The sequence below is a fragment of the Streptomyces sp. SP18CS02 genome (genome assembly GCF_036322365.1).
Lineage (GTDB): Bacteria > Actinomycetota > Actinomycetes > Streptomycetales > Streptomycetaceae > Streptomyces.
Map to the genome: position 1 here is coordinate 115,343 of NZ_JAQYXC010000306.1, position 56,728 is coordinate 172,070.

Here is a 56,728-nt window from a genome sequence, read left to right on the forward strand (position 1 = left end):
ACTCCCGGCCGGTGAGGGCTTCCTGTTCACCGGACGGCTGTCGGCCGCCGAGGCGTCCTGGCTGGCGGACCACACGGTGCTCGGCGCACCGGTGCTGCCGGGAACCGCGCTGGTGGACATGGCGCTGGCGGCGGGCCGGTTCGCCGGCGTGCCGGTGGTCGAGGAGCTCGCCCTGGAGGCGCCGCTCGTCGTGGCCGAGGGCGGGGCCGTACGCGCCCAGGTCGTCCTGGGTGCGGCGGACGCGTCCGGGCGTCGCACGGTGGGCGTGTACTCCCAGCCGCAGGACGCCCAGCCCCGGGAGAACTGGACCCGTCATGCCACCGGTCTGCTGGGCGCCGAGGCGTCGACGCGGGCGGAGCACCCCCGGGTGTGGCCGCCGGAGGGCGCCGACGCGCTCGACGTGTCGGAGCTCTACGACGATCTCGCCGCCGTGGGCATGGGCTACGGGCCGGTGTTCCAGGGGCTCGGCGCGGCCTGGCGGCGCGGTGGGGAGGTCTTCGCCGAGGTGGCGCTGCCCGAGGAGCACGCGGACGCCGCGGCCCGGTTCGGCGTGCATCCGGCCCTGCTGGACGCCGCGTTGCACGGGGTCGCGCTCGGCGGGCTGATCGAGGGGCGGGAGGGGGCGTTGGTGCCGTTCTCCTGGAACGACGTCTCGCTGGCCACCACGGGTGCCCGCGTCCTGCGGGTGCGGCTCGCGGCCTCGGGGCCCGACAGCGTGACCGTGACGGCATCCGACGAACACGGGCAGCCGGTCGTCTCGATCGGCTCCCTGGTGCTGCGCCCGATCTCACGGGAGCAGATCCGGGCGGCGAGCGGGGTGGCGCGCGACGCGCTGCTGCGCGTCGACTGGACGCCGGTGCCCGCGCCCGAGCGGAGCCCTGCCCGGTACGCGGTGGTGGGCGCGGCGGGCGGTGGACTGGCCGACGCCCTGGAGGCGTCCGGCGCCCGGGTCGCGCGCTACGCCGACCTGGGCGAACTGGCCGACGACGCCGCACCCGAGCCCGACGCCGTGATCCTCGCGGTCACGGCGGACGCCGGGGCGGACGTCGCGGCGGCGGGACACCGGGCGGCGCACGACGCGCTGGCGGCGGCCCGGTCGTGGCTGGCCGGCGAGCGGTTCGCGGGACGGCGTCTGACCCTTGTGACCAGGGGGGCGCTGGCCGCCGTGCCGGGAGAGGACGTTCCCGGGCCGGCGCAGGCGACCGTGTGGGGTCTGATCCGTTCCGCCCAGACGGAGAACCCCGGCCGGTTCGCGCTGGTCGACATCGACGGCGAGGAGGCGTCACTGCGCGCCCTGTCCTCGGCGCTGGGCTCCGAGGAGCCCCAGTTGGCGGTCCGTGGCGGCGCTCTGGCGGCGCCGCGGCTGGCCCGTGGCGCGGTGCCCGGCGCCGGCACGGGCTCCGTCCCGGATCCGGACGGCACCGTGCTCGTGACGGGTGGCACCGGGGGCCTGGGCGGGCTGGTGGCCCGTCGGCTGGTGGAGACGCACGGGGTGCGCCACCTGGTGCTGGCGAGCCGTCGCGGAAGCGCCGCCGAGGGTGCCGGGCGGCTGGCGGACGAGCTCACGGGGCTCGGTGCGCGGGTCACGGTGGCGGCCTGTGACGTCGGCGACCGGGACGCGGTGGCCGGGCTGCTGGCCCAGGTGGACCCGGAACATCCGCTGACGGCGGTGGTGCACGCCGCCGGGGTGATCGACGACGGTGTGCTCACCTCGCTCTCGCCCGAGCGGGTGGACGCGGTGCTGCGCGCCAAGCTGGACGCCGCCTGGCATCTGCACGAACTGACGCGGGACGCGGACCTGTCGGCGTTCGTCCTGTTCTCCTCGGCGGCCGGTGTGCTGGGCGCGGCGGGCCAGGGCAACTACGCGGCCGCCAACGCCTTCCTCGACTCGCTCGCCCACGCCCGGGCCGCCCGGGGTCTTCCCGGGGTCTCGCTGGCATGGGGGCCGTGGGAGGAACGGCACGGCGGGATGACCGGCACGCTGGAGGGCGGCGGGCTGGAGCGGCTCGCCAGGGCGGGGGCCCTGCCGCTGTCCGCCGAGGAAGGGCTGGCCCTGTTCGACCTGGCGTGGGCCGGCACCGACCCTCTCCTCGTACCGATGCGGCTCGACACCGCCGCCCTGCGTGCCAGGGCGGGCGGGGAGGGGGTGCCGCCGCTGCTGCGGGGCCTGGTGCCCGTCACGCGGACGCGGCCCGAGCAGGGCGTACGCGGGGTGGAGGGGCTCTCCGCCGCCGAACGCGGCCCGGCGCTGCGCGAGCTGGTGCTGTCCCGGGCCGCGAGCGTGCTGGGTCATGCCTCGGCTGAGGCGCTCGACGCCTCACGGCCGTTCCTGGAGTCGGGCTTCGACTCGCTGACCGCCGTGGAGCTGCGCAACGCGCTGGGTGAGGCGACGGGTCTGCGGCTGCCGGCCACCGTGGTCTTCGACAGCGGCACCCCGGCGGCGCTGGCCGAGCGGCTCGACGAGCTGCTGGGCGCGGCCGCGGCGCCCGGCGGGGCCGGGGCCGGCGCCGGGACGGTGGACACCATCGACGCCCTGTACCGGGAGGCGTGCGCGCAGGACAGGGTCGGCGAGGCGAACGAGTTCGTGATGGCCGCTTCCCGGCTGCGCCCGGTGTTCACCGCCGAGGAGGGTGCGGCGGGCGAGCCGATTCGGTTGGCGAACGGCTCCGAGCGTCCGGCGCTGATCTGCTTCCCCACCATCGGGGCGTCGTCCAGCCCGCTGCAGTACGCGCGGTTCGCCACGACGCTCGCCGGGGTGCGGGACGTGTCGGTGATGCAGATCCCCGGCTTCGTCGAGGGCGAGCCGCTGCCCGCCGACTTCGCGACCCTGGTCGAGACCCAGGCCAGGGCGGTACTGGAGTGCGCGGCCGGCGACCCGTTCGTGCTGGTCGGCTACTCCTCCGGGGGCTGGCTGGCCAACGCGGTGGCCCGGCATCTGGAGCAGCGGGGTACCGGCCCGTCGGCGGTGGTGCTGCTGGACACGTACTTCGTCGACAGCCGGCTGCCGCTGATCCAGCCGCTGCTGACCCGTGGCATGTTCGACCGGGAGGAGGTGTTCGGCCGGATCGACCACGTCCGGTGGACCGCGATGGGTGCGTACCTGCGGTTGTTCGCGGCCTTCGAACCGGCCGCCACCGACGCGCCCACGGTGCTGATCCAGGCGACCGACCCCATGCCGGTCGGCGAGGGCGACCAGGCCCCTCCGCCCGGCGCCTGGGACCGGGTCCCGGCCTTCCCGATGGCGGTCGAGAAGGTCCCGGGAGACCACTTCACGATCATGGAGGACCACGCCGACGCGGTCGCGCGGTCCGTCCACGACTGGCTCGCCGCCCACCCCGTCCTGTCCGGGCAGGGCGACCCGGCCGCGCGGGCCGCGCGGTGACCGGGCGCCGCGGGGCCGGGGCCCGCACGGGCACCGGCCGGGGGGTCGGCGGTTCGCCCGGCTTACCCGGTGGGCCCCGCTCGCCCGGCGGCCTCGCCCGGCGCGGTACGCCCGGCCGGCTCCGCCCCGGCGGTTCCCGCACTGCCCGCAGTTTCCCCGATCACCCCTGTTCCAGCGGCTTCCGCACTTCCCGCGGGCTCCGCAACGAGAAAGGTCAGTCATGAGCGAGACGACGACGGCACCCAGCGAAGGACTGCACGAATACCCGATGCAGCGGGGCTGCCCCTACCACCCGCCGACGGAGTACAACGAGCTGAGCGAGGAGGGCCCGCTCTCCCAGGTGCGGCTCTACGACGACCGGGTCGCGTGGCTGGTGACACAGCACAAGGAGACCCGGGAGATGTTCGCCAACGCCAAGCTCTTCTCCTCCGACCACGACAACCCGGCCTTCCCGATCCTGGCCGAGCGGGAGAAGAACTTCCCGGAGTTCACCCAGGAGCTGTTCGGCCTGGACGGTGAGCCGCACAAGTCGCGTCGCAAGATGCTGCTGCCCCGCTTCACGCTGAAGCAGGTGGAGAAGCTGCGGCCGATGATCCAGCAGGTCGCCGACGAGCTCATCGACGAGCTGCTCACCCACGAGGGTCCCGTGGACCTGGTCGCGGTGCTCGGCCGGCCGCTGCCGTCGCGGGTCATCTGCAAGATGCTCGGCATCTCCTACCACGAGCACGAGCTGTTCGAGGAGCACGCCCAGGGCATCATGCAGGCCCCCGACCTGGAGCAGGCCATCCGCGCCGGGCGTGAACTGCTCGACTACCTGGTGCAGGTGGTGGAGGCCAAGCAGAAGGACCTCGGGGACGACCTGCTCAGCACGCTCATCACCGAGCGGCTCAACACCGGCGAGCTCACCTCCATAGAGGTGTCCAAGCTGATGGTCGCCCTGCTCATCGGCGGTCAGGAGACCACCACGAGCATGATCGGGCTGGGCACCCTCACCCTGCTGGAGCACCCCGACCAGCTGGCGCTGCTGCGTGAGGACCCCTCTCTCCTGCCGGGTGCCGTCGAGGAGCTGATGCGCTTCCTGTCGATCGCCGACCTGACGACCCTGCGGGTCGCCACGGCCGACGTCGAGGTGGCGGGCCGGCTCATCAAGGAGGGTGACGGCGTCATCCTGTCGACGGCCGCGGCCAACCGCGACCCCGAGGCCTTCGAGGACCCGCACACGTTCGACATCCGCCGCTCCACCCAGGGCCACCTGGCGTTCGGGCACGGACCGCACCGCTGCCTGGGGGAGAACCTCGCCCGGGCCGAGCTGGAGATCCTCTTCGGCACGCTCTTCGAGCGCATTCCCACGCTGCGGCTGGCGGTCCCGATGGACGAGGTCTCCATGAAGGTCGGCATGACGCTCGAAGGCCTTCACGACCTGCCCGTCACCTGGTAACGGACCCGGACCACCCCCCGGTCCCACCGGACCGATCTCGGCAAGGACACATCTATGGACGACCGTTACGCGATCATCGAGACCTGCGACCGTATGGGGTGGCACTGCGACCGCCACGAGTGGGACAAGGCCACGGCCCTGTTCACACCCAAGGTCCTGGTCGACTACACCAGTCTGCTGGGCGGGACGCCGTCGGCAGTGCCAGCGACGGACCTGGTCGACTCGTGGGTCGCGGTCCTCGGCGGCTACGACGCTTCGCAGCACCTGATGACCAACCACCTGGTGACCCTCGAAGGTGCCGACGCCGCGGAGTGCACCGCCTCGTTCCAGGCGACCCACCGTCTGGACAACCCCCACGGCTCCCCGCTGTGGAGGATCGGCGGGACGTACCGCTTCCATCTGATCCGCTCCGGTGACACGTGGAGGATCGACGAGCTGGCCATGTCGATCTCGTGGGCCGAGGGCAACAAGAACATCGCGGACATCGCGGCGGAGCGCCAGGCGGCCAAGCAGACCTCCTGAACGCTCCGGCGGGGGAGCCCTCGCGGGCTGCCCCGCAACCACCGCCGGGCCGGCACGGCAGCAACGGCCGTGCCGGCCCGGCGGATCGCCGACCACAGCGCGTCCGGTTCTCCACGCGCTCACGAAGACAGGAGCTCATCATGGCCCAGGACAAGGGCGCATCCACGGGCGCGAGCGGCAAGCGCGTCCTGGTCACCGGCGGAAGCCGCGGTATCGGGCTCGCCATCGTCCAGCGGCTCGTCGAGGACGGCGCGACCGTCGTCGCGGCGGCCCGCGGGGAAGCCCCGGACCTGCCCGACGGGGTACGGCTGGTGAGGGCGGACGTCGGAACCCCCGAGGGCGTACAGCACCTCGCCGAGGAGACGCTGAACCTCCTGGGCGGGGTCGACGTCCTGGTCAACAACGCGGGCGGGGCCAGCAGCGGCGGCATGCCGCACCTGGGGGGCTTCGCGTCCATCCCCGACGAGGTATGGGTCGAGGCGCTGATGACCAACTACCTCTCCGCCGTGCGCCTGGACCGGGCGGTCCTGCCGTCGATGATCAAGCAGGGCAGCGGTGTGATCATCCAGATGGCCTCCACGGTGGCGCTCCGGCCGACGCCCGCGCTGCTGCACTACGGGGCGGCCAAGGCGGCACTCGTCAACTACGCCAAGGGCCTGGCCACCGAGGTCGCGCCGCACGGCATCCGCGTCAACAGCCTGCTCCCCGGGCTGACGAAGACGTCCGCGATGGACCTGGTCGCCCAGAACCTCGTGGAGGCCACGGGACAGGGCAGCGACGAGATCAACGACATGATGATCCAGGCCGAGGGGAGCCCGATGAAGGGCGTCACCGAGGCCGCCGACGTCGCCGACCTGGTGTCGTTCCTCGCCTCGGACCGCGCCGCGCGCATAGCGGGCGCCAGCTATGTGATCGACGCCGGCGCGCTGCCGCAGGTGTGACGGGCGCCGCGGGACCGGTGGGTGCGCGGACGCGCCCGCCGGGGCCCGCCGGGGCCCGCCCCGGCGGTCCGGGGAATCACCCGGACGCGGTCCGGTGGTGGCACGTGCCACCACCGGACCGGCCGGTGACCGGTCCCGGGGGTCCGGCGAACGGCCTCCAGGCGGCCTGCGCCGTCGCCCCCGCCGACGAGCGGCACGACCGGCCGGGAGGCCGGCCGGACAACGGCGGGAGCGGATCAGCTGGCGACCTCGGCGGCCCACAGCGGGGCCGGCCTGGAGCGTTCCTGCCGGTCCTCACGGCGCAGCAGGACGGGGGCGTCGCCACCGGCCGCGTTGAGGATCTCGGCCTGGAGCCTGCGCAGGTCCGGCGAGGGTTCGAGACCCAGCTCCTTCTTGAGGATGCGGTAGAGGTTCCGGTACGCCTGGAGCGCCTCGCCCCGGCGGCCGGACTGGTGCAGCGCCCAGATCAACTGGCCGTGGAACCACTCGTGGAGCGGGTACTCACTGACCAGCGTCCGCAGGTCGGGCAGCAACTCCCGCTGCCTGCCCAGCCGGTTCTCCGTCTCGACGCGCAACTCCAGCGCGCGGATGCGCAGCTCCTCCACCCGGGCGATCCGCCCCGCCAGCACGGGCCCGATCGGCACATTGCTGAGCACGGGTCCGCGCCACAGCTCCAGGGCCCTGCGCAGATGCTCCCCGGCCCGTTCGAACGCCCCCTCGGTGAACTCCCACTGGGCTCGTCGGATGAACCGTTCGAAGCTGCTGACGTCGACCTCGTCGTCGTTCACCCGCACCTCGTAGCCGGGGGCGCGGGTCACCAGCAGGTTCCGGTCCGGTGCCGTGACGTTCTCGTCCGCGAGCATCTTGCGCGCGTGGTAGACGTGGGTCTGGAGCGTTCTCAGCGCACTGCGCGGCGGATCCTGGCCCCATAGCTCCCGGATCAGCACATCCGTAGCCACCGTCTCCCGGGGCTTCAAGGCGAGCAGAGCGAGCATCTGACCGATCTTCGGTGCATTGGGAGCGTACTCTCTGCCGTCATCGGTGATGATTTCGAACGGACCGATGAGGTTGAACTGCACTGCCCACACTCCTGTTCCGCGCGATCGGCGCTCGTGTCGTGTGTTCCCCGACGTGTGACCACACCGTAAGCACGTTCCCTTCGTGACCCATCGTGCCTCGAACAGAGAATGTCAACTTACCAACCGGTAGGTATTTTATTGTGGCACATGTCACGCGCCTTTGGCCTATGCCGCGATGCCCGCGGGGCTCTTCGCCGCGACGTGACCGAGCACCGCGGCGAAGTGCGCGACGGAGGCCAGCGTGATGTGGCGGTGCCAGCCCTGGAACGAGCGTCCGGCGAAGTCCCGCACCCCCACCCGCTCGGAGATGGCCGCGAAGTCCCGCGCGACCACGTCCGAGAGCCTGGTCAGCCGCAGCAGGTCCGGCAGCGGACGGTCACCGGCGTTGGTCAGCCACAGCCGGCAGTCGCCCTGCCGGGGCAGCGACCACTCCCCCACCAGCAGCATTCCGGCCCGGGACACCCCGTCGGCCGTGCCGCGCCGGCCCGCAGCGGCCCACGTCGGCACCACGGGGATCGCCGCGGCCGTCACGGGACCGCCGCCGTCCAGACAGACCGGCTTGCGCAGCCTGGTGAGGGAGGCGACGAGCTGCCCGGCGTCCGACTCCCGCTCCCCGTAGGCGGGCAGGACGGACCCGTCGATCCTCAGCCGGGTCTGCCCGCCGGTGCGGATCAGGAAGACGTGCCCCCCGGCGGCGAGCCGGCGGGCGAGCTCCACGGCGTCCACCCCTTCGGCATCCACCACGACGGGTCTGCCGAGGACGTCCGGAGCGCCCTTGAGCCGGTCAGCGACCTCCTGGATGCAGTCCTCCAGGCTCGCGGCCACGGCGTCCGCCGGTATGTTCGCCCGCCGCCGCACCGAGTCCTCCAGCCAGCGGCGCGGCAGCAGAAGCTGCCAGTCCACGGGCACGGCCCAGCGCCCCGAGGCCATCCAGGCACCCAGCGCCTGCTGCCCGTTGATGGTCTGCCCGAGGTGCGGCATGTACTGGAGGTCGACACCGATCGAGTGGGACCCGGCCTTGGGGAACGCGGTGGGGGTGATCACCCACGCCTGCCGGCCCGGTAATCGCTGGACGTGCCGGGCGAGCGCCCGCCGGACCGGCATCCACTCCCAGGGCGAGGCGCTGATGAAGTGGTGCAGGCTCTGCTGCGCGGAGGCGCCGCCGATGTGCGCGGCGATGTTCCGCAGCGTCTTGCGCCCCGGGGAGGCCAACAGCCCCCGTACGTACTGCTCCGCCCTCAGCCGCTGCCCGCTGCGGCGGAGCGAGGCGAACAGCTGCGAACGGACATCGGCGGGCAGGTCACCGGGCGTGGTCTCGGCCGAGGTGACGTGCCCGGTGTGCTGTGCGTACGCTTCCATCGCTCCCCTAACCCGCGGACGAACCAGGTGCGAGACATGGATCCGCGCCGCCTCGGCACCGACGGATCCATGCCCTTCCACCAAAGAAACCATTCATCCGGTTTTTTGTGTAGGGCTCAACGACTGGCCGCATCAGCCTCATGGGCTTTCAGCAGTCCTCCGTAACCCCCAAGGAAGAGCCGAACGGGCCGGAACCGGTTCCCCCCGGCCCGGCCCGTCCCGCTTCCGGTCCACCGTCAGACGACGGCCTCCGCCTGCGCCTCGGCCTCGGCCTCCGACCGCGCCTCCGCCGCGGCGAGGAGCCGCTCCGCCCGCCCCGCGGACGTGTCGAGCTTGGCCAGCACTCCGGGAACGGCCACGCTGGGCAGCACCAGATCGAGCAGGCTGGAGATCTCGTCGGACAGGTCGGGCTGTTCGGGTACCGACTCCGCCACCAGCTGCACACCGGTCCACGATCCGACGAACAAGCGCGCGATGCTCACCGGATCGGCGTGCGGCAACAGCTCGCCCCGCTCCTTGGCCTCCGCCAGCAGCGAACTGGACAGGGTGATCCAGTCGGGCCAGCGGGTACCGAAGAGCTCACGCGCCTTGGGGTCGACGGACAGCCGGATCGAGGCGCTGAGCAGCGGCTCCCTCGGCAGCCGGTAGGCGAGCAGAAGCCCTATGTCCACCCACTCCTGGAGCTTGAACAGCTGCGGCGTGAGGCCGTCGGACGTCACCGCCTCGTCGAGCACGCCGCGCGCCAGATCCTCCTTCGAATTGAAGTGGAAGTACAGCGCCCCTCTGGTGAGCCTGACCTTCTCGAGGATCGCGGCGATGGTCGCGGCGTCATAGCCATGTTCGTTGAAGACCTCGGCCGCGGCCTCCAGAAAGGCCCTGCGCGTCCGGATCGCCCGTTCCTGTCTCGCCAACTCGCCTCTCCCTGCTCTGGTCTCACTTGAAAAAGACCGGAGACCCGGTATCTTATCAGCGCACCATCGATTATTTGTGCCAGACGCACTGTGTCCAGGGGGGACCACCGTGTCCGAAGCCACTGTCTGCCTGAGTACGTCACACAACGATCTCGGGCTCATATCCCCGGCGCTCCCTCCGTTGAGCGTCGTGCGCACGGCAGAGCCCGGGGTTCCGAAAGAGTACGTGCACCTCAGGAACGAGGAAACCATCTACGTCACAGGCTGGACCCGCCTGGGGCCGGATGACTTCTCACTGACCGCCCGCTGGCCGGCCCACTCCGGGGAGTGGCGGTACGACCCCCGGATGCTGGCCCAGCTCATCCGGCAGAGCGGCCTGGTCATCGCACATGCGGAATATTCGGTTCCGACGGCCCACCAGACCTTGCTCCATGACTTCAACTACTCCGTCGAACCGGCCTTCCGCCTTCCCCGCGGGCGCGCCGTGGACCTGGACGTCGAGGTCGGCGTCTCACGGACGAGGCACAACGGCCGGGCCGCCCTGAGCATGGACATCCGCGTCCTGCGGGACGGTGTGCTCATGGCCCGGGCCGACTCGCAGTTCGGCTGGATATCCCCGGCCGCCTACCGGCGCCTGCGCGGTGAGCACCTGACGGTCGACTGGGCGCGGTGGCCGCTGCCCGCGCCGCTGCCGCCCGAGTCCGTCGGCCGCGACGCCGTGACCGACGTGGTCCTCGCGGCCGGGGACGCCGGTCACCGGTGGCAGCTGCGCAACGAGTCCGCCAACGTCCTTCTCTTCGACCACCCGGTCGACCACGTCCCCGGACTGGTCCTGATCGAGGCGGCCTACCAGGCCGCGCACGCCGGCCTCGCGCCGGTCGTGTTCGAGACCACCGCGGTCACCAGCGACTTCACCCGCTACGTCGAGTTCGACGAGCCCTGCTGGATCGACGCCGAAGTGGTCGCCTCCGCCGCGAACGGCACGGGAACCGGCGCCGTCGGCATGGCGCCCGGCCCGCTCACCGTCCTGGTCACCGGCACGCAGGGCGGAGAGACCGCCTTCCGGATCGCCCTGAGCGGCACGGCCCGCTGAGCATGTCCGTACGCCATGGAGGCGTGGTCCGCCCATCGGGACGGTCCGCGCCTCCACGCGTCTACGCTCCTGCCTCCACCCGCCGGGCACTCCCGCCGGCAGGGCTTCCCGCCTCCAGGGTCACTGGTTGACCAGACCGCCGTCCACCGGCAGCACCGTGCCGGTGAGGAACGGGCAGCGGTCGCTGAGCAGCCAGGCCGCTGCGGCGGCGATCTCCTCCGGCTGGGCCGTACGCCCCTGCGGGGTGAGGGAATTGGCGAGGTCCTCCAGTCCGGGGTTGCGCCCGAACCAGTCGGCGGTGATCTCACTGCGGGTGGTTCCGGGAGCCACCGCGTTCACCCTGATCCCCTGCTTGGCGTACTCGTCCGCGGCGGCCCGGGTCAGTCCCACGACGGCGTGCTTGGAGGCGATGTAGGGGGCGGCGGCCGGAATGGCCACCAGCCCGGCGACGCTGCTGTTGTTGACGATCGTGCCGCCACCGTTCTCCAGCATCGCCCCGATCTCGGCCCGCAGGCAGTTCCAGACGCCCCGCACATTGGTGTCCATGATCGACTCATAGACATCGTCCGACATCAGATGCATCGCGGTCCGGTCGCCGCCGATGCCCGCGTTGTTGAACGCCGCGTCGAGGCGGCCGTACCGCTCGACCGCGAAGCCGACGGCTCTGACCGCGTCGGCGGCGACGGACACATCGCAGACCACATGGGCCGCCTCCGCCCCCTGGTCACGCAACTCGTCGACCAGAGCGGCCAGCCGCTCCTCCCTGCGCGCGGCGAGTACCACCGTCGCGCCCTCCGCGGCGAACACGCGTGCCGCCGCTGCCCCGATACCACTGCTGGCGCCCGTGATGAGGGCGACCTTGCCGATAAGAAGATCACTACGCATGGCCCAAGTCTGGCAGGCGTGACGGAGCCACCGACAAGGGGGCAGGTCATCCCCAGACGGTACAAACCGCATGTCCGGTTTCAGGTCCCCGGGGCCCGGCAGGGGGCTGAACCCCCGTGCCGGCCAGTCGCGTTCACCTGACCGGCGCCGGCCGCGGCACGGCGGCCCGGCGCATCGAAGGCGGCTCTTCCCCGGCGGTGATCGCCGCGCGCCCCTCCCCCTCGCGGGCCGCCCCCGCCACGGATCACGCCCGGCGTCACCCCGCCTCGGGCACCACCGCCGCCTCCTCCGGCCACATCCCCGCTCCGGTGCCCTCCGGATCCAGCTCCGTCCGGAGCCTGTCCGACGACAGCCTCGGCAGCATCAGCGCCCAGAACCGGGTCAGCGAACGCCGCGAGCACCACTCCGCGTCCGCGCGTCCCAGCACCTCGAAGCCCACCACGGCGGCGGTCACGGCGGACACCACGTCGTCCAGGACCACATCGGTCGCCAGATTGCCCCGCCGCCTGGCCAGCGTGAGCACCGACCTGACCCAGGAGTGCCACTCCCCCCAGAGCTCCACCCCTTCCCGCCAGGTCGCGTCGCTGCCCAGGCCGAACCCGGCGCGGAGCACCACGTCGTCGACGAGCCGCTGCGCCAGCACGTGCGAGGTGTCCACCAGCGTCTGCAACGGCACCGGGTGTCCGAGCGGACTCTGCGCGATGATGCGCCGCAGCGTCTGGGCCGCGGCCGTCTCCACCGCCTCCCCCAACGCCCTCTTGCTGGCGAAGTGGAAATGCAGCGCACCGCTGCTCACCCCCGCCCTGGCGCTGATGTCCGTCAGGGACGACAACGCGAAGCCGCCCCGGCTGAAAGCCTCAGCGGCCGAACGGATCAGTTCCTGACGCGTACGCACCGCACGGTCCTGCTTGGCCATCACAGCTCCGAAAGAGAGTCAACGACTAACGGAACACTCGAACACAGAGAAAATCCATCCGGGAACATACCGGATGGATGGTTTACTCTACTAGTCCGCAGTCGCCATCAGTACCCGTATGGCCACATCCACTGCACATTCGCTGCCCGAAACCCGGGTGACGGGCGCGATACGGGCATACCGAGGGGCGCGAAGCCCCGGCTTCACGCCCCTCGTTGCCGTTCACTCACCGTCGGCGGACCTTCGGGCGGGCCGACGCGGTGGCCAACGGCGTTGGTCAGCGGCGGTGGTAGGGGAACCCGGACCCGCAGCGCCAGGAACCCGGGGAGAGGTGCACCTTCCAGCTCCGGTCCCAGTGCGCCCGGGGCGGGGCCGGGTCCATTTCCAGGTGCTGAGCCGCCTGCCGGCAGGCGAGCGCGGTCAGGACGGCCGTCAGGGCGGCGAGTTCCACGGCGTTCGGGCTGCCGTGGACGATGCGCAGGTGATCGGACACCCGTTCATCGTCCGAACGCCGTTGCCCGGCGGCACCCTGGGCGGGGCCGTCCGGGTGACCGGGTCGCCCGACCCGGCCGCCTGCCCACCCCGTCAGCCGTTCGGAGCCGCTGGGCGGAGCCGTCGGGCCCGGTCAAGGGGCCGGGCCGGCCGGCCCCCGGGCCTCGTTCCCGGTGAGTGACCACTCGTCAGGCGTCCCAGGTCACGGGCAGTGTCTGCGGCCCGCGGATCAGGGCACCCTGCTGCCACTCGATCTGCTCCGGCGGCACCGCCAGGCGCAGCCCGGGGAACCGGTCGAGCAGGGACGCGAGGACGATCTCGGACTCCATCCGCGCCAGCATCGATCCGACACAGTGGTGCGGCCCGAAGCCGAACGACAGATGCGCGTTGGGTCCTCGGTCGAAGTCGATGACGTCCGGGTCGGCGAAGACCGAGGGGTCACGGTTCGCGGCCAGGTAGGAGGAGTAGACCGCCTCCCCCTTCTTGATGAGGACGCCACCGATCTCCAGGTCCTCGGTCGCGATCCTGGGGAGCCCCACTCCGTTGCGGTGGGGGATGTACCGCAGGAGCTCGTCGACGGCCTGCGGCAGCAGGTCCGGCTCGGCGCGCAGCCGGGCGAGGTGCTCCGGATGGGTGAGAAGCGCGTAGACCATGTTGGCGCTGTTGTTGCGCACCGCGTGCGCACCGCTCACCAGGATGGCGGTGGCCAGCGAGATCGCCTCGTGCTCGTTGATCTCACCCGCCTCGCAGGCCGCGGAGAGCACGCCTGCCAGGTCGTCCTGTGGCTCGGCGCGCCGCCGTTCGAGCAGTCCGACGATGACGTCCCGCACCGTCGACTTGGCCTCCTTGCTGCGGGCCGGGGCCGGGCGCGGGGCCATGATGACGTTCGCCCAGGAGGTCATCTGCGAACGCTCGTCCTCCGGCAGGCCCAGCAGGTCGCTGACGACCGAGAGCGGGAAGGGCCCGTGCAGGTGCTCCATCAGGTCCGCGGGCGGACCCTGCTGCTCCATCGCGTCCAGCAGACGGTCCGCGGTGCGCTGGGCCATGGGCCGCAGCCTCTGCATGCTCTTGCCGGTGAACGCGCGCGCCACCACGCGGCGCATCTGGGTGAGGTGGGGCGGGTCCGCGTAGTTGAGGGCGGCGTGCTTGGCGGCGATGGCGTGCGGCGAGGAGCTGGTCACCCCGCGCTCCGCCAGGGCCTTGCGGCTGAGCCGGGGATCGGAGGAGGCCAGTTTGACATCCTCGTAACGCGTCGTGAGCCATGCGCTGCCCTCGCCGAACGGCAGGCGGATGCGGGCCACCGGCTCTTCGCGGAGCAGTCTGGTCAGCAGCGGGTCGAAGTCCAGGGCCTGCAGTTCGTCGAGATTCCAGACGTGGACGGACTCGTCCTCATGCGGGCAGGTACCGGGCGCGGTCACCGTCTCGGGTTCGGACGTCATCGGGTTCATCTCCCAGCGTTCGGCGTTGCACGGGCGCGCGGTGCGCGGTGCGCCGGTCAGACCCGGAGGGCCGTTCCGGCGCGGTGAACGGGCGCCACATCCCTTCCCGATCGCCGGCCCATCGGCCCGGCCGGGCCCCCTCATCACCGATTCGGCTCAGACGGCAGGGGGGACGTCCCAGCGCGCGCAACAGTGGGCGGTCCGTGATCCTTTGATCAAACGCGAGAGAAGGGCGCAACGTCATGGCCACTCTGTGCAGACCCGCGGTGTCCGTGCCCGAGCATGTGATCACCATGGAACAGACCCTCGACCTGGCGCGGTCCGTCCATGCGGACCATCCCCAACTGGAACTGGCACTGCGGCTGATCCGGAACACCGGCGTAGAGAAGCGGCACCTTCTGCGACCGATCGAGGAGACGCTGGAACACCCCGGCTTCGAGTACCGCAACCGGGTGTACGAATCCGAGGCCAAGGCCCGGGTGCCCGCCGTCATCCGGCAGGCCCTCGACGAGGCCGAACTCCGCACGACCGACATCGACGTGATCATCTATGTGTCGTGCACCGGCTTCATGATGCCGTCGCTCACCGCATGGCTGATCAACTCCATGGAGTTCCGCACCGACGTCCGTCAGGTGCCGATCGCCCAGCTCGGGTGCGCGGCAGGCGGAGCGGCGATCAACCGGGCCCATGACTTCTGCACCGCCTACCCCGAGGCGAACGCTCTGATCGTGGCCTGCGAGTTCTGCTCGCTGTGCTACCAGCCGACCGACCTGACCGTGGGCAATCTGCTCTCCAACGGTCTGTTCGGCGACGGTCTGGCCGCGGCCGTGGTGCGCGGCCGGGGCGGCCATGGTGTGGAGCTGGAGCGCAACGGCTCCTATCTGGTCCCGGACACCGAGGACTGGATCGCCTACGACATCCGTTCCACCGGCTTCCACTTCAAGCTCGACAAGCGGGTGCCGGGCACCATGGAACCGCTCGCTCCGGCCCTCAAGGAGCTCGCGGGGCTGCACGGCTGGGACGCCGCCGCGCTGGACTTCTACATCATCCACGCGGGCGGGCCGAGGATCCTCGACGACCTCAGCAAGTTCCTCGGAGTGGAGCCCGAGGCGTTCCGCTTCAGCCGGGCGACCCTGACCGAGTACGGCAACATCGCCAGCGCGGTCGTCCTGGACGCGCTGCGCAGGCTCTTCGAGGAGGGCGGAACGGAGCACACCGCGCGCGGGCTGCTCGCCGGCTTCGGTCCGGGGATCACCGCGGAGATGACCCTGGGCCGCTGGACCATCCCGGACACGCTGTCGCTCGCGCAGAGGAACTGAGACATGCAGAACGAGACGACGACGGCCACGGTCGGCCTTCGCCCACCGATCCGCTTCTGGCCTGCCCAGGACCTGTTCGGTGTGGACTTCGATCCGGTGCTGGCGGAGCTCATGGAAGAGGGCCCCGTCACCCGTATCAGGCTCCCCAACGGCGACGGCTGGGCGTGGCTGGTGTCGCGGTACGACGACGTGCGGATGGTGACGAACGATCCGCGCTTCTCCCGGAAGGCGGTGGTGCAGAACGACGTCACCCGCCTGGCCCCGCACTTCATCCCGGTGGACGGGGCGGTCGGGTTCGAGGACCCGCCGGACCACACCCGGCTGCGGCGGGCCGTGGCGGCCGCCTTCACCTCCCGGGGTGTCGAGCGGCTGCGCGAACGGGCGCAGGCGATGCTCGACGAACTGGTCGACGGGGTCCTGCGGGACGGTCCGCCCGTCGACCTCACCGAGCGGATCCTGGCCCCGTTCCCGCTGGCGGTCGTCTGCGAGCTGATGGGGGTTCCCGTCCCCGACCGGCCGCGGATGCACGAATGGACCTCGCTCATCCTCTCCTCGTCCCAGGGGGCGGAGCGCAGCAACCAGGCGAAGAACGAGATGTGCGCGTACTTCGCCGAACTGCTGGAGCGTCGGCGGGGAACGAGCGGTGAGGATGTGATCGGCCTGCTCTCCACCGCGGTGGCGGAGGGCACGGTCACCGAGTCCGAGGCGGTCGGTCTCTCGCTGCTCATCCAGATCGGCGGTGAGGCGGTCACCAACAACAGCGGCAACATGATCTACATCCTGCTCACCCATCCGGAGCACTTCGCCCGGCTGCGCAGCGAGCCGGAGCTGCGGCCGTCCGCCATCGACGAGTTGCTGCGCTACATCCCGCACCGCAGTGCCGTCGGGCTGTCCCGGATCGCGATGGAGGACATGACCATCGCGGGCCATGACATCAAGGCGGGCGAGGCCGTCTACGTCTCGTACCTGGCCGCCAACCGGGACCCGGACGTCTTCCCGCAGCCGGAGGAGATCCGTCTCGACCGGAACCCCAACCCCCATGTGGCGTTCGGCTACGGTCCGCACTACTGCGTGGGCGGGATGCTCGCCCGGCTGGAGTCGGAACTGATCGTCTCCACGCTGCTGGACCGCTTCCCGAACCTGCGGTTCGCCGTGCCGGTGGAACAGCTCCGCTTCCGCGCCGGCGCGCTCATCCGAGGGCCCGAGTCGTTGCCGGTGGCCTGGTGACGGCGCATGGCGGGACACCCGTGTCCCTGTTCGAGAAAGTCCCCGACGGTCTGCTCGTTCCCACCGGGCACGGCCGCACCCTGCGGACGCCCGCCCAGGAGGTCACCTTCAAGGTCACGGGGGAGCACTCCCGCGCGGCGTCCAGTTTCGAGGTCGTGGTGCCCCCGGGTTTCGATGTGGGGGCGCACGTGCACACCCGCAGCGAGGAGCTCTTCTACGTTCTCGAAGGCGAGCTCGACGTGCTGGCCTTCGAGCCCCGGGTGCGCTCGGCCGACGACTGGCGGCACTGGGAGTCCCCGGCGGGGCGGCGGAGCGTACGGGCGACTCCCGGCACGGTCATCGTCGTGCCGCCGGGCTGCCCCCACGCGTTCGCCAACCGCACGGACACCCCGGCGAAGATGTTCTTCCAGGCATCGCCTCCCCCGGACCACGAGCGGTACTTCGAGGAGCTCCTGGGGATCCTCGACGCCGGGGGTTCTCCCGATCACGCGGCGATCGCGGCACTGCGGGCCCGCTACGACATCGAGCAGCTCACCCCCTTGCGGCACGATGCCCGGACGGATCCGTGAGCACGGATCCGTAGGCGGACCGCGGGTCCGAAGGGATTCGCCGCGAGGCCGGCCGGATCCGGGGGCGGCCCTCCTGCGAGGGCCGCCCCCGGCGCTTGCGTCCGCGGGCTCGTCAGCCCTCGGCGGAGAAGCGTTCCCAGACGCGGTGCCCGCCGAGGAGCCTGGTGATCTGCTCCAGCACACCGCCCGCGTCGTCCCCGGTCACCACGCCGGGGGCCGAGGGCTCGACCCCGGCGGCCTCCAGGACGCTCGGCGCGCCCGCCCAGGCGCCGATGGCCTTGGCGTGGCGGTAGGCCTCGGTGACCATCAGCAGCACCCGCGGGTCGGTCGACGCGCCGGCCAGCAGGACGGCGTCGTACTCGACCGACCGTGCGGTGGCGTAGGTGCGCTGCACGGTGATCGGCTCGCCGTCCGCGTCCAGCTTGCCCCCGGTCGGGGCGATCACCAGGGGGACCATGCCCGCGTCGAGCACCGCCTGGCGCACCTCGCGGACGCCGGCCAGGTCGCTGTCCTCCTCGGCGACGATGCCGATGATCCTGCCGTCCAGCGGCCAGGTGTCACCCAGCTGCGACAGCGCCGGGCTGGGCTCGACCGGTGTCTGCGGCTCCGTGGGCTCGGGGGCGGGCAGCCCGAGGCCCGCGGCCACCCGCCGGCACAGTTCGGGGTCGATGTTGGCCAGCACCTTGAGGCCGCGTTCCTTGATGGCCTGCTCGTAGCACTTGCCCAGTTCGAAGGTGTAGGCGGCGACGATGTGCTCGCGCTCGGTCGGCGTCATGCTGAGCCAGAACCGGCGGGGCTGGCTGAAGTGGTCCGCGACGGAGGCCGGTGCCTCACGGACCTTCCGCGCGGCCGGAACCTCCACCGGAACCTCGATGTACGCCCCGGTGTCCGCACCCGCGAGGAACGGACAGCCGCCGTCGAGAGAGTTGGGGTGGTAGGGGGCCACCCCGGTGTGCACGGCTGTCTGGTGCATACCGTCCCGCAGCATGTCGTTGACCGGGGCGTGGGTGCGGTTGATGGGGATCTGGGCGAAGTTCGGTCCGCCCAGCCGGCTGATCTGGGTGTCGAGGTACGAGAACAGCCGGCCGCTCAGCAGCGGGTCGTCGGTGATGTCGATGCCCGGCACGAGGTGCCCGGGATGGAAGGCGACCTGTTCGGTCTCGGCGAAATAGTTCGACGGGTTGGCGTTGAGGGTCATCAGCCCGATCGGCTGAACGGGGGCCTGCTCCTCGGGGACGATGTTCGTCGGATCCAGCAGGTCGATGCCCTGGAACGTCTGGTCCGGGGTGTCGGGGAAGGTCTGGACGCCCAGTTCCCACTGCGGATAGGCGCCCGCCTCGATGGCGTCGGCGAGGTCCCGGCGGTGGAAGTCCGGGTCCATTCCGTTGATCAGCTGGGCCTCCTCCCAGACGAGGCTGTGCACGCCCAGCTTCGGCTTCCAGTGGAACTTGACCAGGGTGGTCCCGCCGTCCGCGTTGACCAGCCGGAAGGTGTGGACCCCGAAGCCCTCCATCATGCGGTACGAGCGCGGGATACCGCGGTCGGACATGTTCCACAGCGTGTGGTGGGTGGCTTCGGTGTGGAGCGTGACGAAGTCCCAGAAGGTGTCGTGGGCGCTCTGCGCCTGGGGGATCTCCCGGTCGGGATGCGGCTTGCCCGCGTGGATGATGTCGGGGAACTTGATCGCGTCCTGGATGAAGAACACCGGGATGTTGTTGCCGACCAGGTCGAAGGTGCCTTCGTCGGTGTAGAACTTGGTGGCGAAGCCACGGGTGTCGCGGACCGTGTCCGCCGATCCCCGGGAGCCGAGGACGGTGGAGAAGCGTACGAAGACCGGGGTCTGGACGCCCTTGCGGAGGAACGCGGCCTTGGTGACCCCGCTCGCCGTCCCGTACCCCTCGAAGACGCCGTGGGCGGCGGCACCCCGCGCGTGCACCACACGCTCCGGGATGCGCTCGTGATCGAAGTGGGTGATCTTCTCACGCAGATGGTGGTCCTGGAGCAGCACCGGTCCGCGCGCCCCGGCCTTCAGGGAGTGGTCCGTGTCGTACAGCCGGGCGCCCTGGGCCGTGGTCAGGTATTCGCCGCCCTGCGCCAGCCGGGACGGTTCGACGCCCGTGGGCTGACCGGTGGGGCTGAGCGTGTCCGGGCCGCTCTGGTCGGACTTGGGGGGCAGCGGTCCGCGCGGCTCGGTCGGTTCGTCGAGCGACGCCGGCTCCGGGGACGGCTTACCGGGGATCTCTCCTGCCGGGCTCTCGGCCCCGTGGGCGGTCTTCTTGGGGTTCGCCATTCTTCCTCCTGCACGAGACGCCAACTTCACAGCCATGACCGCCGCGGACCGGAGGGAAACGGGCACGCCCGGGACATCCGTCCATCGGCACACACCCGGGCGGGTGGCCCCGCGGTCCGTGAGTGGTCACTGCGCGCGCATACCCGGATGCCCGCGCCGGAAGCAGGAGGATGGCGCGGGCCGCCGGGACGGTCGCCCACCCCGACCCGGCGGCCGTCTCCGCCGTCCGCGGTCAGGGATCCTCGGTGTAGAGGGAGGCGGGGATCATCGCCGCGATCCACTCGCCGAGGATCGCCCTGACGTACTCCTCGGCGGCTTCGCCGTCCGCTCCCTCCTTGTCGAGTGCCGCGCGTTTGACGAGGATGGCGAAGGCCTTCGCGGCCTGCATCTGCTCGTCGGGTTCCAGGGCTCCCCACCAGATCTCCCACTCCGGGGAGTCGTAGGCGGTCATGATGAGGCGGCCGACGGTGTACCGCTGACGGGCCTCCAGGAGTTCCCGCTCGATCCGGGCACGCGCCGCCACACCGCGGGAGTCGCGGCCGGTCCCCGGCTCGCCGACCGGACAGGGCACCGAGGAACCGGAACCCGGGCCGGATCCGGTGACCCCGCCTGCGCCGGTGCCGTTCGCGGTGCCGCTGTGGGGGCCGGCGTCCATGGTGGTCGTGGTCGTGCTCATCGGGTTCCTCGCTCCGTTCACACCTCCGGCTACCAACGGACGAGCACCTCCAAGGGCGTTCGCGCGGCGCTCCGGTCGAACCGTGGGATCGCCCGCGCCATGCGGGACGGCCGCCTTCGCGGTGCGGCCCGGGGACGGATTCGGTGCGGGGCGGCCGGGGGCCGCAGGTGGCGCCCGTGGCCCAAGCACGCACGCGCGGCGGCGCCGCGGGAGGTCGGCGGATGGTGCGGGCAGGCGCTGACGGTCTCGGTGGCGCTCATGTCGTCGGTGCTCCTGATGTGCGGATGCGGAGGTGTCGGGCGGGCGGATGCGTACGGGCGACGGGGAAGGGGGCGGTACGGGCGCGGCCCGTACGGGACGAGGGGCCCGGCCGCCCTTCCGCCGGCGTCCCTGCCGCGGCGCGCGCTCCCGGGCCGGCGGCGGGCCGCGGGCGAGCGATGCGCAGACGTCGCCGGCCACGGGCCCTATGAGGCCGGGCCCGTTCCCGTACCGCGCCCGAACCGGCAGGGGCGGTCACGCGCGCGCCGGACCGGGGGCGCGTCGCCCCGCCGGCGCCCGGGTCGTGACCTGCGCATCCGTGCAGGGTTCCTCTCGGGCCACCGGTCGTGGTGGGTAGCACGCAGCACCTCCGAAGCAGTCGATACCCGTCCGCCCGCGAAGCCTCCGGGGCCGGCAACGGGCTCTGTCCCCCGGCTCGTTCCTGCCCGGGCCGGCCCGAGCCACGGCTGCGGCACCGGCCCATCACACCGGTGAGTGAAAGGCGTAACGCTTCTTCCACCTGAACGCGGGAGCGCGCGGGTCGTGGCGTCGCGGGCGTGAACGCGGCACAGTGCGCGCCGTGCCGAAGTCGCGCGCCGGTCGGCGTCCGGGCGACCGGACGTCTCCGCGGTCCGCCGTCGGCGGTGGGACGCTCCGTCCGTCGTCGCCGGGAGGCCACGGGCTCCACCCGCGACCCGTGGCCGGTGCCGGTGCCGGTGCCGGTGCCGGGTTCAGCGTTCCAGCTCCTTGTGCGCGCTTTCCGGCAGCCGCAGGTAGACGGCCGCCGACACCAGGCAGAGGGCGGAGACGTACCAGGGGAACAGCTCCGGTCGGCCGAGCTCCTTGAACAGGGTTCCCACATACGGCGCCGTGCCGCCGAAGAGGGCCACCGTCAGGGAGTACGGGAACCCGATGCCCGCCGCGCGGACCCGCGCGGGGAAGATCTCCGCGTTGACGGCGGCGGATATCGAGGTGAACCCGGTGAGCAGCACCATGCCCGCGCACTGGACGAGCAGCAGGGAACCGAAGCCGCTGATGGAACGCAGCAGCACCACGCTCAGCAGGGCGAACCCGATACCGAAGAACAGCAGCAGCGGCTTGCGGCCGTAGCGGTCGGACAGGAGCCCGCCCAGCGGCTGGAGCAGGGCGAAGAAGGTGAGGGAGACAGTGCCCGCGAGCAGTGCGTCGGCCTTGTCGACGCCGGCGTTGAGTTCTGCGTAGGTCGGGAGGTAGGAGGTCCACGTGTAGTAGGCGATGGTGCCGCCGACCGTGATGCCTCCGATCAGCAGGGACTCACGGGGGTGGCGGCGCAGGGCTTCGAAGAGGCCGGGGCGGCTCGTCACGGCCCGTTCTCCGTCGAGGGCCAGGGTCTCCTGAGCGCCGCGCCGGATCCAGAATCCGACGAGGCTGAGCACCGCGCCGAGGAGGAAGGGCACGCGCCAGCCCCAGCCCTCCATCTGTGCGTCCGTGAACCCGGCGACGAGGGCGGCGGCGATTCCGGAGGCCGCGAGCTGGCCGATGGTGGTGGAGACGTACTGGAAGCTGGAGAACAGACCTCGCCGCCCGGGGCCCGCCGACTCGACCAGGAAGGTGGTGGAGGCGGCGAACTCCCCTCCCACCGAAAGGCCTTGGAGGAGCCTGGCGACGACGAGGATCACCGGGGCGAAGACACCCGCGAGCGCGTACGTGGGGGTGAGGCCGACCAGCAGGCTGCTGCCGCCCATCAGGAGGATGGTCACGGTGAGTGCGGCGCGGCGGCCATGGCGGTCCGCCACCGCGCCCATCAGCAGTCCGCCGACGGGCCGCATGAAGAAGCCCACGGCGAAGACCGCGAAGGTGGAGAGCAGGGGGACGAGGGAGTTGTCGGCGCCGCGGGGAAAGATCTGGGCGGCGATGTAGGTGGCGAGGAAGGTGTACGTGTACCAGTCGTACCACTCGACGGCGTTGCCCACCGACGCCGCGAGGAGTTGGCGTGCGGGACGCCGGGCCGGGGCGGTTGTCTGTGTCATGATCACGGCCATCCCCGCGCCGGCCGCCCGGCACACCTGTGGGGTGTGACGGCTTTGTGGACTCGCCGGACGGGGCGGCGCGCCCGGCAGGGCGCGCTCCGGACGGGGCAGGACCGGGAGGAGCAGACCCGGCGCGTACGCCGAACTCGGCGGGAACGGCCGGGGCTTCGGCAAGGCCCCGGCCTGGCGCGGCCGGGGCCCTACTCGTTGGGCGCGTCAGCGCATGGCATCCGCGTTCGGGCTCCTCCGGGTCCGGGTGGTGCGGCCGTCACTGGTCGCGGCCATGGCCAGGCCGAGCAGCAGAGCCACAACGCCGACGATGATGTTGTTGACCACACTCCGGGTCGTGGCGACGTCGCCGGCCACTACCCACGGAGAGATGATCGTCCATGCTCCGATGACGATGGCGCACCATGCCATGGCGTGGGTCCGCTCATACGCGGAGCCGAACCCTCCCAGGCACAGGGCGTAGGCGACGCCGGTGATCAGGTTGCACACGGCGAGAGTGGTGAAGCCGTTGAAACCGGCTATCCACGGTGAGGCGGCCAGGTACAGACCCGTCAGCAGGGCCATGGTCTCGATCGCCTGACCACGTGGGGTACTGGTCGCCCGTTCGAACCGGGAACGCATCTCGGCAAGATCAGGGTGCTGCTCAATGCTCGGGTGTGTGGTCATTGCGGGCTTTCCTCCTATGGAAGGCTTTATGCGCCCTTTAACCCCATATAACTCCTCGAACTGCATTTCGGTCAATACGCAACTTTCCTTCTGTCGTCATACTGACGACAATCCCCTGGCAGGGACCCTCGCCTCCGTGCGGCGCACTCCCCGACACCATCGGCACCTCCGCTCGTTGATCGACGGCACGCACAACGAGCCGAGAGGGGAACCATGAATCTCCGTACCGTCGCCCTGGCCGCAGCAGCCGGCGCCCTGCTCACCGCCGGCGCCACGACCGCACAGGCCGCAGAGCCCGAGAGGAGCCAGGCGGTCGGGCTGGTGAAGAAGGACGCCCTGACACCGTGGTCCGTCGTCGACTTCGCGCTCGGCACGGAACAGGAGCGGTCGGCGACGCACTGAGCGTCACGCGACGGGCCGTCCGTCACGGACCGGCCACAGCACGGCCGGGCCGTGGCGGACGGGCCGTGGCGGACGGGCCGCGCCCTGGACGGTCCTTGGCGGACCGCCCAGGGCGGGCGCGCCCCGCTCCGGGGGCCGGAGCTCCCGTCAGTCGGCGACCTTCACCGGGGGCAGCAGCCGGACCGGTTCGATGCCGGCGTCGTTGTGCCGCAGCGCCCAACTCTCCAGCGCGGTACGGCAGGCATGGTCGAGGTGGCGCAGTTGCGACAGATCCAGCTCTATGGGCCGGTCCTTGGGCAGGGCCTCCAGCTCCTCCATGATCCGCGGCAGCCTCAGGAACGTCGCGTTGCCCGTGATGACCGCGATCATCCGGCCACCGGTCAGCTCCCGCACCTCGACATGGAGGTGCGAGGTCTCCCAGGCGGTCTTGCAGACGGCGAGAAGCAGTCCCAGCACCACACCCTCGAAGAGGTTGGTGACGACGACGGCGATGGTGGTGACGGCGAGGATCACCGCCTCGCCCCGGTGGTCACGCCACAGCGGGGCCAGTTCCTTGACGGGGACGAGCTTGCAGCCCGCGTGCACCAGGACACCGGCCAGCGCGGCGAGCGGGATGACACCGATCGCGGCGGGCAGCAGGGCGGCGAACAGCAGCAGCCACAGACCGTGCGCGACACGCGAGAGCCGCGTACGCGCACCGGCCTGGACGTTGGCGGCGCTGCGCACGATGACCGCGGTCATCGGCAGGGCGCCGAGCGCGCCGCACACCGTGTTGCCCACACCCTGGGCCATCAACTCCTTGTTGTAGTCGGTGCGCGGACCGTTGTGCATGCGGTCCACCGCCGCCGCGCTGAACAGGCTCTCGGCGGAGGCGATCAGCGTGAAGGCGAGAACGGTACCGATCACGGTGAGGCCGGCCAGATCCGCGAAGTCGCCGGCGCCCGGGGGCTGGATCGCGTCCAGCAGTCCCTGGACCTCGACCTTGGCGACGGACAGGCCGAGCAGCCAGACGGCGGCGGTGGCCAGGGCGACGGCCGCCAACGGGGCCGGGAGCAGACGGGCACGGGCGGGGAGCTTCGGCCACAGCACGAGGACGGCCACCGTCCCGGCACCGACGAGGAAGGCGGTGAGCGCCGTTCCGCCGGAGACGATCGAGGCCACCAGACCCGGCAGGCCGGCTATCTTGCCGAGACCGCCGGAGGGTTGGGCGGTGTCCGCCATCGCGTACACCTGCCCCAGTACGAGGACCAGACCGATACCGGCGAGCATGCCCTGGACCACGGCGACCGATATGGCACGGAACCAGCGTCCGAACCCCATGGCTCCGAGGGCGAGTTGCATGAGTCCGGACACGAGGACTATCGCGCCCAGCGCACCGAGGCCGAACTGCTGCACCGCTTCGTACACGAGGACGGTCAGACCTGCCGCGGGGCCGCTGACCTGCAAGGCACTGCCCGGTAGCGCGCCCACGAGCAAACCGCCGACGATTCCGGTGATCAGGCCGAGTTCGGCGGGTACGCCGGAGGCGACCGCCACGCCCACACAGAGCGGCAGGGCGACGAGGAAGACGACCAGCGACGCGAGGAGGTCACGACGCAGCACGCCGGGGTCCTTGGGAGTCGGGGGTGCCTTGAAGAGGGAAGACATGGGGGGGTCCTAGCGGTGCGGTCCGCGCGCGGCGGACGAGTGGTGCGGGGCTCGAGGTCCGGCGTACGACGACCGGCTCACAGCGGTCTGCGCTTCGCGCTCGCCGGGCGTCCTCCTGCTGACGGTGGGGGGAGCGGAGCACGACGAGAACAACGGGAACGACTGGGACAACGAGCGGACAGGAACAGCGATTTCATGACGGCGTGCCTCCTGCGTCATGGCCGGTGGCCGGGGCGCGGTGTGGTCGGGTCAGTGACGGGCTGGGTAATTGCGGTGGTGACAGGCGCTTCGCACTGAAGTACGGCTCGTGACGACGATCCGCCACGGCGGCTTCAGAGACTTTACCGGAACATTACCTTTTGATGAAAGATCGAATACCAGACAGGAGCCCGCACAACTCCCGCCACACGGTGGGCGACAGGGGTGCCGTCGCCCGTGTTACCGCCACGTTTCGGACGTGTTGACCGCGGCCACCCCGCCCTGTTCCACGCATAGTGGACCTTTGAACCATCTCCGGGTGGACCGCCGAGGGCTGGTGGGCGGGTCCCGGCCGTCGCGAACGTGATCCATCGAACACCGTTTCGCGTCACTGCTTGAATAACATACAAAACTGAAAAGCGACCCTGAATGTGCGTCAACAGACTTGGCGAGGCAGTGTGTTCCCCGCAACGAAACCCGAACCGAGAAAGGATTCCTCCGATGCGGACACTGGCAAGGCGCGCCGTCGTATGCGGTCTGGCCGCAGCAGCGGCCCTGAGCCCCCTGGCGGCGGCCGAGGCGGCCACGCCCGAACCGAGGCTCTACGCGCCGACAGCGCTCGTGCTGACCGTGGCACAGGGCGAAGACGCCGCAACCGCGTCACCCATGCGAGCGGTGACGCTCACGTGCACGCCGACCCCCGGCGGCACTCATCCCTCCGCGCAGCGGGCGTGTTCCGAATTACGTGCGGTGCAGGGCCGGTTCGACGCTCTGAGCGGTGACAACCAGCGTAGTTGTGTCAAGATCTACGACCCGGTGGTCGTCACGGCGCAGGGCATCTGGGAAGGGCGGCGCGTCGACTTCGAGCGGACGTTCTCGAATTCCTGCGTGATGCAGTCCGAGAACGCGAACGTCTACTCCTTCTGACCCCTCGATGCCCACCTCCCCCGCTCCCTCCCGCAACACCACGTAACACCCGCAACAGAACGGCCCGTACGGCCCGCTTCGGCGCCGTACGGGCCGTCCTCGTGTGATCCGCCCGGAGCGGGCGGATCGTATACGAGCCGCGACACCGGCCCGGGTGCACGTCGCGGCCCACCCGCCCGGCCGCCTCGCGGCCGTCTTCCGGCCGCCCCGCGGCCGGGAAGGGCCGCCTTACGGCCGCCCTCCGGGTGCGCCCAGGCCGCACGGGGATCCGTCACCGCACCACCCGCCGGATGGATTCCGGCAGCCCGTGCGGCGCCGTCCGCTGGAAGAATTCCGACCATGACCGAAAACCACCGGACCGGTGCGCCGGACGGCATGACCCGCGCGCCCTCTGCCCCGGTGGGCCGCTGACCCCGGGAGAGCCGTGGATCTGCACACCGTCGCGGACGAGCTGTACGGGCTGCGGCCCGACGCCTTCACCGCAGCCCGGAACAGGCGCGTCGCCGAGGCCCGCACGGCCGGGGACGGTGCGTTGGCCGACGCCGTCCGCGGACTGCGCCGGCCGACCCTGGCGGCATGGGTGAGCAATCTGCTCGTACGGGCGCGGCCCGAGGAGGTCCGGTCGCTGGTCGAGCTGGGCCAGGCCCTGCGCGAGGCCCATCGCACGCTCGATGGTGAGCAGCTGCGGGAGCTCGGTCACCGCCGGAACGCCGTGGTCACCGCCCTCGCGCGGCAGGCACGTCGACTGGCCGCGGAGGCCGGGCAGCCGGTCGGCGAGGACGTCCAGCGCGAGGTCGAAGGCACACTCCAAGCGGTCCTCGCCGATCCCGGCGCGGCCGAGAAGTGGTCGGAGGGCCATCTGGCGAAGTCCCTCAGTGCCCCAGTCGGCTTCGTCGCACCCGCCGCGGACAGTCCCCCGCCACCGCGGCGTCCGTCCACGAGCGGACGGAAGGGTGCCTCCCCCGGTGACCCGGAGCGCCGACGGGAACAGGAGCGGGCCCGGCAGGACGCCTCGCGGGCCGAACGGGAGGCGCGCCTCCGAGAGCGGGAGCACGAGCGGGCCGAGGCCGAGCGTGAGCACGCGGGGGCGGCACTGCGGGAGATCGAGCGGCGGACGACGGGGCTGGCCGGGGAGCTGGCGGACGCGGAGCGGCGGGCCGCCGCGCTGGCCGAGCACCTTGCGGAGGCCGAGGAACGGCGGCGTGCGGCAGAGGCCGATGCCCGGACCGCCCGGGAGCGGGCCGACGAGGCCGGGCACACCGCACGGACCGCCCGCTCCCGGGCCCGGGAGGCCGGCGAACTCCGGGAGCGGCTGACCGGTGAGGGGCCGTGAGCCCTGGCACCCGGCGCCGGCCGGACCGCGGCCGAAGGCCCTTACTGCCGCATCGGTGGCAGGTCCCACCACCCGGCCCGGATGCGGCCTGATCATCGGCCGGTGCCTAACGGTCCTGTCGTCGGCGCCCGCGAGCGGCCAGGGCGTGCTGGGCACGGACGAGGGTGCGGCGGACGGGCCGGGTGGCGTGCAGGGCGGCGCGGGCGGCGTTGGCACCGGGAGCGCCGTGCACACCGCCTCCCGGGTGGGCCGCCGCCGACGCCAGATAGAGCCCCTCCACCGGGGTCTCGGGGCGGCCGGTGCCGGGGACGGGCCGGAAGACGAGTTGCTGGTGGAGCGCGGTCGTACCGGTGTTGATGGCACCGTCACGGAGGTTGGCGTCCAACCGCTCCATCGTGGGCGGGGCGAGGATGCGGCGCGCCCGGACGCGGTCGCGGAACCCGGGGGCGAATCGCTCGATCCCGGCCTCCATCCGGTCGGCCATCGCCTCCTGCTCACGCGTGGTCCACGCGCCCGTGAGGGCGTCGTCGCCGGCGTCGGCCCGGACGCGGTGCGGGACGTGGGTGTAGGCCCAGACGGACTCGGTGCCCGACGGGGAGCGCGACCTGTCCGCGGTGGTCATCTGCCCGACGAGGAGGAACGGGCGGTCGGGGACATGTCCGGTGGCGATCTGGGCGGCGAACCGGGTGAGCTCGTCGATCCCGTCGGCCACGTGCACCGTGCCCGCCGTGGCGGCCTCGCCGGCCGACCAGGGGATCGGCCCCGAGAGGGCCCAGTCGACCTTGAACGTGGCCCAGTCCCACTGGAAGCGGCGCAGGTCGTCCAGGAGGCGCGAGGGCAGGTGTTCGGGGGCGACGAGTTCGCCGTAGAGGGCGGGCGCGGCCACGTCGGCGAGCACCGCCCGGTGGACGGCGACGGTCTCGCCACCGGCCGTACGGACCGCCGCGGCACGCCCGGAGCGGACGGTGATCTCGACGACCCGCTCGCCGCAGCGCACGATCCCGCCGCGCCGCTCCAGGCGTCGTACGAGAGCGGCCGTGAGCGCCCCGGCGCCGCCGGCCGGTACGGGGAATCCGTACGTCTGGCCGAGCATGGCCATGAGCCAGCCGAAGCCCCCACTGCCGGCCGATTCGGGGGCGAGGTCCGCGTGCAGGGCGTTGCCCGCGAGGAGCAGCCTGCCTCCCTCTCCCCGGAACTCCTCCTCCCCCATGCGCCGGACCGGCAGGAGCAAGGTGCGGGCCAGACGCAGTCCCTCGGCGGTCCGCAGCCGCGCCAGCAGCCGGGCCGAGGAGCGCACCGGCGGGAAGGGGGTGAACAACGCCTTGATCACGTCCGGGCCGATCCGGTCCCAGGTGTCGCAGAGGTTCTCCCAGGCGAGGCCGTCACCGGGCGCGAAGCGTTCCAGGCCGGCCGCTGTCGCCGCCCGGTCGCGGTCCAGCACGGCACACCGGCCGTCGGACAGGGGGTGTGCAAGCACCAGCGGCGCGTGGCTCCAGCGCAGGCCCTCCTCGTGGAGGTCGAGGCCCGCCAGGACGGGCGACGCGGCCGCCAGCGGGTAGAAGGAGCTGAACATGTCGCTCACGTAGTCCGGATGGACCTCGCGGTCGCTGCGGACGGCCCCGCCGGGCTCGTCCTGCGCCTCCAGGACCTCGACGCTCCAGCCGGCGTCGGCGAGGAGGTTGGCCGCGACGAGCCCGTTGGGGCCGGCGCCGATCACCACGGCGTCCGGCGTCGTGTCGGGCGTCAGCGAACGGTTGCGGGCACCGGCCGTCCCGCGGGGCCGCCGGGCTCCGGCCGTCATGGTGCGCTCTCCTCGACCACGGCGGCGAGGCGCGCCAGCATGGCGCGGTGGCGCAGTTGCAGGAGCGCTTCGAAGGCCGCGTTGTGCAGCGCCCCGCCGGGGCCGCGCAGGGGGTGCTCGTCCACGATGACGAGCGTCTCCTCGCCCCAGGGGCGGACGTCGATGGCGATCCTCGCCGTGCCGAGGGAGCTCTTGGCCTCCAGTTCCAGTATCCGGGGCGGCTCGTGAACGCGTACGACAGTTTCGCCCGTGGCCGTGTAGGGGCCCAGGTTCACGGTGTACTCGATGGCGGAGCCCACCTGGGGCCAGTGGGTGTCCTTGCTCCGGGAGGAGGAGGTACCCACCACCCAGTCGCTGTAGCGCGATCCGTCCCCCAGAACGGCCCATACCGCTTCGGGGCGCCTCTTGATCAGATGGTGCCGCACGGCCATGTCTTCCTCCGGAACGCCGACGGAGCGGGAACGACGGGCGGGTACCCGGATCGTCCCGGCACGAACGTGACCATGGCCGGGAAGGTCCGGGTGGCGTCCGTGCGGGCATCGGCCGGGAGGTCGTTCCCGCTGTTCCGGGTGTCCCGGACCGGGCCGCCCCGGCACCGTTGCCCCGGGCCCCTGCGGCCGGACGGCACCGACGGTGCCGACGGGGCCGAGGGGCCGAGGGGCCGAGGAGCCGTCCGGCACCGACGGGGCCGGACGAAGCGGTGGTGCCGCGTCCGCCCTGTCAGGCTCTCGTCGTGGGCATGGCAGGGCCGGCGGGCAGACCGGTCCCGCCCAGGATCGCGTCCACCGTCCCGGCCACGGTCCGCTGCGCGTTGTCGATCCACACCCCGTCCCCGGCGAGCTCGGTGCGCATCGCCTCGTCCAGCGGTGCCCAGTCGGTGGTCAGCGTCTTGGCCCGGGCGAGGTTGCGCTGCCACGCCACCCGCGGTCCGGGAGCGAGGAACACGACGTGCAGCGGCTTGCTGCCCAGCGTTTCGCGGTAGAAGGCCAGATGGGAACGGCGCACGACGACGTCGTCGATCACCGGGAGGAAGCCCGCGCTCACAAAGCTGTCGGCCAGCAGGCAGGCGTTGCGCGCCCGCAGGAAGATCTGCCGGTCGGCTTCGGCGTCGTGTGCGAGCGTCGGCAGACGCCCACCGCTGACGATGAGGTCCTGGAGGCCGTCCACCTCGATGTGCGCCGCGGCCGGCAGCCGGGCGGCAAGCGCGGCCGCCACCGTCGACTTGCCACTGCCGGGAATGCCGCTCAGCAGCACCACTCCGGCCGCGGGCTCGCGGTCCACCGTCATCCGTTCCATGCCGCCCGGCCCCTCCTCCGCCGCGTCCCCGTGTCGTGCACGCTCCGCCCCGCCGACTCGGCGGGCTCCCCCGCCCGGACAAACCTCATCCGAGCAGTCGGTCCAGCTCGGCCAGTTCGGACGCGTCGAAGGGCGATGCGTCCAGGACGCCGAGATTCTGGTCGAGCTGGGCCACGCTGCTCGCGCCGACCAGTACGGAGGTGACCCGGGGGTCCCGCAACACCCAGGCCAACGCCAGCTGTGCGAGGGTCTGTCCCCGCTCCCGCGCGAACTTGTCCAGCGCGTGCAGCAAGGAGAGCTTCTCCTCGGTGAGGGCATCGCGCTTGAGGAAGTGGCCGACGGCCATCCGCGAGTCGGCCGGGACACCGTCGAGGTACCGGTCCGTCAGCTGCCCCTGGGCCAGCGGGGAGAAGGCGATGACACCGGCGCCCGCCTCGGCCGAGGCGGCGATCAGACCACTGCGCTCGATGCCCCGGTCCAGCATGCTGTACGGGTGCTGGTTGATCAGCAGCGGGGTGCCGAGCTCCTTGAGCACGGCGGCCGCCCGCGCCATCTGGCCCGGGCTGTAGTTGGAGAGTCCCGCGTACAGGGCCTTGCCCTGGCGCACGGCCGTGTCGAGGGCGCCGGCCGTCTCCTCGATGGGCGTGTCCGGGTCCGGGCGGTGCGAGTAGAAGACGTCGACGTGGTCGAGGCCCATGCGGCCCAGCGACTGGTCCAGGCTCGCCAGCAGGTACTTGCGCGAGCCCCACTCGCCGTAGGGGCCGGGCCACATGTCGTAACCCGCCTTGGTGGCGATGAACAGCTCGTCCCGGTACGGGCGGAAGTCCTGGGCGAACAGGGTGCCGAAGTTGGCCTCGGCGCTGCCGTACGGCGGCCCGTAGTTGTTGGCGAGGTCGAAGTGGGTGATCCCGCGGTCGAAGGCGCGGCGGAGAACGGCACGCTGGGTCTCCAGCGGCGCGGTGTCACCGAAGTTGTGCCACAGTCCGAGGGAGACCTTGGGCAGGAGGACGCCGCTGCGGCCGCAACGCTGGTACTGCATGCCGGTGTAGCGGTCGTCGTCGGCGAGGTACGGGGCCGGCTTCAAGGGTGTCTCCTGCCTCTGGGGCGACGGCGCCGGGGCAGCGCCGCCGGTCCATGGTGGGACCGGCCGCCGTCCGGGTCAAACCATGACGGGCAGGTCTGCGGAAACCCGCGCGGCCTTGAGCAGCCGCAAGGCCCGAGCGGTGCGGTCTCCGCCTTCGTGGATCCGGTCCGCCCAGGTGTCAGCGCCGCGCCGACGCCGTGTGCAGGCTGTTCCAGAACGTCAGCTCGCTGCCGTGCAGCAGTCGTCCGTAGCGGAGTGCGGCTGCCGTGACCCGCCCCTCGTCCAGGCCCTCCTGCACGGCCGCGGCGGCCTGGTCCCGCAGCGCGGGCGCCGGCAGGGCGTAGAAGTCGAAGAACCCGCACGCCTCGTCGCTGAAGCCGTACCGGCCACGCAGCGCCTCGGCGATGCGGGCACAGTAGGCGCCCCAGGCACCGAAGTTCGCGTAGAGGGCGACCACCGCCTCGGCCGGCTCGCTGTTGAGGGCGAGCCACGCCACATACGCGGGGTACGCCTGACAGCCGGCCAGCGGCTCGTACGCCTGGACCGCCACCTCGTCAAGTCCGCACCCGGTCAGCAGCGCGCCCAGGCGTTCCATGGCGAGCGTCTCACCCTCCGCGAGGGTCGTGAAGAACTCGCCGCACCGGGGCCGGCCCGCCGAGCGGGCGACGAGGTGCAGGAACGCACGACGGTCGGCGGGCAGGATGCGGCTCTCCTCAAGGGCGAGGGTGCCGATGGCGGACCGGTGCGCGGTGCCCTCGGCGATGGAGGGAACGAACCGGTTGGGGTCCTGGCCGGACGTGAGGGCCTCGGCCGTGGACTCCAGAAGTTCTCGCGCCTGTTCGTGCGACATCGCCGGGCTCCTTCGCTCCGCGGGCTCCTCGGGGTGGCCGGGCACGCCTCGCGCGCAGTCAGCGTCGCACGGCGGGAGCCCCCGGGGCCCGACGCACGGCCGAGGGGTCACACATCGGTGTGGTCAGGGACGGCATGTGCCGGAAGGACGGCATGCGGGCATGCGACGGGGGCGGCGGATGCGGAGGGCGACGACGAAGCCCCGACTGGACGGGGGATTCCAGCCGGGGCGGTTTCGTCGTGGCCGCGAAGGGCGGTCGCCTCTCGGCGAAAGGCTCCACGGGGCTTCAGCCGAACGATCTTCCCCATGGGCACTGGGTGAGGCTCGGGGACACTGTCCCCTTCGCAACCACACCGCTAAGAACGGAGGGAAGGCCTCCGGTGTTCCCGCGGACCCGCGCCTCGCGGTGTGAGCCGCCTCACCGCTCCCCGTCACCCACGATCCTCGTCCCCGCCTTTCGGCCGCACCGCCCCGGCCCCGGCGGCCGGCGCCCCTCAGGGCCGGTAGACCTCGCCCGGCTCCGCCTTGGCCGGAGCGAGCAGCTGCGACACGGTCACGAACGTGAAGCCCCGCTTCTTGAGCTCGGCGATGATGCCGGGAACGGCCGGCACGGTCCCGTCGTAGATGTCGTGGAGCAGGATGATGCCGTCCTTCCTGGCCCCGTCGAGCGTCCTCTGGCGGATGAGCGCGGAATCCGTGGTGGCGTAGTCCTTGGCGGTGACGCTCCACAGCACTTGCGCCAGTCCGAGGTCTCGGCTGACCTCGGAGACGGTGTCATCGGTACGGCCCTGGGGCGGGCGCATGAGCGTGGGCCTGCGGCCGGTGAGCTTCTCGATCGCGTCCTGGGTGCGGGAGAGCTCCTCGCGCACCTCGTCGCGTTCGATGTCGGTCAGTATCCGGTGCGTCCAGGTGTGGTTGGCCACCTCGTGCCCCTCCGAGGAGATCCGCCGCACGACGTCGGGATAGCGCTCCACGTGGTTCCTGCCCAACAGGAAGAACGTGGCCGGGACCTTCTCCTTCTTCAGGGTGTCCAGGAGTTGTGGGGTGTCCTTGCCGGGCCCGGCGTCGAAGGTCAGGGCGATGCAGGTGGACTTGCGGCAGTCGGTCGCCCCGGCCTCGCCCTCGGCCTGGTCCCTGACACTGCCGGGCGACACCGTGGTGACCGAACAGCCGCCCAGTGCCAGGGCGAGCGACGCCGCCGCCAGCAGGGAGGAGGCCGCCTTCCGGCGCTTCGCGGACTTCTTGCCGAGCAGCATGGCGCATCTCTCTTTCGTGGTGACGGACCCTCCGCACCGACCACGCCGGACAGGGGCATGATCGACGGACGACCGAGACTCTACACACGGTGTATACATTGGATGTATACGGGGGTCGGGGCGACCGTCGACACCGGCCACGCACCCCCCGGCCACCACGCCGCCCGCACCTCAAGGAGGTGATTCCGTCGCTTCGACAGGGCGCGAAGGGGGCAGCCGACGACCATGGGGCGGCGCCACGAACACCGCTCCGGGCACGACGAGGTTTCCTGTCGCCACAGAGGGGAAACCGCCACTTTATGGTGCAAATCGGATACACGATGATGACCGAGCAGGCGGGGCCGCGCGCCCTTGTGGACCATGTCGTCCAGGCGGAGGAGGCGGGATTCGACTTCTCCGTCACCTCGGACCACTACTTCCCCTGGCTTCGCTCCCAGGGCCACTCCCCCTACGCCTGGGCAGTCCTCGGAGCCGCCGCCCAGGCGACCTCGCGCATCCCGCTGATGACGTATGTCACCTGTCCGACGTTCCGGTACCACCCGGCCGTCATCGCCCAGAAGGCGGCGACCCTGCAGCTGCTCTCGGAGGGCCGGTTCCGGCTGGGGCTGGGGTCCGGCGAGAACCTCAACGAGCACATCGTGGGCGGTGGCTGGCCCGCTGTTGACGTCCGGCACGAGATGTTCGAGGAGGCCGTGGAGATCATCCGCGCTCTCTTCGACGGCGGCCACGTCAATCACCGCGGAACCCACTTCGATGTGGAGTCGGCCCGGCTGTGGGACCTTCCCGACGAGCCCCCGCCCATCGGCATCGCCGTTTCCGGCGAACGGTCCTGCGCATTGGCGGGCCGCCTCGGCGACCTCGTCATCGCGACGGAACCCAAGGCCGACCTGCTCACCGCCTTCGACAAGCACGGCGGCCGCGGCAAGCCGAGGGTGGGGCAGCTGCCCGTGTGCTACGACCCCGACAAGGACGCCGCTGTGCGCCGGGCCCACGACCAGTTCCGCTGGTTCGGCAATGGCTGGAAGGTGAACGCGGAGCTGCCGCATCCCGACGCGTTCGACGCCGCCACCCAGTTCGTGAAGCCGGAGGACGTCGCCGAGGCCATCCCGTGCGGCGACAACCTCGATGACTTCGTAGCGGCGGTCAAACCGTACGCGGACGCCGGGTTCACCGAGATCGCCCTCGTCCAGATCGGCGGCGACTCCCAGCCCGAGTATCTGGACTGGTCTGCCAAGAAGCTGCTTCCCGCCCTGCGGGACGCACTCGGCTAGCGCGCCCATGAGCACGCCGGACAGGACCGCGCTCATCGTGATCGACATGATCAACACGTATGAGCACGAGGACGCGGACGCCCTTCTGCCATCCGTCCGTGAAGCGCTGCCCGTGCTGGTGGATCTGCTGGCCCGGGCGCGCGAGCGGGAGGTACCCGTGATCTACGTGAACGACAACTTCGGCGAGTGGCGTTCCCATCACGGCGAGATCGTGGAAACGGCGCTGGCCGGGCCGCACGCCGAGTTGGTCGAGCCGGTCGCACCCGACGACACCTCGTTGTTCGTGGTGAAGGCCCGGCACTCCGCCTTCTACGAGACGCCGCTCGCCTATCTGCTCGGGCAGCTCGGTGTGGGGCATGTCGTGCTGTGCGGCCAGGTCACCGAGCAGTGTGTGCTGTACTCGGCGCTGGACGCGCACATCCGGCACCTCGACGTGACGGTACCGACCGACGCGGTGGCCCATATCCACGAGGATCTGGCGGAGGCCGCCCTGGAGATGATGCGGCGCAACATGCGCGCCAGGACGGTGCCGGCGAAGGAGATCGACTTCGAACGCCTCCGGCCGCCGGGACGGACATAGGCGGGCCCGGACGCATTGGTCGGCGCCGCGCCCCGCCCGCCGGAGCGGACGGGGCGGACGGGGCGGACGGGGCGGACGCGAACAGGGTGGCGCGGCCGGGTGATCGGTTCGGTTCAGGTGCGGATGACGGCGCGGGGGCGGGGAGCCTGCCTCCTCGCCCCCGCCCCGGCGTGCGCGGGCCCCGCGCGGTGGCCACGAGGGGCACCGGCGCGGGGCCGGGGGCGGAGGGTTTCAGCGTGAGGCCAGGAGCAGGCGGCACTCCTTCTCCTGGTCGCCGGAGACGGACTCGGACGACTTCACGTCGAAGAGCTCGGCGAGCGCGTGCTCGACCTCGTCCACGGCGTGGTAGCCGCCGGTGAGCAGCGCGGTGACCTCGGTGGCCAGACGCGGCGGTTGGGGATGTTCACCCGCCCGGGTGGACGTGTCGAAGGTCGCCATCCAGACCGTCGGCTCCTTGCCGCTGCCGGACTCCGGCCCCGGCGCCCCGGCGTCACAGCCCGCGAAGACACGTTCGAGCGTGCCGAAGACCGCCCTGGCGTCCTGCCGGCCGCACTCGCTGAGCTGCACACTGACGTCGCAGTCGGCTGGATGGCTGGTTGTCTTGTTGGTCTCCACTTCGCTCCACTCCTTGGTCCTCGGGGTACCCGTACAGGCACGAATACCTCACCTTCCGCTCCCCAATCAGTTCCTCTCCGGCGCGTTTGCGGAGGTGGGTGCCTGGTACGAGGCTGAGGGACAGCAGGGGGGCAGCTGGAAAGAACGCAAGGAGGAACAATGCCCGCAGGTTCGAGCCCCAAGCGAGAGCGGCAGTACGAGCACATCAAGGACAGCGCCAAGAAGCGCGGTGAGAGCGAGCAGCGATCGGAGGAGATCGCGGCGCGCACGGTGAACAAGGAACGCGCCCGCGCAGGCGAGTCCAAGACGGCCAGCAAGAGTTCGACCGAGGACATGTCCTCCTCCAAGAGGGGTGGGCAGCGGTCGCACAGCGGCGCCAAGGGCCCCACCTACGACCAGCTGTACGCGGAGGCCCAGCGCAAGAACATCCATGGCCGCTCGTCCATGAACAAGTCCGAGCTCCAGCGCGAACTCGGGAAGTGACTCGCGCACCGGGACCGCCGGCACGCCCGCGGCCCGGAGCGCGGAACCCCGGGCGGCGCCCGCGTGGGGAGAGGCCAGCGGCCGCCGGGTGCGTTCACGACCCGAGCAGGTGCGTTCACGACCCGCGGGGGCCGGAGCCGCCCAGGGGGCTGCGGTCGAGGTGTGCCAACAGGTCGGCGGGGTCGTCGTAGATCGCGGCGGCCCCCGCCGCCTCCAGATCCGCCCGGGGAATGCCGCCGCAGAGCAGACCCACACAGGTGACGCCGGCCCGGGAGCCGGCCTTCATGTCCCACAGCGAGTCCCCGACGAACACGGACCCCTCCGCCGGCGCCCCGGCCAGTTCCAGGGCGTTCAGGACCGGATCGGGGGCCGGTTTGCGCGCTTCGACGTCGTCGGCGCTCGCGGTGGCGCTGATGACCTCGTCCGCGTCGATGGCCCGGCGCAGCGCGGAGAGCTCCGCCTCGTCGGCGGAGGTGGCCAGGACGACGGTCCAGCCGTTCGCCGCCAGGGTCCTCAGAAGCCGCCCGGCGTGCTCGAACGCGTGCAGCCGCTCGAAGTACGTTCCGTAGAGCGTCTTGTGGGCGGCGCTGATCGTTTCATCCTGCTCGCGGTCGCGCTCGCTGCCCAGCAGACGCTCGATGAGGTCCTCGGCGCCGAGGCCGATGGCGCGGTGGATGGCGTGCGTCTGCACGCGGTGCCCCGCCTGGCGGAACGCCTCCCACCACGCCGTCACATGCAGGTGGTTGGTGTCGGCAAGTGTGCCGTCCACATCGAACACCGCCGCACGGGCCATGTCGTTCTCCGTTCTCTGCCGTTGTTCGATCGCTCGGTGGATCGGTCGGTGGATCGCTCACCGGGTCATTCGGTGGGCGCTCGGCGGGGCGCTCCTGGGAGGGTGTCCCGTGGGGCGACGCTTCAGCCCTCGATCCCCGTGGAGGTGTGGGCCGCCCCGACCGGCTTCGACTCTGGTGACCCGCGTTGCCGCAGATACACCGAGAAGATCGCCATGGAGCCGACGGCGAGGAGTTCGGACTGCCAGTTCTGCAGCGTCCGGCTCCAGAAGTCGGCCGACAGGACGTACCGCGACCAGGGCAGCGGCGACTTGAATTCACCGAGGCGCTCCTCCCCGTAAGCGGCGGCGCCGGCGACGGACTGGGCGTACCAGGAGCCGAGGAAGGCCAGGAACATGACGGCGCCCAGCGATCGGGAGTAGAGCGCCCGGCGCAGTCCGTCCGAGGCGGCCCAGCGCGGCGAGTCCGCCCGGGCGTGCTCGCCCACCCTCTGCTGCCGGTCGGATTCCGGGCCCGCTTTGTGGATCTCCTTGGATTCCGGCGAACCCCGTTGGACCAGCCACACCGTGGCGAAGAGGAACAGGAAGAACTGCAGGTACTCGGACTGCCAGTTCTCCGTGACGTCGACGGCGAAGTGGGATGTGGTCAGGTAGTGGCCGAAGCCGATGGGACGGGCTCCGGCCGAGCGCAGCTCCTCGTTGTACACGGCCTGCCCGGCGAAGGCCTGTCCGAGCAGGCTGAGGAGGAAGCCCGCTCCGAAGACGACGGAGATGCCGTTGTCCTTGAGGAAACGGCCGGGTCGTGTCATCGGTGCATCAGTCCCACCGCGCCGAAGTAGACGAGACCGCAGAAGACGGTGAGCAGGTAGAGCGTGAACATGGTGCGCATGGCCTGCTCAGTCCCCTTTCACCTGGCAGCGGTAGGGCCGGCCGGGCCGGGGGGTGCAACCCGCGGCGCTGATCTTCCAGCCGTCCGGGAACGACGTCAGGAAGTAGGTGTCCTGGTCGAGCACCACGCGTGCCCGGTGCCCGTACACCTGAGTGGAGCGCACCTCGCCCCCGTCCGGCGGAGCGGCGTCCTCCAGGCCATCGGCGCAGGTCGGGCCCGGGTCCTGGGCGAGTTCCTCGCGCGTCTGGGGAGCGAGCAGTTCACACGCGCCGGCGGGGTCGTGCGCCTGGACGCGGGCCGAGAACGCGACGGCCGTCGACGAGACGGCCCTGATCCGGTCCTCCGGCACCGAACAGCCGGTGAGCAGGAGCAGGGCGGGGGCGACCGGCAAAACCGTGGAGATGACGCGCAAGCGGGACGGCTCCTTTCGTTCCTGCTGTTCCTCCGCGGCTCGGCGGCGGCATACGGACGAGCATGCGCCGCGGACGGGAACCGGTCACGTTCCGGGCGCGCGACACCCGGCCGGTTCCATCGCGTGCCGTACCCCTGCACCTCCCTGGTTGAGCCGTTCGAGCCGGGTTACAAGTGGAGTGCGTAACGGACGGTGGGAGGATGGCATGTCTGAGTCTGAGCAGGAGAAGCAGAGAGCGGCTGAAGGTGACGCTCGTGGGGACCGGGGTCGGGATCGGGACCGGGGACGCCGGGAGTCGGAGGAGGAGCGCGCGGACCGGCGCTGGACCGAGCTGATCCAGGAGATCCGGGTCGCCCAGACAGGGGTGCAGATCCTTTTCGGCTTTCTCCTCACGGTCGTCTTCACGCCGGGGTACCAGGCGCTGTCGAGTACCGACAAGGCCATCTACATCACCACGGTGGCCCTCGGCGCGTCGGCCACCGGAGCGCTGATCGGGCCGGTGTCGTTCCACCGGGTCGTTTCCGGGCGGCGGCTCAAGCCCCATGCCGTGGTGTGGGCGTCCCGGCTGACGATGGTCGGACTCGTGCTGCTGCTGGCGACGCTGGTCTCGGCGCTGTTCCTGGTGCTGCGCGTGGCCACGCACGACGCGTTCGTCCCCTGGCTGGTCGCGCTGGTGGTGACCTGGTACCTGATGTGCTGGTTCGTGCTGCCGCTGTGGGCGCGGTACCGCTACACCACGGTGGACTGAGCTCCCCCTGCCAGTACCCGGTCGACGGTGTCCGTCTCCGCTGCCGGTTTGTCGGGCCGGTGGCGCACCACACGGGCGAAGCGCAGGGTGACTCCGGCGGGGTAGCGGGAGGAACGCTGGAGGCCGTCGTAGGCGATCTCGACGACGAGTTCGGGCCGGACGCGTACGGTGAATCCGTCGTCGTCGAGCGCCAGTTCACGCAGCCGCTCGGTCTGCCACCGCAGCATGACGTCGGTGAGCCCCTTGAACGTCTTGCCGAGCATGACGAAGGTGCCGTCGGTGGCGCGGGCCCCGAGGTGGAGGTTGGAGAGCAGACCGGTGCGGCGGCCATGACCCCATTCGGCGGCGAGGACGACGAGGTCGAGCGTGTGGACCGGTTTGACCTTGAGCCAGGAGCGGCCGCGGCGGCCGGCGCTGTAGGGGGCGTCGAGGGCCTTGACCATGACGCCCTCGTGGCCGCGGCCGAGGGTGTCCGCGAAGAACGCCTCCGCCGCGGCCGTCTGGGCGGGGTCGCCGGGGTCCTCGACCACGGTGCGGCGCACCCGCATGGGCTCGGGGACCAGTTGGGCCAGGGCCGCGTGCCGCTCCTGGCCGGGCATGTCGAGGAGGACGGCTCCCCCGGCGGCCAGAACGTCGAAGAAGACCGGCGAGACGGGCAGTGCGGTCGCCGCGGCCACCACGTCGGTACGGGAGCCGACCCGGGAGGCGATGTCCTGGAACGCCACCGGACGGCCCGCGTCGTCCAGTGCGATGACCTCCCCGTCCAGGATGAAGCGGTCGCCCGCCAGCGCCCGGGCCACGTCGCAGACCTCCGGGAGGCGGTCGGTGATGTCGTCGAGCGAGCGGGTGTAGAGACGGACCTCGTCGCCGGACCGGTGCACCTGGACACGGATGCCGTCCAGCTTCTCCTCGACCACGCAGGCGCCGAGGGCCGCGATCGCCTCCGGCACGCTCTTGGCGGTGTGGGCGAGCATGGGCTGGACCGGGCTGCCTACGCGCAGGCGGAACCGCTCCAGCGCGGCCGGTCCCTCGGCGAGCAGCGCCCGCGCGACACGGGGCAGGGACCCTTCGAGCATCACGGCACGCCGCACGTCGGCCGCGGGGGCGGCGGCTGCCTGGGCGACCCCTTCGAGGGCGACCGCGTCCAGGGCCCCCTGTCGGACCTCTCCGGTGAGCAGTCTCACCAGGAACTGCTGCTCGGACGCGGTGGCGGCGGCCATCAGTTCCCGCACCAGCCGCTGCCTCTCGGACTGGGAGCCCGCTCCGGCCACCTGAGAGAGCGCCGTCAGCGCGGCATCGGTGTCGAAGAGGGTCAGAGCGGCCTCGGTGGCGGGCGGAACAGGCTCCTTGAGAGTGCTCCAGCCGACACCGATGCGCCCTTGGGGAAGCCTCCCCGCGAGGTAGGCGATGACGAGCGGGGCCTCCTCGGGCGAGGCTGCCGAGAAGAGCGCGGCGAGCGTCGCGATCTTGCTCGAACGCGCCGATGTGGCGGCGACCTGTTGGGACACTTCCGCGAGACGGGCCAGCAGCATGCGCCCATGGTGCCTGTCCCGCACTCCGATCGCACGTGCGCGACCGCCTCCGCACCGGCACGGCGTCCCGACGACTCGGGCGGGGAGCTTCCGCGTGGGCCACGGCGCACGGCGGTGCCGCTCACACCGACGGCCCCGCCCCGGGGCGGGCATGATCCCGCCGCCCCGGTCGCGGCCCGGGACGGGGCTGTACCCGCCACGCCGGCCGCAGTCTGGCGAGCAGCCCGGCGCGGCGAGCGCCACGCCCCACGGTCGCCCTCGGCGTCGGCATCGGCATCGGTGGGCGGGCTCCGCCGTCGGGGCCGGGCGCCTGGCGCACGGCGCGGGCTTCGTCCATGGCCAGTGCCAGACTCAGTCGGTGCCAGAGGATCTCGTCCGGATCGTTCGCGCGCAGAAGCCGGTCGGAGATCTCGCGTAGGGCGACGGACGCCGTCCGCGCATGGGGCGGTTCGGGCCGCAGCCGGTCGAGATAGGCGCGTTCATAGGGGTCGTCGACCACTTCGGCCAACTGGACGGGGTCGAGGAGCGAGGCGATGGCGGCCGCTCCCGCCCAGGGGTCGTCCGCCTGGCGCAACAGCAATCCCAGCCGGCGGGTCCGCCAATTGCGCGGACGGACGTCCTCACCCGCGTCCAGCGCGTCGCGCAAGGAGCGCGGAAGCCTGCCCTTGAGCAGGTGCGGATGCCGGGCGGCGAAGTCACGGACGTCCGCGGCCGGATAGAGCCAGACGATCGCCCGGTACCGGTTGAGGTAGAACCTCACCGGGCTGAAGTGGCCGGTTCTGGCGAGCCTGGTGAACCGGTCGGCGGTGATGGAAGCGAGGGCGGCGCCCTCCGCCGTACCCACCATGCGGACCCGTTCGCGCAGGCCGTCCGGGAAGTCCGGTGCCCCCCTCAGCCGGTCGATCTCCTCCTGCGCCACGCGGCACGGCTGCCCGTGCGCCCCGGGCACGGTCCGCACATGCCCCATGTGGACGGCGAGGTCGAACTCCTCGCGTTTGAGGGCCAGTTCCTGTGCGGCGCGACCATGGGCCACCGTGCGTACGACGTTCCCGACCGTCATGTCGACTCTCCCCCGTGAGATGCCCTTGCGACTACTCTGCGTGACGCAGCGTAGCGCGGGGAAGAGAAGCGCGCCCGGCCTGTGGAAAACTCGCCGGACGGGCACCCCTGTGCCGTCCGGACGGCCGACGACTTGCCGTTCAGCGGTCGGTGAGCCCGGCGCCCCCGGGCTGGCGGGCGGCGACCCCGAGGTGTTCGCCGACCCGGTTGACCAGCAGCGTCATCTCGTACGCGACCTGACCGACGTCGGCCTCCGCCGAACTCAGCACACACAGGCAGCTGCCCTCCCCGGCAGCCGTGACGAAGAGCAGGGCATCGTCGAACTCGACCATCGTCTGTCGGGCCCGGCCCGCGCCGAAGTGCCGGCCCGATCCCCTGGCGAGGCTGTGCAGCCCCGAGGAGACCGCGGCGAGATGCTCCGCGTCCTCACGCGCGAGGCCGGTGCTCGCCCCCGTCACCAGGCCGTCGTTGGACAACACCAATGCGTGTCGTATGTATTCGACCCTCTTGGTCAGGTCGTCGAGCAGCCAGTCGAGTCCTTTGTCGAGCGCCATGTGCCCGTCCTCCCCGTTTCCGCTAACCCCGTTGCCCCGTAGCCCCGTTGTGAAGGTAAGCCTTTCGTACTGAAGTGGGCAGGGCAAGCACCCCTTGGTCCCACGTCCTGCGCCCGGCCGACGGGCAAGAGCGGTCACCGGGGTGGCCAAGGGCGGGATCGCGCCACCGCCCCCGGGCGTCACCCCCCCCGGATCGGGTCGCTGATGGGCCGGCCGGTCCCGCGCGGAACAGGCGGTGCGCCGGAAGGGGAGCGGCTCGGAGCGCTCCCTGGCGGAGGGTGCCGGAGCCGCCGCTACGAGACCGAGTCGAGCATCCGGGCGGTGTGTACCCGGCCCGCGTGCTCGACCAGCCGGACCAGGACCTCCGTGCCGGAATCGCGGTCCCTGGCGTCGCACAGCACGACCGGCGTACCGCGATCCAGGTCAAGGGCGCGCGATACGTCGCGCACACCGTACGTGCGGGCGCCCGCGAAGCAGTTGACGGCCACGACGAAGGGGATCCCCCGGTGCTCGAAGTAGTCGACCGCCGGGAAGCAGTCCTCCAGGCGCCGGGTGTCGGCGAGCACGACGGCTCCGAGAGCCCCTTGGGACAGTTCGTCCCACAGGAACCAGAAGCGGTCCTGCCCCGGAGTACCGAAGAGGTGGAGGGAAAGCCCGGAACGGATGGTGACGCGCCCGAAGTCCATGGCGACGGTCGTCGCGCTCTTCCGCTCGACCCCTTCCGTGTCGTCGACCGACTCCCCGGCCCGGCTGAGCCGTTCCTCGGTGCACAGGGGCCGGATCTCGCTGACGGCGCCCACCAGCGTCGTCTTGCCGACACCGAAGCCGCCGGCGACCAGAAGCTTCAGGGCCAGGTCGGCGGATTCCCCGCCGACGCTCTCGCCCGTGCCGTCAGAGCTCTCGGAGACCATCGATCACTTCTCTCAGGAGTGGACGCCGACCTGCGGGACCCGGGGCCGGCTGTGCCCGGGTGTTCTCGGGCCGACGAAAGGTCAGCGTGTGGACGACCGTTCTGCGCGCGGTCAGCAGTATGGCCAACGAGGCCCGCACCCCGTGGCATACGACCACTCTTTGAGCGTTCTGACCGTTATCGACCCAGATGATGTCCGGATGGAACCACAATCCGATTCTCGTACTGAACCGATGAACACACCGGACCGCATGGACCGTGTGACCGGCCGACGTGTACGGACCGTTCAGCGCGTGTGCCGTCGGGAGCGTGCGGACCGTTAGGCGCGTGTGCCGTCGGGTGCGTGTGGACCGTTCAGCGCTGGACCCGGACGGCCGGCATGCCCGTGCGGTGCGTGCTGGGTACGGCCGCGCCCATCACGAAGGACGCGACGGCGACAGCGGCGGGCGGGCTGATGTGGAGGGCCGCCCACAGGCCGGCGGGGGCCGCGACGACGGCGATGACCACGGAGAGCGCGACGAGCAGCGGGTCGTGGCGCACGGAGCCGACACAGCCCGAGGGCGGCGCGGCACAGGCCATCGCGTACGACAGCACGGGCGCAAGCCGGCCGAACGCGGCGTGGTCCAGGTGTCCCACGGCCCAGGGACATGAGACCCGTCGAGGGCGCACGGAAGGGGCGCATCTCGCAAGCTGATGAAAGATGACAGAGGGCTGTTGCTGCACGATCGTGACGGGCTCGAACGTGCGCCCCGAACGGTCGGCGCACCCATGGGGGATCATGTCCGCATGGCCGAACACCACACAGATGTCCAGGCGTTCTTCGGTGCCCGAGCAGCCGGCTGGGACACACGGTTTCCCGACGACGGTCCGGTGTTCGCCGCGGCCGTCGCGACACTCGGGCTGCGTCCCGGTGACACCGTGCTCGACGCGGGCTGCGGCACCGGCCGGGCACTGCCCGCCCTGCGGGACGCGGTGGGGCCGGGCGGCACGGTCGTCGGCGTGGATGTGACCGCCGAGATGCTGACGGCCGCGGCGCGGGCGGGGCGCGGCCGGGATGGAGCACTGCTCCTCGCCGATGTGACGCGTCTGCCCCTGCGGGACGGCGTGTTCGACGTGGTGTTCGCGGCCGGGCTGATCTCGCATCTGCCGCACCCCGAGAACGACCTGCGCGAGCTGGCCCGGGTGACCGGGTCCGGCGGGCGGCTGGCGCTGTTCCACCCCATCGGGCGCGCCGCCCTCGCCGCGCGGCACGGACGGCTGATCACCGACGACGACCTGCGCGCCGAGCAGAACCTGCGGCCCCTGCTGGCCGGTGCGGGCTGGCGGCTGGTGTCGTACGTGGACGAGGACAGCCGCTACCTGGCCCTCGCCGTACGGGACGACGCCACCGGGCGAGGGGGCTGACGTCCCGACCGCGACGACCGGCTCCCGCGCCGTGCCACTCCGGGACGCCAACGACAGCGACACCGACCGGCGCGACCGGCGACAGCGACACCGACCGGCGACCGGCGACCGGCGGTGGGGCCGTGATGACGGCGACGGCGATGGGCACAGGGGTGTTCGCCCTCTTCTGCCGCCGTCGGCAGGACTCTAGGTTGGAGGTACCGACTCGGAAGATCGCCGCCGAGTGCCACGCAGGGGGAAGGTGGGCCAGGTGTTGAGCAGACTCCGTACGTTCTTCAAGTTTCCCGGACGGTCCGGGCGGCCGTCCTCGCCCGGCCGCGGAGGCGCGCCCGGGCCACGGGGACACAACATCTTCGAGGCCGCGGCGACATACGTCTGCGCGTGCGCGGAGGAGGATCAGGAGCGGATCGACGAAGCGTCCGGCTGGGTATCGCCCGAAGCGCTGTCCTTCGGCGTCAACGAACTGGCCTGCCGGGCGGTCATCGCGCTCGCCCGCGAGCGGAACGAGTCACCTCGTGCCGTGGCCCGCAGCCTCCTCGGCCTGCCCGTCGCCTGACGTCCTCCTCGACCGGCTCCCGGAGGGTGAGCGCCCGGGCGGGAGCGAGGCCGGCCCGGGCCGCGTGTTCCAGCCGTTCCCTGACCTCACGCGGCGTGCGGGGCCGGTGGCCCGGGCCGCCGCCACACCCCTGGTGGAAGCGCAGCCCCGCGTGCAGGACCGCGGTCAGGGCACGCCAGCCCGCCGTGTCCCGGCGGGGCGGCACGGCGAGGGCGGAGCCGGCGTCCAGCAGAGGCCCCCGGCACCGGGGGCAGAGGTGCTCGGGCCCGCGCCCGTGATCCGGCACCTTCTTGCAGGAGGCGCGGCAGGGCAGGCAGATGAAGTGGGAGCGTGCCGGAGGCATGACCGGGAGCGTAACCCCCGCGGCCTGCCCCGGCCCGGGATTTTCCGACGCCCCGGACTCTCGACGTCCGGGTTACCGGCTGGTTAGGGTGCGCCGACGGAGGATCGGACGGGAAGACGAGGAGGATGCCATGGCCGGGACGGAGAGCGCCGGAACGACCGACGGCACGGCGGCCGACTCGACGAGCGGCGCGGCGGGCGGCCGGGTGAGAAGCCAGGTGGGCGGCGCGGGGACCGATGCGACGACCGGACCGGGAAGCGGCGCGGCGGGCGGCCCGGCGGAGGACGACGCGCTGTACGTACTGACCGCCGTGCTGTTGACGCCCGCACAGTTCCCCAGTGTGCTCGGCGACGACTATCCGCAGGCGTGCGCGGCGCTGGGGCTGGAGCCGTACGCCGAGGGGTACGGGCTGGTGCTCGGCCAGGACGGCGACGGCGCGCGGTGGTCGGTCGTCGTCGATGACGTGTCGCTCGTCGCCGTCGCGATCGCCGCGTGGGACTGCGGGATGGAGTACGACCTGTCCCCCGACGAACGCAGCATGGTCTGCGCCCTGCCCGGGTGGCCGCTGGCCGTCGCGGTCGCCGCGCCGGGTCTTCCCGCACCGCACGACCCGGCGCCGGAGCCCGGTGAGCGCGCTCCCCTGTCGCCTCCCGACACCGGCGCGTGGGGCCCCGCCCAGCGGCGTCTGGGCGCGGACGAGATCGCGCTGCGCTGGACGGACTGGCGCGAACAGCTCGGCGACGGGGACTTCGCCGACCCCGCGGACCCGTCGGGCACGGGGACCGCGCCGCCGTCACCGCAGGCCCCCCGCACGGACGGGGCCACGACGGAACCGCGGGAACGGACCGCTGTACAGCGTGTACTCGACGAGGTCCGCGGGTACATCGAGCAGCCGCCCCCGCCCGGGCGGGTCCGGTCCGGTTTCGCCCCGGGCGGGGCGCGGACCCTGCGGGCGGACGGTCCCGGATGGTCGCTGGTGGCCAGGACCGACGACATCGCGTTCGTCCTGCTGGACGACGAACCGCACGAGGTGCTGCCGGTGGGGCGCGGCGCGCACCTGCCCGGCCTGCTGTCGGCGCTCGACGCCATGGCGGTACGGCCGTCCTGACCTCGGGCCGGCCCTGCTGACCTGAGGCCCGTCGTCCGGACATGAGGCCGGCCCTGCTGACCTGAGGCCCGTCGTCCGGACCGGGGCACGCGCGCCCGGTGGCACCCGAACCCGAGGTGCCCGGCCTCAGCCGGTGGGTTCGTCGGGAACGGGGTCCTCCTGCGGGGGCGCTGTCTCGTCGGGCACAGCCTCCTCCCCGGCGGTGGCACCGTCCCCGGACTCGCCCTCTTCACTTGCCTCGCTCGCCTCGGCCAGGTCGCCGTCCCAGGGATCGGGACCGGATCCCGCCTGTTCGTCGGGCATGTCCCTCGGAACGGCGGAGCCGTTCTCCCCGGGACCTTCGAGCCGCTTGTCTTCCATGATCTCTCCCTCCGGCGCTCGCCCGGGTACCCCCACCCGGGCCGGGCCATGCGGGAGGGCCGCGTCAGACGCGTTCGAGCGGGCGGTGCGGCCCCTGCGGGAGCTCCGCCTCGATCGGGTCGCCCGGCCGCACGACTCCTCCGTTCCGCACGATGCCCATGATGCCCGCCTTGCGGACGACCCCGCCCGCTTCGTCACGGCCGACGACCTGCTTCAGCAGTCCGTCCTGGAAGCGGTCGATCTGGAGACAGGGATTGCGCAGACCGGTGACCTCGACGACCGCCTCGGCGCCGAGGCGCAGCAGGGTACCGGTGGGCAGCGCGAGCAGGTCGATACCGCTGGTCGTGATGTTCTCGCCCAGGTCACCGGGCGAGACGGTGAAGCCCGCTGCCGCCACCTCGTCGAAGAGTTCACCGTGGATGAGGTGAACCTGCCGCAGGTTGGGCCGGGTGGGGTCCTGAGCCATCCGGGAGCGGTGCTTGACCGTCACTCCCGCGTGCACGTCCCCCTCCACGCCGAGCCCGGCCAGCAGTGTGATGCTCGCCCGGTTCGGCTTGGTGAAGGAGTACTGCCCGTTGCTGCTGACCGTCGTGATCGTCCCGCCCATCGCGCGGAACCCCCCTCTTCTCCTCGCCGGTGATCGTCGGCGAGCCTACAGCGGACCGGAGAGCACCCGGCGGGCGACGCCCCCCGGGAGCAACCGGGACGACGACCGCCGGAGAAGGCCGGGGCGGCCTCCTGGAAGCAACCGGGGAAGGTCTGTTGCGCAACCGGGGAAGGCCGGCGCCGGAAGGGTCCGGGCCCCTCGCGGCAGGGTCCCGGCGGAGGGTCAGCGGCCGATCTCCTTGCGGCTCACGCGGCGCAGCCTGCGCCGCTGCGAGGGGTCCAGCGCGGCATAGGCCACGGCGGGAACGCCCAGCACCACCAGCAGGGACAGCCAGAAACCGATCAGCGGGATCAGAAGGAGACCGACGGCCACTCCCCCGATGACGATCTTCGTCCTTGTCGACATCTTCGACGCCTCCTTCACGGACCCACGGCCGCTCTGTCCTCTGAGAACGCGCGAGCGGGCGCAGCGGTTCCGCCGCCGGTCAGGATGCACGGAGCGGCTCGCCCACGTCGTGGAGGTGGCCGAGCGCCTGGCGGTAGGAGTCGATCAGGCCGGTCTCCGTGTAGGGGACGCCCAGGGACCGGCAGTGGGCACGCACGGCCGGCTGGGCCAGCCTCAGGTGCGGACGGGGCATGCTCGGGAAGAGGTGGTGCTCGATCTGGTAGTTCAGGCCTCCCAGGAACCAGTCCGTCACCACGCCACCCCTGATGTTCCGGGAGGTGAGCACCTGCCGGCGCAGATGGCCCCATCGCTCGCCGTCCGGGCCGGGCATCTCCATGCCCTTGTGGTTGGGGGCGAAGGCCAGGCCCAGGTGGAGCCCGAGGAGCATCTGGTGGATCAGCGCGAACACGGCCGCCCGGCCGACGGGCATGGCCGTCAGCAGCAGGGCGAGGTATCCGGCGACGTGGGCGAGCAGCAGGCCGCCTTCGACCACGCGCTGCCGGGCCGTCCGGCGCGGCCCGTCCTTGGCGAACAGCGCCTGGAATCCGTACACCTTCAGAGCCAGTCCCTCAAGGGTGGTGAGGGGGAAGAACAGCCAGGCCTGGTGGCGGGTCAGCCATCCGCGCAGACCTGTCCGCCCGGTCGCCTGATGCCGGGCGAAGACGAGGATGTCGGCGGCGACATCGGGGTCCTTCTCCAGGTGGTTGGGGTTGGCGTGATGCCGGTTGTGCTTGTCGTTCCACCATTCCTGGCTCATGCCGAGCAGCAGGTTGGCGTGCACGAGCTGGATGAGCCGGTTCACGCGCCTGTCGGCGCTGATCTGGGAGTGCCCCGCGTCATGCCCGACGAACGCGGTGCGCGCCGACAGCACGGCCAGGGGCACCGCGAGCAGCAGCGACCACCAGGAGTGCCCGAACGACGTCAGCAGTACGGCGACCGCCGCCAGCGCGAGCAGGTTCGCGGTGATGCCGAGGGCGTACCAGCCGGTCCGCCGTCGCAGCAGGCCCTCTTCCTTGACCGTCCGCAGCAGCGGGGTGAACTCGCTGCCGCGGTCCCCCGTCGCGGCGCCGGAAGCGGGTATCTGGAGGGCGGCGGTGGCCTGGGGCATGGGCGGTCTCCGGTCTGTTTCGGTGGGTCGTGTGCGCGACTGCGCCGACCCGTCGAACCTACGGAGGGGTGATCGCTCCGGGCCATGGCGTCACCACCCGGACCGGGGAGGGGGTTGCCCGTACGCGGGGGTGGTGCTGGCTCCACCCCGGGGTGGGACGAGTGATCCGTCTCACGGCCGTGCGGTACCCCCGAAACCAGCCCGATCGAGTACCCTCGGCGACTCCCGGTCCCGCATTAGTCAAATTTGAGGAATGCGTCAGCGCTGTGCACAGGCTTCCCGCGGCAACGCTCTCCGAAGGCTTCGACATCCCCGAACTCATCCGCTGCTCCACGCTCTTCCTGCCCGGCGATCCGGCCCGCGCGGGCCGGATCGCCTTCTGGCCGGCGGATGGCGCCTGGCCGCGCCAGGCCGCGACCTCCGGTGCGGGCCCCGACCGCGGCGCAGGCCATGGCCCGGGCCGCCCCTCCGCTCCGGACGGGACCGCAGGCCCGGACGCGGACACCGGCCGCCCCCACCAGGGCCCAGGCCCTGACACCGCCCGCGTCGAGGAAGTGACCGTGGTCGGGGACGACACTCGTCCGCGCGCGGTACGGGCGTTGCTGATGCCCGTACGGGACGCTCTGCCGGTCCTCACCCGGGCGCACGCGTCGGCGAACGCCTCCGCCTCGGCGGCGTTCTGGGGCGCGGCCGCCCTGATCGGTCTGCAACTGGTGGCACGCGGTGCCCTGTTGCCGGGTCTCACGGCCGACGACGAGGACGCCTGGCGGGCCGGCCCGCTGAGCCCGGAGGACCTGGAACGGGTACGCAGGCTCGCCGCCTCCATGCCGCCGGCCGCCCATGCGATACCGCTCGCCACGGACACGGACGGCATGATCCTGCTGCCCGAACCCGAACGGCTGCTGCGCTCCTTCCTGGACGCGGTGGCCGACGGTCTGCCGCGCTCCCCCGCCGCCGCGATGGCGGCCGGCGGCCCGGCGTTCGCCGCGGACGAGCCGCAGCACCTTCCCGAGCAGCGGGCCTGGGCGGCCGACATCGCGGCCGGCCACGACGCGGGCGTACGGCTGTCGCTCCGCGTCGAGGTCGCCGGACTCGACGACGGCGAGCCCCACGCGGGCGGTCACACCTCCGCGGGCGGGGACCGCCCCGACCCGCGCGGCCCCGTGTTCCGCGCGGTCCCCCAGCTGCACAGCGTCAGCGATCCGGCGCACGTCGTCGACGCGGCGGACGTGTGGGCGGGCGGCGCGGACCACGCGTCGTTCGGGCCGCGCGCCCGGATGGACGCGCTGCTGACGCTGCGTCGCGCCGCGCGGGCCTGGCCGCCGCTCGCGCCGCTGCTGGCGGCCGCCGTGCCGGACGCGCTCGACCTGGCCGACGAGGAGATCACCGAGCTGCTGGGCCCCGCGGCGCGGGCGCTGGCGGCGACCGGCGTAGAGGTCCACTGGCCCAGGCAGCTGGCCCGCTCGCTGACGGCCCGTGCCGTGATCGGGCCGCCCGACGGGGACGATGACGACGGCCGGGCAGGCGGGCAGGACAGCGGCGGTTTCCGCGGCGGGGACAGTGGCGCGGGGCGGGATCCGGACCGGAGTCCGGTCCGGGCGGATCGCGACGGGAAGGCGTCGGGGCTGCCGGCGTTCCTTTCCGCCGACGCGCTCCTCGACTTCGACTGGCGCTTCGCCCTGGGCGACCAGCAGCTGAGCCGGGCCGAACTGGACCAGCTGGCCGAAGCCGGAAGACCTGTCGTACGGCTGCGCGACCAGTGGGTCCTGATCGATCCGGAGGAGGCCCGGCGGGCCCGCGAGCACCGGGACCGCAAGGTGTCCACGGTCGACGCGCTCGGCGCCGTACTGACCGGCAGCACCGAGGTGGACGGCCACCGCGTCGCCGTACACGCGTCGGGGTGGCTGCGCGCGCTGCGCGACCGGCTCGCCGACCCGGAGGGCGGGGACCAGGAGGTGGGACAGCCGGCCTCGCTGGCCGCGACCCTGCGCGACTACCAGCTGCGTGGCCTGAACTGGCTGCACCGGATGACCTCGCTCGGCCTCGGTGCCTGTCTCGCCGACGACATGGGCCTGGGCAAGACCATCACCCTCATCTCCCTGCACCTGCACCGGCAGCACGACCCGTCCGCCGCCGGCCCGACCCTGGTCGTCTGCCCGACGTCGCTCATGGGCAACTGGCAGCGGGAGGTGGAGAGGTTCGCACCCGGCACCCCGGTGCGCCGCTTCCACGGACCCGCGCGCGATCTGGACGGCCTGGCCGGCGGGGAGTTCGTCCTGACCACGTACGGGACGATGCGGCTCGACACCGAGCGGCTCGCGCGGGTGGACTGGGGCATGGTCGTCGCCGACGAGGCCCAGCACGTCAAGAACCCGTACTCGGCCACCGCCAAGCAGCTGCGCCGCCTCGGCGCCAGGGCGCGCGTGGCGCTGACCGGCACCCCGGTGGAGAACAACCTCTCCGAGCTGTGGGCGATCCTCGACTGGACGACGCCCGGTCTGCTGGGCCCGCTGGCGACCTTCCGCAGCCGGTACGCGCAGTCCGTGGAGGGCGGCGGCGATCCGGCCGCAGCCGAGCGGCTCTCCGCTCTGGTACGGCCGTTCCTGCTGCGGCGCCGCAAGTCGGACCCGGGCATCGCGCCGGAGCTGCCGCCGAAGACCGAGACCGACCGGGCCGTCTCGCTCACCAAGGAGCAGGTGGGGCTGTACGAGGCGGTGGTGCGCGAGACCATGGCGGCGATCGCCGCGGCGGACGGCATGGAGCGCCGGGGCCTGGTGATGACGCTGCTCACCGCGCTCAAGCAGATCTGCAACCACCCGGCGCAGTACCTCAAGGAGGATCGGCCCCGGATCGCGGACCGGTCCGGGAAGCTGGAGCTGCTGGACGAGCTCCTGGACACGATCCTCGCCGAGGAGGCGAGCGTCCTGGTGTTCACGCAGTACGTACGGATGGCGCGGCTGCTGGAGCGGCACTTCGCGGCGCGGGGCGTGCGGACCCAGTTCCTGCACGGCGGCACTCCAGTCGCCGAGCGGGAGGCGATGGTGGCACGCTTCCAGGACGGTGAGGTCCCGGTGTTCCTGCTGTCGTTGAAGGCCGCGGGCACCGGTCTCAACCTCACGCGCGCGGGCCACGTCGTGCACTACGACCGCTGGTGGAACCCGGCGGTGGAGGCGCAGGCCACCGACCGCGCGTACCGCATCGGGCAGACCCAGCCGGTGCAGGTCCACCGGCTGATCGCCGAGGGCACCATCGAGGACCGCATCGCCGACATGCTGGCGCGCAAGAAGGACCTGGCCGATTCGGTGCTCGGCTCGGGCGAGGGCGCGTTGACCGAACTGACCGACGCCGAACTGGCGGAACTGGTGGAGCTGCGAGGGAGCGGGCGATGAGCCGTACCGACGACAACGAGCGCACGTTCGCCGCACTGCCCCCGGGCCAGGGACGCGGTTTCGCGCAGACCTGGTGGGGCCGGGCGTGGATGAAGGCCCTGGAGGACACGGCACTCGAAGGCGAGCAGCTGAAGAAGGGCCGCAGGCGGGCCCGCGAGGGTGCGGTGGGGGCCGTGTCGGTGCGGCCGGGGCGCATCACGGCGGTGGTCAAGGACCGGGACGGCGGCACACAGCGCAGCGATGTGCTGCTGCAGGAGCTGACGGACGAGGACTGGGACCGGTTCCTCGACATGGCGGTCGACCGGGCCGGGCACATCGCGGCGCTGCTGGACCGGGACATGCCCCCGCATCTGGTGGAGGACGCCGCGGCCGCCGGTGTGGATCTGCTGCCGGGCATCGGCGATCTGGAACCCGAGTGCAGCTGTGACGCCTGGGACCACTGCCCGCACACCACGGCGCTCTGCTACCAGGTGGCACTGCTGCTCGACCAGGACCCGTTCGTGCTGCTGCTGATGCGTGGGCGTGGTGAGCGGCGGCTGCTGGACGAGTTGCAGAGCCGCAGCGCGGAGCGGGCCGCCGGCGGCCGCGACGAACCGGTGGCCGCCGGACCGGAGGGGGTGCGGGCCGACGAGGCGTTCGCCGCGCGGGACATCCTGCCGCCGCTGCCCGAGCCGCCACCGCTGCCCGACGGGCCGGGCGAGCCGCCCGCCCTGGACACCGACTCCGGTCCGGCGCCGGGTGTCGATCCGGCGGCGCTGGAGCTGCTGGCCTCGGACGCGGCGGCGCGGGCGTACCGGATGCTGGTGGAGGCGCTCGCGCCCGGCCATGGAGGACAGCCGCCGGAGCCCGGGCCGACCGGGGACCGGGACGCGGTGCGGCTCGCCGCTGCGGCACACGCCGTGCCGGCGGTCGTGGACCGGCTGGCGACGGGGACCGGGCGCGGGCGGGACGGGATGGAGCTCGCCGTCCGGGCGTGGCGGCTGGGCGGCGCGGCCGCGCTGGCGGTCCTGGACGACGATCGGGAACCCGGGCCGGAGCTGTTGGCCCGGGCCGCGGCCCGGCTCGCCGAAGCCTGGGAGGACGGCGAGCGGCCGCCGCTGAGGGCCGCCGGGGCGGGACGCTGGACGGTCATGGGCACGGACCTGCAGCTGCGGCTCGGCGGGGACGGGCGGTGGTGGCCCTGCCGCGAGGAGGGCGGCCGCTGGGCTCCGGCCGGTCCTGCGGACCAGGATCCGGCGGCGGCGCTGGCGGGCGTGCCGGGCGGCCCCCTGCCCGGCGCCTCGCCGCTCGGCTGAGCACAGCCGCCGGCGGCATCCTCGGAGGAGGAGGAGGAGGCGGCGCCCGGCGGATCCTGACGTTCGGCAGCGGCGGCGGGCCGGCGGGCGGTCGCCCCGCACCGACGCCCCGGCCCGGGACAGACGCCACCCGGCCGCGCACCCCCGCATGCGCCCGCAGCGGCGGGTCGCCATCCCATGAGGGGCGGCACGGGGCGCGGCCGGCCGCCGTCGCCACCGCCGGCCTCCACCCCTCGCACCTGGCCCCTTGCTCCGGACGTGCCATCCAGACCAGGCATGCACACGATTTCGCCACACTTTCCTCACCGTCTACCGGGCGGAATGAGCCATTCCCCGACGACGGGGTGCAACCGCTTGCCCGCACAGCGTCACCATCGCGCCGGTGGTTCCGCCACGCTCCCACCCGGGGCATATGCGGATGCCGCCGTCGCGCGGTGGGCCCACGGGCCGCCGCGCGGGGCCCGCGCGTATCCGGCCGCGGCACGACGGCGCGCTCCCCGGCGGGGCAGACGGGCGTCTCGGCGTTGTCCTAGCCTCCGGCGCCATGCGCATCACACACCTCGTACGCCTCGCCCTGTCCTCGGTGCTCGCCCTCACCGCCGTCCTGCTGGGCCTGAGCCAGCCGGCCGCCGCGGACGCCCCGGACCTGACGTTCACCGTCGACCAGCCGACCGCGCTTCCCGGCTCCACGGTCAACATGACCATGACCCTCACCAACAACCAGGCCACGGACATCTGGTTCGTCTACCAGTCCGTGCAGCCCACCTGGCCCACCACGCAGCGCAAGGACCTGAAGTACGCCTTCACCGCCTGCACGGCCGACGGGGTCTCCTGCACGGGCGCCGGCACCACCAGCCTGGGCGTGAACTACGCGATCCCGCTGCCCCCCGGGGCCACGCGGACGGTCGCGCTGACGCTCCAGATCGCCGCCGACTCCGGCTGCAACGGCAACATCGGCTTCTACTCGTACCTCTACTACGAGTACAACAACGGCCAGGCGACGAAGGACGGTGTCTTCACGACCCCCGAGACCCGCGTCACCTGTGCCCCGCAGCCCGTGGATGTCGTCCGCTCCTGATCTGGCGCCTTCCTCCTTCCCCGCAGGCCGTGACGGCGGCCGACCGCGCACACGCGTGGCCGGCCGCCGTCACGGCCGCCTTCGCCGCTCGAACGCACGCCTCCGTGGCCGGTCCTCACGGCCCCTCGCCAACGGCCCCTCACCCACGACCGGCCGCCATGCGGCACACGGGACCGGACCGCCGTCGCCAGGACAGGACGTGACCTCGGAGCCTCCTGACGGCCGGTGCCCGTAGCCATAGGGAAGATCTATAGTTTTTCCTATGAGGCATGCGGATTCCGATGGTTCCCCGGGAGAGCGCCAGGTGGGCGGCGCGGGGCCGCTGGACCTGAATCTGCTGCGAACCTTCCTCGCCGTGTACCGCGCCGGTTCCTTCACCGCCGCAGCGCATCTGCTGGGCCTGTCCCAGCCGACCGTGACGACCCAGATCCGCTCGCTGGAGAGGCACCTGGGCCGCGAACTGTTCGAGCGGCTGCCGCGCGGTGTCACCCCCGCGCCGTTCGCCGAGGAACTCGCCGCCCGGGTCGTCGCACCGCTCGACTCGCTCGCCGTCGTGACCGAGCGGGGAGGAGCCGACGGCAGCGGGCCCGCCGACCCGGTCCACCTGGCGGGACCGGCCGAGCTGATCTGCGCCCGCGCCCTGCCCGCACTCTCGGGACTCATCGAGGACGGGGTGCGCCTGCGGGTGGGCACCGGCCTCACCGGTCCGCTCCTCGACGAACTGCGTGCGGGCCGCCACGACCTGGCCATCGCCACGATCCGGCCGCGAGGCCGGACGCTCACCGCGGTGCCGCTGATGGACGAGGAGTTCGTCCTGGTCGCCGCGCCCGTGTGGGCCGGGCGGATCGGCGGGCCCGACCGGCCGGCCGTCGACGTGGCCGCCGCCCTTCACGGCGTCCCACTGATCGCGTACGCCGAG

51 protein-coding genes and 2 pseudogenes (2 of these 53 cut by a window edge) are annotated in these 56,728 nt (G+C 72.1%); 22 read left to right on the forward strand and 31 right to left on the reverse strand.

Going from position 1 to position 56,728, the window contains the following annotated elements; all coding sequences use genetic code 11:
* The 4 genes and pseudogenes from PUR26_RS34095 to PUR26_RS34110 all read left to right on the forward strand — a co-directional run.
* Positions 1–3,382: pseudogene (locus PUR26_RS34095) on the forward strand (type I polyketide synthase) (its annotated part extends 2,819 nt beyond the left edge of the window); the annotation flags it as partial.
* 220 nt (positions 3,383–3,602) lie between these two features.
* Positions 3,603–4,820, forward strand: a complete 1,218-nt coding sequence (locus PUR26_RS34100; RefSeq protein ID WP_329878717.1) for a cytochrome P450 — start codon at positions 3,603–3,605, stop codon at positions 4,818–4,820.
* A gap of 54 nt (positions 4,821–4,874) precedes the next feature.
* On the forward strand, positions 4,875–5,342 hold the full coding sequence (locus PUR26_RS34105) for a nuclear transport factor 2 family protein (RefSeq protein WP_329878719.1): 468 nt from the start codon (positions 4,875–4,877) through the stop codon (positions 5,340–5,342).
* A gap of 140 nt (positions 5,343–5,482) precedes the next feature.
* Positions 5,483–6,283 carry an oxidoreductase gene (locus PUR26_RS34110; RefSeq protein ID WP_329878721.1) on the forward strand — a complete coding sequence of 267 codons (801 nt, stop codon included), beginning with the start codon at positions 5,483–5,485 and terminating at the stop codon, positions 6,281–6,283.
* A 236-nt stretch (positions 6,284–6,519) separates the two neighbouring features.
* On the opposite strand, the gene PUR26_RS34115 is transcribed toward PUR26_RS34110, so the two are convergent.
* From PUR26_RS34115 to PUR26_RS34125, 3 genes are all read right to left on the reverse strand, one after another.
* Positions 6,520–7,362, reverse strand: a complete 843-nt coding sequence (locus PUR26_RS34115) for an AfsR/SARP family transcriptional regulator (protein WP_329878723.1) — start codon at positions 7,360–7,362, stop codon at positions 6,520–6,522.
* A 165-nt stretch (positions 7,363–7,527) separates the two neighbouring features.
* The gene (locus PUR26_RS34120; protein ID WP_329878724.1) at positions 7,528–8,721 is read right to left on the reverse strand and encodes an IS701 family transposase; all 1,194 of its coding nucleotides are present in this window, start codon (positions 8,719–8,721) and stop codon (positions 7,528–7,530) included.
* 236 nt (positions 8,722–8,957) lie between these two features.
* Positions 8,958–9,632 carry a ScbR family autoregulator-binding transcription factor gene (locus PUR26_RS34125; RefSeq protein ID WP_329878726.1) on the reverse strand — a complete coding sequence of 225 codons (675 nt, stop codon included), beginning with the start codon at positions 9,630–9,632 and terminating at the stop codon, positions 8,958–8,960.
* 190 nt (positions 9,633–9,822) lie between these two features.
* On the opposite strand from PUR26_RS34125, the gene PUR26_RS34130 reads away from it, so the two are divergent.
* Complete coding sequence (locus PUR26_RS34130) at positions 9,823–10,725, forward strand: ScbA/BarX family gamma-butyrolactone biosynthesis protein (protein ID WP_329878728.1); 903 nt, start codon at positions 9,823–9,825, stop codon at positions 10,723–10,725.
* Positions 10,726–10,845: 120 nt separating this feature from the next.
* On the opposite strand, the gene PUR26_RS34135 is transcribed toward PUR26_RS34130, so the two are convergent.
* From PUR26_RS34135 to PUR26_RS34150, 4 genes are all read right to left on the reverse strand, one after another.
* On the reverse strand, positions 10,846–11,610 hold the full coding sequence (locus PUR26_RS34135; RefSeq protein WP_329878730.1) for an SDR family NAD(P)-dependent oxidoreductase: 765 nt from the start codon (positions 11,608–11,610) through the stop codon (positions 10,846–10,848).
* A 256-nt stretch (positions 11,611–11,866) separates the two neighbouring features.
* Complete coding sequence (locus PUR26_RS34140) at positions 11,867–12,526, reverse strand: ScbR family autoregulator-binding transcription factor (RefSeq protein ID WP_329878732.1); 660 nt, start codon at positions 12,524–12,526, stop codon at positions 11,867–11,869.
* A 277-nt stretch (positions 12,527–12,803) separates the two neighbouring features.
* Complete coding sequence (locus PUR26_RS34145; RefSeq protein WP_329878734.1) at positions 12,804–13,019, reverse strand: acyl-CoA carboxylase subunit epsilon; 216 nt, start codon at positions 13,017–13,019, stop codon at positions 12,804–12,806.
* A gap of 187 nt (positions 13,020–13,206) precedes the next feature.
* Positions 13,207–14,457: a cytochrome P450 gene (locus PUR26_RS34150; protein ID WP_329878736.1), complete on the reverse strand. Its 1,251-nt coding sequence runs from the start codon at positions 14,455–14,457 to the stop codon at positions 13,207–13,209.
* A 242-nt stretch (positions 14,458–14,699) separates the two neighbouring features.
* Between PUR26_RS34150 and PUR26_RS34155 the strand changes: the two genes are divergently transcribed.
* From PUR26_RS34155 to PUR26_RS34165, 3 genes are read left to right on the forward strand one after another with little or no spacing between them, the layout of a single operon-like run.
* Positions 14,700–15,776 carry a type III polyketide synthase gene (locus tag PUR26_RS34155; RefSeq protein WP_329878738.1) on the forward strand — a complete coding sequence of 359 codons (1,077 nt, stop codon included), beginning with the start codon at positions 14,700–14,702 and terminating at the stop codon, positions 15,774–15,776.
* Positions 15,777–15,779: 3 nt separating this feature from the next.
* A complete protein-coding gene (locus tag PUR26_RS34160; protein WP_329878740.1) occupies positions 15,780–17,003 on the forward strand; it encodes a cytochrome P450 in 1,224 nt (407 codons plus the stop codon).
* Positions 17,004–17,023: 20 nt separating this feature from the next.
* Positions 17,024–17,572 carry a cupin domain-containing protein gene (locus tag PUR26_RS34165; protein ID WP_329878742.1) on the forward strand — a complete coding sequence of 183 codons (549 nt, stop codon included), beginning with the start codon at positions 17,024–17,026 and terminating at the stop codon, positions 17,570–17,572.
* Positions 17,573–17,684: 112 nt separating this feature from the next.
* Here the strand turns inward: PUR26_RS34165 and PUR26_RS34170 are convergent, their stop codons facing one another.
* The 4 genes from PUR26_RS34170 to PUR26_RS34185 all read right to left on the reverse strand — a co-directional run bounded on the left by PUR26_RS34170 (position 17,685) and on the right by PUR26_RS34185 (position 23,480).
* Positions 17,685–19,862 carry a catalase gene (locus tag PUR26_RS34170; protein WP_329878745.1) on the reverse strand — a complete coding sequence of 726 codons (2,178 nt, stop codon included), beginning with the start codon at positions 19,860–19,862 and terminating at the stop codon, positions 17,685–17,687.
* 232 nt (positions 19,863–20,094) lie between these two features.
* Positions 20,095–20,538 (reverse strand): hypothetical protein, encoded by a 444-nt coding sequence (locus PUR26_RS34175; RefSeq protein ID WP_329878747.1) that lies wholly within the window; start codon positions 20,536–20,538, stop codon positions 20,095–20,097.
* Between the two features lie 989 nt (positions 20,539–21,527).
* Entirely contained in the window at positions 21,528–22,805 is a 1,278-nt protein-coding gene (locus PUR26_RS34180; protein ID WP_329878749.1) for an MFS transporter, read from the reverse strand.
* Between the two features lie 216 nt (positions 22,806–23,021).
* Entirely contained in the window at positions 23,022–23,480 is a 459-nt protein-coding gene (locus PUR26_RS34185) for an SPW repeat protein (protein WP_329878751.1), read from the reverse strand.
* Positions 23,481–23,693: 213 nt separating this feature from the next.
* Here PUR26_RS34185 and PUR26_RS34190 point away from each other — a divergent pair, with 213 nt between their 5' ends.
* On the forward strand, positions 23,694–23,882 hold the full coding sequence (locus PUR26_RS34190; protein WP_329878753.1) for a hypothetical protein: 189 nt from the start codon (positions 23,694–23,696) through the stop codon (positions 23,880–23,882).
* A 147-nt stretch (positions 23,883–24,029) separates the two neighbouring features.
* On the opposite strand, the gene PUR26_RS34195 is transcribed toward PUR26_RS34190, so the two are convergent.
* Entirely contained in the window at positions 24,030–25,529 is a 1,500-nt protein-coding gene (locus PUR26_RS34195; RefSeq protein WP_329878755.1) for a SulP family inorganic anion transporter, read from the reverse strand.
* 699 nt (positions 25,530–26,228) lie between these two features.
* Between PUR26_RS34195 and PUR26_RS34200 the strand changes: the two genes are divergently transcribed.
* Entirely contained in the window at positions 26,229–26,654 is a 426-nt protein-coding gene (locus PUR26_RS34200; RefSeq protein WP_329878757.1) for a subtilase-type protease inhibitor, read from the forward strand.
* Positions 26,655–27,078: 424 nt separating this feature from the next.
* Positions 27,079–27,987 (forward strand): hypothetical protein, encoded by a 909-nt coding sequence (locus PUR26_RS34205; protein ID WP_329878759.1) that lies wholly within the window; start codon positions 27,079–27,081, stop codon positions 27,985–27,987.
* Positions 27,988–28,093: 106 nt separating this feature from the next.
* Here PUR26_RS34205 and PUR26_RS34210 read toward each other — a convergent pair whose 3' ends face one another.
* From PUR26_RS34210 to PUR26_RS34235, 6 genes are all read right to left on the reverse strand, one after another.
* On the reverse strand, positions 28,094–29,788 hold the full coding sequence (locus PUR26_RS34210; RefSeq protein WP_329878761.1) for a phytoene desaturase family protein: 1,695 nt from the start codon (positions 29,786–29,788) through the stop codon (positions 28,094–28,096).
* Positions 29,785–30,219: an SRPBCC family protein gene (locus PUR26_RS34215; protein ID WP_329878763.1), complete on the reverse strand. Its 435-nt coding sequence runs from the start codon at positions 30,217–30,219 to the stop codon at positions 29,785–29,787. The genes PUR26_RS34210 and PUR26_RS34215 overlap by 4 nt, the downstream gene beginning before the upstream one ends.
* 289 nt (positions 30,220–30,508) lie before the next feature.
* Entirely contained in the window at positions 30,509–31,084 is a 576-nt protein-coding gene (locus tag PUR26_RS34220; protein ID WP_329878765.1) for an AAA family ATPase, read from the reverse strand.
* 85 nt (positions 31,085–31,169) lie between these two features.
* Positions 31,170–32,123: an aldo/keto reductase gene (locus PUR26_RS34225; protein ID WP_329878855.1), complete on the reverse strand. Its 954-nt coding sequence runs from the start codon at positions 32,121–32,123 to the stop codon at positions 31,170–31,172.
* A 223-nt stretch (positions 32,124–32,346) separates the two neighbouring features.
* On the reverse strand, positions 32,347–33,018 hold the full coding sequence (locus PUR26_RS34230; RefSeq protein WP_329878767.1) for a transcriptional regulator: 672 nt from the start codon (positions 33,016–33,018) through the stop codon (positions 32,347–32,349).
* A 494-nt stretch (positions 33,019–33,512) separates the two neighbouring features.
* A complete protein-coding gene (locus PUR26_RS34235; protein WP_329878769.1) occupies positions 33,513–34,274 on the reverse strand; it encodes a polysaccharide deacetylase family protein in 762 nt (253 codons plus the stop codon).
* A 299-nt stretch (positions 34,275–34,573) separates the two neighbouring features.
* Between PUR26_RS34235 and PUR26_RS34240 the strand changes: the two genes are divergently transcribed.
* Both PUR26_RS34240 and PUR26_RS34245 read left to right on the forward strand, forming a co-directional pair.
* Positions 34,574–35,545, forward strand: coding sequence for an LLM class F420-dependent oxidoreductase (locus PUR26_RS34240; protein WP_329878771.1), 972 nt, complete (start codon positions 34,574–34,576; stop codon positions 35,543–35,545).
* A 7-nt stretch (positions 35,546–35,552) separates the two neighbouring features.
* Positions 35,553–36,125 carry a cysteine hydrolase family protein gene (locus tag PUR26_RS34245; protein WP_329878773.1) on the forward strand — a complete coding sequence of 191 codons (573 nt, stop codon included), beginning with the start codon at positions 35,553–35,555 and terminating at the stop codon, positions 36,123–36,125.
* A gap of 231 nt (positions 36,126–36,356) precedes the next feature.
* Here PUR26_RS34245 and PUR26_RS34250 read toward each other — a convergent pair whose 3' ends face one another.
* Positions 36,357–36,740: a hypothetical protein gene (locus PUR26_RS34250; protein WP_329878775.1), complete on the reverse strand. Its 384-nt coding sequence runs from the start codon at positions 36,738–36,740 to the stop codon at positions 36,357–36,359.
* Positions 36,741–36,899: 159 nt separating this feature from the next.
* Here PUR26_RS34250 and PUR26_RS34255 point away from each other — a divergent pair, with 159 nt between their 5' ends.
* Entirely contained in the window at positions 36,900–37,223 is a 324-nt protein-coding gene (locus PUR26_RS34255) for a plasmid stabilization protein (protein WP_329878777.1), read from the forward strand.
* Positions 37,224–37,338: 115 nt separating this feature from the next.
* On the opposite strand, the gene PUR26_RS34260 is transcribed toward PUR26_RS34255, so the two are convergent.
* The 3 genes from PUR26_RS34260 to PUR26_RS34270 all read right to left on the reverse strand — a co-directional run bounded on the left by PUR26_RS34260 (position 37,339) and on the right by PUR26_RS34270 (position 39,314).
* Complete coding sequence (locus tag PUR26_RS34260; protein WP_329878779.1) at positions 37,339–38,016, reverse strand: HAD family hydrolase; 678 nt, start codon at positions 38,014–38,016, stop codon at positions 37,339–37,341.
* A gap of 122 nt (positions 38,017–38,138) precedes the next feature.
* Positions 38,139–38,822, reverse strand: a complete 684-nt coding sequence (locus PUR26_RS34265) for a DUF6766 family protein (protein WP_329878781.1) — start codon at positions 38,820–38,822, stop codon at positions 38,139–38,141.
* Positions 38,823–38,909: 87 nt separating this feature from the next.
* Positions 38,910–39,314: a hypothetical protein gene (locus tag PUR26_RS34270; RefSeq protein ID WP_329878783.1), complete on the reverse strand. Its 405-nt coding sequence runs from the start codon at positions 39,312–39,314 to the stop codon at positions 38,910–38,912.
* 205 nt (positions 39,315–39,519) lie between these two features.
* Here PUR26_RS34270 and PUR26_RS34275 point away from each other — a divergent pair, with 205 nt between their 5' ends.
* Positions 39,520–40,062 carry a DUF6328 family protein gene (locus PUR26_RS34275; RefSeq protein ID WP_329878785.1) on the forward strand — a complete coding sequence of 181 codons (543 nt, stop codon included), beginning with the start codon at positions 39,520–39,522 and terminating at the stop codon, positions 40,060–40,062.
* Here PUR26_RS34275 and PUR26_RS34280 read toward each other — a convergent pair.
* From PUR26_RS34280 to PUR26_RS34300, 5 genes and pseudogenes are all read right to left on the reverse strand, one after another.
* Positions 40,044–41,594 (reverse strand): ATP-dependent DNA ligase, encoded by a 1,551-nt coding sequence (locus tag PUR26_RS34280; protein WP_329878787.1) that lies wholly within the window; start codon positions 41,592–41,594, stop codon positions 40,044–40,046. The genes PUR26_RS34275 and PUR26_RS34280 overlap by 19 nt on opposite strands.
* Positions 41,595–41,715: 121 nt before the next feature.
* The gene (locus PUR26_RS34285) at positions 41,716–42,654 is read right to left on the reverse strand and encodes a DUF6397 family protein (protein ID WP_329878789.1); all 939 of its coding nucleotides are present in this window, start codon (positions 42,652–42,654) and stop codon (positions 41,716–41,718) included.
* A gap of 139 nt (positions 42,655–42,793) precedes the next feature.
* Positions 42,794–43,207, reverse strand: coding sequence for a roadblock/LC7 domain-containing protein (locus PUR26_RS34290; RefSeq protein WP_329878791.1), 414 nt, complete (start codon positions 43,205–43,207; stop codon positions 42,794–42,796).
* 293 nt (positions 43,208–43,500) lie between these two features.
* Entirely contained in the window at positions 43,501–44,118 is a 618-nt protein-coding gene (locus PUR26_RS34295; RefSeq protein WP_329878793.1) for a GTP-binding protein, read from the reverse strand.
* A 362-nt stretch (positions 44,119–44,480) separates the two neighbouring features.
* Positions 44,481–44,696: pseudogene (locus tag PUR26_RS34300) on the reverse strand (MHYT domain-containing protein); the annotation flags it as partial.
* Positions 44,697–44,903: 207 nt separating this feature from the next.
* On the opposite strand from PUR26_RS34300, the gene PUR26_RS34305 reads away from it, so the two are divergent.
* From PUR26_RS34305 to PUR26_RS34315, 3 genes are all read left to right on the forward strand, one after another.
* Positions 44,904–45,521 carry a class I SAM-dependent methyltransferase gene (locus tag PUR26_RS34305; RefSeq protein WP_329878795.1) on the forward strand — a complete coding sequence of 206 codons (618 nt, stop codon included), beginning with the start codon at positions 44,904–44,906 and terminating at the stop codon, positions 45,519–45,521.
* 241 nt (positions 45,522–45,762) lie between these two features.
* Entirely contained in the window at positions 45,763–46,077 is a 315-nt protein-coding gene (locus tag PUR26_RS34310; protein WP_329878797.1) for a hypothetical protein, read from the forward strand.
* Between the two features lie 560 nt (positions 46,078–46,637).
* Positions 46,638–47,528, forward strand: coding sequence for a hypothetical protein (locus PUR26_RS34315; protein ID WP_443077262.1), 891 nt, complete (start codon positions 46,638–46,640; stop codon positions 47,526–47,528).
* Between the two features lie 126 nt (positions 47,529–47,654).
* On the opposite strand, the gene PUR26_RS34320 is transcribed toward PUR26_RS34315, so the two are convergent.
* The 4 genes from PUR26_RS34320 to PUR26_RS34335 form a co-directional block, all read right to left on the reverse strand.
* A complete protein-coding gene (locus tag PUR26_RS34320) occupies positions 47,655–47,888 on the reverse strand; it encodes a hypothetical protein (protein WP_329878804.1) in 234 nt (77 codons plus the stop codon).
* Between the two features lie 64 nt (positions 47,889–47,952).
* Positions 47,953–48,495, reverse strand: coding sequence for an MOSC domain-containing protein (locus PUR26_RS34325; protein ID WP_329878805.1), 543 nt, complete (start codon positions 48,493–48,495; stop codon positions 47,953–47,955).
* A 222-nt stretch (positions 48,496–48,717) separates the two neighbouring features.
* On the reverse strand, positions 48,718–48,900 hold the full coding sequence (locus PUR26_RS34330; RefSeq protein WP_329878807.1) for a hypothetical protein: 183 nt from the start codon (positions 48,898–48,900) through the stop codon (positions 48,718–48,720).
* A gap of 79 nt (positions 48,901–48,979) precedes the next feature.
* The gene (locus PUR26_RS34335) at positions 48,980–50,047 is read right to left on the reverse strand and encodes a fatty acid desaturase family protein (protein ID WP_329878809.1); all 1,068 of its coding nucleotides are present in this window, start codon (positions 50,045–50,047) and stop codon (positions 48,980–48,982) included.
* A gap of 266 nt (positions 50,048–50,313) precedes the next feature.
* Here PUR26_RS34335 and PUR26_RS34340 point away from each other — a divergent pair, with 266 nt between their 5' ends.
* From PUR26_RS34340 to PUR26_RS34355, 4 genes are all read left to right on the forward strand, one after another.
* On the forward strand, positions 50,314–53,436 hold the full coding sequence (locus tag PUR26_RS34340; protein WP_329878811.1) for a DEAD/DEAH box helicase: 3,123 nt from the start codon (positions 50,314–50,316) through the stop codon (positions 53,434–53,436).
* On the forward strand, positions 53,433–54,731 hold the full coding sequence (locus PUR26_RS34345) for an SWIM zinc finger family protein (protein WP_329878815.1): 1,299 nt from the start codon (positions 53,433–53,435) through the stop codon (positions 54,729–54,731). Before PUR26_RS34340 ends, PUR26_RS34345 begins: the two co-directional genes overlap by 4 nt.
* Positions 54,732–55,275: 544 nt before the next feature.
* The gene (locus PUR26_RS34350) at positions 55,276–55,809 is read left to right on the forward strand and encodes a hypothetical protein (protein WP_329878817.1); all 534 of its coding nucleotides are present in this window, start codon (positions 55,276–55,278) and stop codon (positions 55,807–55,809) included.
* Positions 55,810–56,071: 262 nt separating this feature from the next.
* Positions 56,072–56,728, forward strand: the 5' portion of a protein-coding gene (locus PUR26_RS34355) for a LysR family transcriptional regulator (RefSeq protein WP_329878818.1). It continues 303 nt past the right edge of the window; the window shows 657 of its 960 coding nt (coding positions 1–657); its start codon is at positions 56,072–56,074; the stop codon falls past the right edge of the window.

Coding starts and splice junctions, on each gene's coding strand:
- PUR26_RS34100 (WP_329878717.1), top strand. CDS start 3,603: ATGAGCGAGACGACGACGGCACCCAGCGAAGGACTGCACGAATACCCG.
- PUR26_RS34105 (WP_329878719.1), top strand. CDS start 4,875: ATGGACGACCGTTACGCGATCATCGAGACCTGCGACCGTATGGGGTGG.
- PUR26_RS34110 (WP_329878721.1), top strand. CDS start 5,483: ATGGCCCAGGACAAGGGCGCATCCACGGGCGCGAGCGGCAAGCGCGTC.
- PUR26_RS34120 (WP_329878724.1), bottom strand. CDS start 8,721: ATGGAAGCGTACGCACAGCACACCGGGCACGTCACCTCGGCCGAGACC.
- PUR26_RS34135 (WP_329878730.1), bottom strand. CDS start 11,610: ATGCGTAGTGATCTTCTTATCGGCAAGGTCGCCCTCATCACGGGCGCC.
- PUR26_RS34140 (WP_329878732.1), bottom strand. CDS start 12,526: ATGGCCAAGCAGGACCGTGCGGTGCGTACGCGTCAGGAACTGATCCGT.
- PUR26_RS34150 (WP_329878736.1), bottom strand. CDS start 14,457: ATGACGTCCGAACCCGAGACGGTGACCGCGCCCGGTACCTGCCCGCAT.
- PUR26_RS34155 (WP_329878738.1), top strand. CDS start 14,700: ATGGCCACTCTGTGCAGACCCGCGGTGTCCGTGCCCGAGCATGTGATC.
- PUR26_RS34160 (WP_329878740.1), top strand. CDS start 15,780: ATGCAGAACGAGACGACGACGGCCACGGTCGGCCTTCGCCCACCGATC.
- PUR26_RS34170 (WP_329878745.1), bottom strand. CDS start 19,862: ATGGCGAACCCCAAGAAGACCGCCCACGGGGCCGAGAGCCCGGCAGGA.
- PUR26_RS34175 (WP_329878747.1), bottom strand. CDS start 20,538: ATGAGCACGACCACGACCACCATGGACGCCGGCCCCCACAGCGGCACC.
- PUR26_RS34180 (WP_329878749.1), bottom strand. CDS start 22,805: ATGACACAGACAACCGCCCCGGCCCGGCGTCCCGCACGCCAACTCCTC.
- PUR26_RS34185 (WP_329878751.1), bottom strand. CDS start 23,480: ATGACCACACACCCGAGCATTGAGCAGCACCCTGATCTTGCCGAGATG.
- PUR26_RS34190 (WP_329878753.1), top strand. CDS start 23,694: ATGAATCTCCGTACCGTCGCCCTGGCCGCAGCAGCCGGCGCCCTGCTC.
- PUR26_RS34195 (WP_329878755.1), bottom strand. CDS start 25,529: ATGTCTTCCCTCTTCAAGGCACCCCCGACTCCCAAGGACCCCGGCGTG.
- PUR26_RS34200 (WP_329878757.1), top strand. CDS start 26,229: ATGCGGACACTGGCAAGGCGCGCCGTCGTATGCGGTCTGGCCGCAGCA.
- PUR26_RS34210 (WP_329878761.1), bottom strand. CDS start 29,788: ATGACGGCCGGAGCCCGGCGGCCCCGCGGGACGGCCGGTGCCCGCAAC.
- PUR26_RS34215 (WP_329878763.1), bottom strand. CDS start 30,219: ATGGCCGTGCGGCACCATCTGATCAAGAGGCGCCCCGAAGCGGTATGG.
- PUR26_RS34220 (WP_329878765.1), bottom strand. CDS start 31,084: ATGGAACGGATGACGGTGGACCGCGAGCCCGCGGCCGGAGTGGTGCTG.
- PUR26_RS34225 (WP_329878855.1), bottom strand. CDS start 32,123: ATGCAGTACCAGCGTTGCGGCCGCAGCGGCGTCCTCCTGCCCAAGGTC.
- PUR26_RS34230 (WP_329878767.1), bottom strand. CDS start 33,018: ATGTCGCACGAACAGGCGCGAGAACTTCTGGAGTCCACGGCCGAGGCC.
- PUR26_RS34235 (WP_329878769.1), bottom strand. CDS start 34,274: ATGCTGCTCGGCAAGAAGTCCGCGAAGCGCCGGAAGGCGGCCTCCTCC.
- PUR26_RS34240 (WP_329878771.1), top strand. CDS start 34,574: ATGGTGCAAATCGGATACACGATGATGACCGAGCAGGCGGGGCCGCGC.
- PUR26_RS34245 (WP_329878773.1), top strand. CDS start 35,553: ATGAGCACGCCGGACAGGACCGCGCTCATCGTGATCGACATGATCAAC.
- PUR26_RS34255 (WP_329878777.1), top strand. CDS start 36,900: ATGCCCGCAGGTTCGAGCCCCAAGCGAGAGCGGCAGTACGAGCACATC.
- PUR26_RS34260 (WP_329878779.1), bottom strand. CDS start 38,016: ATGGCCCGTGCGGCGGTGTTCGATGTGGACGGCACACTTGCCGACACC.
- PUR26_RS34265 (WP_329878781.1), bottom strand. CDS start 38,822: ATGACACGACCCGGCCGTTTCCTCAAGGACAACGGCATCTCCGTCGTC.
- PUR26_RS34275 (WP_329878785.1), top strand. CDS start 39,520: ATGTCTGAGTCTGAGCAGGAGAAGCAGAGAGCGGCTGAAGGTGACGCT.
- PUR26_RS34280 (WP_329878787.1), bottom strand. CDS start 41,594: ATGCTGCTGGCCCGTCTCGCGGAAGTGTCCCAACAGGTCGCCGCCACA.
- PUR26_RS34285 (WP_329878789.1), bottom strand. CDS start 42,654: ATGACGGTCGGGAACGTCGTACGCACGGTGGCCCATGGTCGCGCCGCA.
- PUR26_RS34290 (WP_329878791.1), bottom strand. CDS start 43,207: ATGGCGCTCGACAAAGGACTCGACTGGCTGCTCGACGACCTGACCAAG.
- PUR26_RS34295 (WP_329878793.1), bottom strand. CDS start 44,118: ATGGTCTCCGAGAGCTCTGACGGCACGGGCGAGAGCGTCGGCGGGGAA.
- PUR26_RS34305 (WP_329878795.1), top strand. CDS start 44,904: ATGGCCGAACACCACACAGATGTCCAGGCGTTCTTCGGTGCCCGAGCA.
- PUR26_RS34320 (WP_329878804.1), bottom strand. CDS start 47,888: ATGGAAGACAAGCGGCTCGAAGGTCCCGGGGAGAACGGCTCCGCCGTT.
- PUR26_RS34325 (WP_329878805.1), bottom strand. CDS start 48,495: ATGGGCGGGACGATCACGACGGTCAGCAGCAACGGGCAGTACTCCTTC.
- PUR26_RS34330 (WP_329878807.1), bottom strand. CDS start 48,900: ATGTCGACAAGGACGAAGATCGTCATCGGGGGAGTGGCCGTCGGTCTC.
- PUR26_RS34335 (WP_329878809.1), bottom strand. CDS start 50,047: ATGCCCCAGGCCACCGCCGCCCTCCAGATACCCGCTTCCGGCGCCGCG.
- PUR26_RS34345 (WP_329878815.1), top strand. CDS start 53,433: ATGAGCCGTACCGACGACAACGAGCGCACGTTCGCCGCACTGCCCCCG.
- PUR26_RS34350 (WP_329878817.1), top strand. CDS start 55,276: ATGCGCATCACACACCTCGTACGCCTCGCCCTGTCCTCGGTGCTCGCC.